The following is a 57457-nucleotide window of genomic DNA, read 5'->3' as shown; positions in this document are numbered from 1 at the left end:
GATCATGGCGCCAACAACGCCAACCAGCCGGTCGCTCCGGTCGACACCAATGCCACCGGCTCGATCGCCTACACCGCACGCCCCAATGGCGCCGACACCAAGATAAAGACGGGGCCGAGCCAGGGGTCGGTGCAGGACATCATCACCAGACACAACAACGACAGCCTCTGGGGTCGCTGAATTCATGGGGCCGGGCCGGCTCCCGACGGGTACCGGCCTCTCCTCGTCGTTCCTTCCAGGACTTTGGCCATTCGCGACTTTAGCCACCACCTCGAACAGGAGATCACCATGTTCACCATGACACGCCGCACAGTGCTTGGCACCGCCGCCGCTGCTGCTGCCTTCGGCCTTGCCGGCAAGCTTGAATTCATCCGTCCGGCCTTCGCGCAAGCTCCGGTGGAGCCCACCGTCGGCTTCTACGGATACAAAGTCGGCGATATCGAGATCACCGCCATCTATGACGGCATCTGGCGCAAGCCGCACGACCCGGCCTTCATCAAGGATGTCTCGGTCGAGGACACCAAGGCAGCACTCGCCAAAGCGGGGCTGACCACCGACTTCATGCCCATCCCGCTCACTGTCGTCGTGCTCAAGATGGGCGGCAAGCTGATCATGATGGATGCCGGCTCGGGCGTCGGCCAGTGGCAGGCCAATGCCACGCATCTGCCGGCCAACATGGCCGCGGCCGGCATCGACTACAACGCGATCGACACCGTCATGATCTCGCATTTCCACCCCGATCATGTCTGGGGCCTGATGGAAAAGGGCACCAACGCGCCGGTGTTCCCCAATGCCGAGCTCATCGTCAACGCCACCGAATACAAGTGGTGGACCGACCCAAGCCGGCTGGCCAAGCTGCCCGAGGGCCGCAAGCCGGCGGGCAAGCGCATCGCCGAGAACTTTCCGAAATGGAAGAACTGGAAGCTGGTCGAGGACGGCGCCGAGGTCACGCCCGGCATCCAGATCATCGCCGCGCCCGGCCACACACCAGGCCATTCTGTCTACCTGGCCAACTCCGGCAAGGAGCAGATCATGATCTCGGCCGACACTATGTATGTGCCGGCGCTGCTGGCGCCGCATCCGGAGTGGCAGGGCGCTTACGACCAGGACGGACCGACGGCAATCGCCACGCGCCACAAGATCATCGACCGGGTGATATCGGACAATATCCGCATTTCCGGGTCGCACTTCCCGTTCCCGGGCACCGGCACCTTCGTCAAGGACGGCAAGGCATACGGATTTACCCCGGTCCAGATCTGAGCACGAGCTTCCAACGCAAGCGAGAAAGACAATGAAACGATCCCTTTTGAGCAGAAATGCCCTGTCGGGCAGACATGCCCTGTTCGGCCTGCTCGGCGCCATTGCCGTGCTGACCGTGCTTCCCGTTGCGACAATCATGCCGGCCCATGCGGTCGACGACATCGAAGGCGCCGACGCGCCGGATCTCACCGCCATCAAGGCCAAGATCGATGCCAAGGACTATTCCGGCGCATTGGCCGAGCTGCGCGATCTGGCGCAGGACACGCAGCAGGCGGACGTCTACAACCTGCTCGGCTTCACCCTGCGCAAGACCGGCGACTACAAGACCGCGCTCACCTACTACACCAAGGCGCTGGAGCTGAAGCCCGACCACAGAGCCGCCCGCGAATATCTGGGCGAGCTCTATGTCGAGACCGGCGACATGGACAAGGCCAAGGAGCAGCTGGCCTCCCTGCAGCAGCTGTGCCCGGCCGGGTGCGACGAGCTTTCCGACCTGCGGCAGGCCATCGACACCAAGGTGACGAAGTAGGACCTTTTCTCTTCCCCACAAATGGGGAGAGCTGGCTCGGCGTAGCCGAGACGGAGCAGGGGCGTTGGCACCGAACTCGCCCCTTCGTCCACCACGGTTGGGCGCTCGTGGCTGGCGCGCTTTGCCGGAGCCGGCATCCTCTCCCTCGCGCCGGCTCCGGCCTTTTCAACATCAGGCGCTTGGCGCCTGCCCGTGCCAAAAAGATCGGAGGCTGACCATGACATTGACCGAACGCTCCGCGAAGCTGCAGGGTCTTGCCGCTAAATACCACCTCGGGGACGTGGGCCTGCTTGCCGGCCGCCTGCTTCTGTCTCTCATCTTTTTGCATGAGGGCGCCACGCTGGCCGCCCATTTCAATGCCGCCGCCAGGGCCATGGCAGCGCTTGGTGTCAACCTGCCGCTGTTTGTCGCCACCGTCGCGTTGCAACTGGGGGCAGGGCTCTCCCTCGCGTCAGGCCTGCTGACGCGGCTTGGCGCCATCGCGCTCGGCCTGTTCTGTTTGGCAACGGCCATGCTGTTCCACACCAATTTCGGCAGCCAGAACGAACTGCTGCATTTCGAAAAGGACCTGGCGATATCGGGCGGCATGTTCGTGCTGGCCGTTGCGGGCGCCGGCAGGGTCTCGCTGGACCGGCTGTTGGCGCTCCATCTGCGACAGCGCCAGCGCGGCGAGGACATGCCGGCCGCGTTGCCCACAGCGGAGACCCAATTGCCAGTGGACGTGAAGCAGCTGGTTTGAACGGCGCCGCCTTCGCATTCGCCCAGCGGAGCGCCGCGCCTATTTCCCGCGCTTTGCTGGAACCAGCCTTGACCCCCCGCATTGCTTTAGCAGGGGCTCAAGGAGCGCGGCGTGAAAGCATTGTTGGGACTGGTCTGCGGTTTCGTTATGACCCTTGCGGTGTTCGGTAGCGGTCTGGCCTTCGCCGTCTGGCTAATCACCGCGAACCCACCGCGCCAGGCACCGGCCACCGTCAGTATGGCGGAGCTTTGGACCAAAACGGCGCGGCCGGTGGACAGAAAGGCGCAGAATCTCGAGCGCCTGCCGGCCGAGCAGCCCGCGCCCGCCAATATCGAGCCCAAGCGCCAGGCCGGGGAGACCGACCCCACCGGCACCGGCGCCATCGCGCCCGCCACGGCCGAATTGCCGCAGCCGCATGTCGCCTGGTGCGCGAGCCGCTACCGCTCCTACCGGCCGCAGGACAACAGCTACATGTCCTATAGCGGGCAGCAGCGCCCCTGCATCTCGCCCTATCTCGACGCCGACCGTGCCGCGCCGCCCGCCGCCGAGGCCAGCTACGTCGAGGACAACGGCACTGGGCCGGGCGCCTATGCGGCCGCTGGCGATGATAACCATGTCGCCTCCTGCTTCAGCCGCTACCGCTCCTACCGCCCGGAAGACAACAGCTACCAGCCCTATTCCGGCGGGCCGAGGCGGCAATGCCAATAGCGGGCGCTGCGCTTTCCGGCTGCATTCCACGCAAAATTCCACTCCGGCAAGGGTTTCTACCACGCTGCCTACCACGCCCACACAAACACCACGCCCTTATCAAGCCGCCAACAGCGCAACAACGGACCGAGACGGTCGTGCGCTGAACGACCTGTCACTGCAAGATCCAGTGGGATCGCGGTTGGCCGGTTTCGCCTGAAACAACAAACACGGTCCCATGAGCGCGGGCGGGCGGCGCGTTGGGGCCAAATGTCAACTTCAAAAGATGGAAACCGAAATGAAGAAGATCGTATTGACCGTTGCCTCGTTGTTGTTCGCCTCCGGCATGGCTTTTGCCGGCAGCGACCACTTTGGCTCCGACTTCATCCCTGCCGCAAGCAGCTATCCAACCACACATGCGATGATGTCGGGCGGTGCCAAGACGGCTGTCCCGAGCGTCACAAACAGCATCGCTGACAGCGCAATGGGGGCAAACTCGAACTCCGACATGCCTGCACAGGGCTATGGTCAGGGCATCTGGGGACGCTGACAACAAAGCCGGCCGCCATGGCCGGCATCCAGGCGGCGGGCGGACCCGCCGCCTGGATCATTTCGCGCCATGACCGGCTCTGCCCGGCGCGCCTCGTACCATCCCAATCTCCAACGACCCAGCCCGGCGATCACGCAAATTCTTTGGATCGTTCGGAGGCGGGCGGCGTTCAGATGCTACCCAATGGAGGATTTGAGAAATGGGCGACGACCAACGGCATGGGAAAATCCAGGAGCGCGCCTATCGGATCTGGGAGCGCGAAGGCGGCGGCGACCCCGAGCAGCACTGGCACCGGGCCGAGGCAGAGATCGACAGGGAGCTGTCGATGGCGGCAGGCAACGCGCCGCCGCGCGAGATCGCCAGCACCGACGTGCTTACGGTCGAGGAATTGGCCATGCGCACCGGCATATCAGGCAAGCAGGCACAGGACCTGATCGACAGGCTGGGCAACGACCGCGCCGCGATCGAACAGGCAGCACTCGGGCTGAAGGGCAAGCGGCGGCGAAATCCCGGTCAGGAAGAGGCCAAATGATCTGCAAACTCAAGGACGGAAAATACCGGCTCTATTCGCGCAAGAAGGATGAGAAGACGGGCAAGCGACGGAACCTGGGGCTTTCGATAGCCGCGAGGCGGCGGAGAAGCATGAGCGCGAGGTGCAGTATTTCAAGCGCCATTGAGGAAATCGACTCGTTGGTCCTTTATTCTCGGCGTTGTCCCTGCCGTTCACAAAATCCGACCCACCAATTGTAGGCTGCATTGGATTTTGGAACACGAGGCAGATGCCAATCGTGATGCGAAGATGCGGCCCTTGCCCTCGCCACGAGGACAGATAGGGCATATAGTTGAAGATCGCCGGCTCGGACCTGACAAGCTGGCGATTGAGAGCGGAGACGTCGCTTTAACTACGGCGCGCTTCTAACTCGGGTTGTTTCACACGCTCTCATAATTGCCCGCCGCGGCCGGCCTCTGCTTTGCGCGATCCCGGTCGCTATTGCATCTATCACTGAAGGAGAACTGAGCTTTTCACTGGAGGAGAAGTCGTCATGCATTACCTTCCCAGACGTGAATTCATCGTTCAAGGCGGGGCAGCCCTCGCAGCGTTGGCGTCCTTTCAATCGCGGATTGCCTCTGCCTTTCCAAGCCGGGCCGGCGAGGAAGTCATCAAATGGTTGGATCAGCTGCCGCCGAACCCGGTTCCGGAAGTCATCAAAAATCAGCTGGTGTGGGAGGATCTCGATTCCTGGGTGACGCCCAACGACAAGTTCTTTTCAATCGCGCATTTCGACCGGCCGGTGATCGACGAAAGCACTTGGAAACTCGAAATCGGCGGCTCCGTTAAAAAGCCGACAACCCTGACGCTCGCCGACATCAAGGCTCGACCGCGCCAGGAAGTCACCTTCACGGTCGAATGTTCGGGCAATACCGGTCTGCCGTTTTTCAATGGCGGCATTGGCAATGCGCGCTGGGCGGGCACGCCGCTCGCGCCGATCCTCAAGGAGGCCGGAGTCCTCGACACTGGTATCGAGGTCGTCTTCTGGGGCACCGATAAAGGGGAAATCAAGCGGGCCGACGACGTCAAGTTCACGCAGAATTTTGCGCGCAGCATGTCACTTGCCGACGCCATGGATACCAAAAACATCCTTTGCTACGAGATGAATGGGTCCCCCTTGCCTTCTGACAACGGCTTCCCGCTGCGGCTGATTGCGCCGGGATGGTACGGGATCGCGAACGTCAAATGGATCAAGCGCATAGACGTGAACGATCAGCGCTTCGAGAACCGGTTCATGGGACGCGATTATGTCACGCTGCGCGAGGAAAACCACAACGGCGAGACAGTATGGGTGGAAACTTCGGTCGGGCGGGCGAGGCTGAAATCGGCACCGGCCCGGGTCACTCATATCGGCGATGACTACCGGATCGTCGGGGCCGCCTGGGGCGCACCGGTCGACCGGGTCGAGGTGAAGATCGATGACGGGCCATGGATGCCGGCGGCCATCGACGAAACCGACAAGGCGGACTTTGCCTGGAAACTATGGTCCGTCGACTGGCCCAAGCCTTCCGCCGGAGAGCACGCCGTCACCTCGCGCGCGGTTGATACGGGAGGGCAGGTCCAACCCGCAATGGACGATCCCATCATTGCCAAGAAGCATACCTATTGGGAAAGCAACGGTCAGGTGACGCGACGTATCAACATTCACTGACTGGCGGGCAGTCGTATCAAAGTGTCTGAGAGCGATGTGCCCCCATGTCTTTGGCATGGGGTCACCCACATCCGACCAGGCGCCGGCCTGAAGCTGGCCAGAGACGATGCGATGACGACTCCATCGCAGCGCCAAGAGCGGTGTTTAGTGACCTGCGCGGACGCGGAGAAAACTTGAACGGCTGGCGTTCCTCGCCCTTCGCCGAGCCCGGTGGCCGTCACCGAGCTCGACTCATGCGCGACGAGGACGGCGCCACGCCGTGACCCAATGGACCAAGGACCAGCTGAAAGGAGTGCCGGAGCACCGCGACTGAAGGGCCCGACCGTGGCCCTTTTCGAAAGGAGAGTGAGATGATCCGAAAGTGCCCGGACAAGGGCAATTCGCCGTGCCTGAGGGTGGTAGTGCTTAGTGACTTCGGCCAACCGAGAGTCTAGGCTGGCATCGGTTCTGTCAGCGCGAAGACCGTCACATGCCCCGCTTTCTTGCCGTCTACACCATGAAGCCTGAAGACCTTGCCCGCTTTCGCAGCCTGCCCAAGCCCGAGCAAGATGCGATTGATAGCGTCGGCCTACAGCAGTGGACGGACTGGGAGGAGAGAAATGCGGCATCTTTCCCCGATCGCGGCGGCATGGTCGGGAGGACGACGCGCGTTACCAAGGATGGGGTCGCAGACGCCGTGAACCCTTTCTGCGGCTACATTGTCGTCGAGGCCGATACAATCGATGCCGCCGCCCGCCTGTTCGAAAGCCATCCGCATTTCACCGTCTTCCCGGGAGACGGCGTGGACATCATGCCTTTCGTCACTGACCCTCAATGACTTGAAACTCCGGCTGTCGCTTTCTGATGTCAAAGGCTGTCTGTCAGCTCTCGGGGAACTTTTCCCCCGCGGAACCGATCCTGGCGGTTCGCGTCAGATTCAGGTTGAGAGCACGCTGACTTCCTGAAGTCTCCAAAACGTTTCCGGCCCCTTTGAGTTCTCGGGGAGGGATCGTTGGGGCGGCGCTGATCAAGCCGGTCGCGCCTCTTCGACGTTGCGCGCGCTCCAATGGCGCCAGATGACGGGAATGGTCAGAACCAGGCCGAGTAGGGACGAATAGAGTTCGGGCGCCACCAGAAGCAGGGCGGCCAAGACCAGCAACACGTTTTCCCATGGCCGGGTGCGCACGAGCAGGTAGCGCGAGAGGGCGGCCCCCAGGCAGGTGATGCCGAGCACGCAGCCAAAGAAAGCCAGGAAGAAGTTCGGCCAGGTGAAATCTTTCGTCACCAGCAGAAGCGACGGCGAGAAGACAAAGACAAAGGGCACCAGCGCCTTGCCGAGCCCGAGCCGAAAGGCAGTGTTGCCGGTCTTGAATGGATCAGCTCCCGCCATGCCGGCGGCAGCGTAGGCAGCCAGCGCAACCGGCGGCGTGATGTCAGCCAGCAGGCCATAATAGAAGACGAAGAAGTGGGCGACGATCGGCTCGGTGCCGAGCATCACCAGTGCCGGCGCGGCAATCGTCACCATGATGATGTAGTTCGCTGTCGTCGGGATGCCGCAACCCATCAGGATGCAGACCACGCCGGTCATGATCAGCGTGAACAAAAGGGTCAGCCCGTGCGTCGAGAAGATCGCTTCGGGGATAAAGGTGCCGAACAGCAGCGACAGATGGCCTGCCGTCGAAGTGACGATGTAGGACAGCTTGAAGCCGACGCCGGTCAGGGTGACAACGCCGACGACGATGCCGACCGTGGCGGCGGCAGCGCCGACGGCGAGCGCATACTTGGCGCCGTCGCGCAGGCACACCACGATGTCGGCGACAGACATGCGCCGGCGCGGGTTAAACAGGCCGACCAGGATGCACAGGGTAATGCCCCAGAAGGCAGCCATGTAGGGCGTATAACCCGCAAGAAGCACGCCGATCAGGACGACGAGAGGGATGATGGTCGGCCAGTCCCGTTTCAATGCCTCGACCACGTCGGGCATCTCGTCCGGCCGCAGGCCGCGCAAGCCGGTGCGCTTGGCCTCGAAATGCACCTGCATGAACACGCCGAAGAAGTGCATGAAGGCCGGCACTATCGCTGCCAGGATGATGGTCGTGTAGGGCAGTTCGAGGAACTCGATCATCAGGAAGGCGGCGGCTCCCATGATCGGCGGCGTCACCTGCCCGCCGGTGGAGGAAGCCGCCTCCACCGCGGCGGCGAAATGCTTCTTGTAGCCGAGCCGGATCATCGCCGGGATGGTCAGCGAGCCGACGGTGACGGTGTTGGCGACCGACGAGCCAGAGATCATGCCGAACAGGGCCGAGCCGAAGATCGATACCTTGGCCGGACCGCCGGCGTAGCGGCCGGCGACCCATGCCGCGCAGTCGAGAAAGAGCTGGCCGAGACCGATGCGGGTGGCGAAGACGCCAAACAGGACGAAGTGGAAAACGTAGGTGGCGACAACGCCGAGCGCGATGCCGTAGATGCCTTGCGTCGTCAGGTAGAGGTGGTCGACGAGCTGGGAGACGGACGCGCCGGGATGCACCAGGATGCTCGGCATATAGGGGCCGAACAGCGCATAAGCCATGAAGAGGATGGCGATGATGGGCAGCGGGATGCCGACGGACCGGCGCGTCGCTTCCAGCAGGAGCAAAATGAGGGTCAGCCCGAGCACCACGTCCGTCGTCGTGGGGTTGCCGACGCGGAAGGCAAGATCGTCGAGCGGGATCATCGGCACGTGCAGGACCGCTACCACCGCGGCAAGCGCCAGCAGCCAGTCGAAAACCGGTATGCCGAGGGGCCGCAGAAAGCTGGATTGGGCGGGCTGGTCGTAGCCCTTCTTCACCAGAGGGAAGACGAGGAAGATCAGCGACAGCACCATCGACAGGTGGATGCCCCGGTGCAGCATCTCCTGCAGCAAGCCGAATCCAGCCGTGTAATAGTGAAACAGCGACAAGGCCACCAGGAGGAAGCCGACCAGCCAGCCGGCGGCCCGGGTCAGCGGCCGGAACCGGATCTCGGAGTCGAATTTCTCCTCCAGTTCGCGAGCCTTTTCCTCGTCGAACTCCATGCCGGAAAGCCTGATTTTGTCGTCGTCGCTCATAGTCGGTTCCGTATCCTGAATCCCCAGACAAACGAGGCGGAAAGCACGCCTTCCGCCTCGTTGTCGCCAGTCTGTTGATGGCCTCTTATTTCAGGGCGCCGACTTCCTTGTAGAATTTCTCCGCGCCCGGATGGAACGGAATGCCGGCGCTGGTGACCGCGTTCTGGAGCGTGATCAGCTTGCCCTTGGCATGACCAGCCTGCAGCGCCTTCTGGGTCTCGTCGCTGTAGAGCGACTTGACGATCTTGTAGATGAGGTCATCGGTCTGCTTGGCGTTGGTCACCCATTGCGCGGCGACCGAAATGGTCTTGGTCTCGCCGACATTCTTGTAGGTGCCCGCGGGCACGATGTCGGTCGAGAAGAACTTCTGTTCGGACAGGAGCTTGTCGGCCTCGGGGCCGGTGATCGGCACCAGCGTGATGTTGTTGGTGCTGGCAAGCTCGACGATGGCACCGGTCGGATAGCCGCCAACGAAGAAATAGGCGTCCATGGCGCCGTCTTGCAGGCGCTCGCCGGCCGGGCCGGGCTTGAGATATTCGGGCTTTACGTCCTTCTCCGTTAGACCGTAGGCGCCGAGCACCAGGCGCGCATCAACGATGGTGCCGGAACCCGGCTCGTCGAGGGAGACGCGCTTGCCCTTCAGATCCGCCACCGTCTTGATGCCGGCGTCGGCGCGCGCGACCAGATGGATGGTTTCAGGATAGAGCGTCGCAATGAGGCGCAGATCCTCTACCTTGGGCTTGCCCTCGTAGAGGCCGGTGCCCGAATGCGCCCAGTAGGCGACATCGGATTGCGTGAAGCCCGATTCGGAAGCGCCCGACTGGATGGCGCTGATGTTGGCCACCGAACCGTTGGAGGACGTGGCGCTGGCAACCAGGCCCTCGACGCCGGCCGGCCCCGTCGCCGAGATCGCGTTGGCGATCAGCCCGCCCACCGGATAGTAGGTGCCGGACGTGCCGCCGGTGCCGATACGGAAAAAAGCCTGCTGCGCGCGCGCCGGCGAAAACCCTGCCGCGGCCAGCGCCAAAGTGCCCGCGCCGACGGAAAAGACGCGACGGTTGATCGAAACAGTCATACTACCTCCCGGTCAAAGATCGGCAGGATGTTGCATCAACCCAAGGATTGTCAACCTGCGCGCGCCTTTCGGAGGGGATCGGTCGTCGCTGGCGGTGGCTCCCCCGCTGTTGCCGTCATGGCGCATTTTGAGATCTAGCTTGTCGATTGAACGGCGGTAATCCGCTTGCTGACGCGGCGCTATCAACACATTCCGCGTGTTGTCAGCCGGCATCCGCAACTGGCGGTTAGCCGACCCTCCAATTTCTGGCGGCTTCCAAGGTGCCAGCCGTCTTTATTAACCATTTGTTAACCATTCGGCCGGCACCCTTTAACCATTGAGTAAGGATTCGCCAGCCGTGACCTTTGCCGCTCCCCTGGAGACCAAATCCATTCGCTTTCGCGCCCGTTCGTTCGTCGCTTTCACGCTGACGCCGGAGGCGCCGATCGGTGCTTGGTTGGAGGGGCTGGATCATTGGATCGGCAATTCGCCGGGCTATTTCTCAGGGCGGCCGGTGGTGCTCGATCTCAATGCGCTGAAGCCTGCGGCCGACGAGATCGCGGCGCTGGTCGCTTCGCTCGGCACGCGTGGCATCCGGGTCTATGCCATCGAGCTCGAAGGGGCCTCGCTCGGGCCCGAACTGCCGCCGCTGCTGGCCGGCGCCAAGGAGGCCACTTCAGATGGCCTGCTGGCGCAGCCCGGCCGCAACGGCAAGGCAGGCCTGGCGGAAGAGGCCGGCAAGACGGAAGCGGTGTCTTCGGAACGCGGCAAGGAAACGGGCAAGCCCGACGAGGGCAGGGCCGAGGCTGGAAGGGTCAAGGCGGCCAAGGCGGCCAAGACAGAACAGCAAGCCGGCGCGGCGGAGCCGGCCCTGGCCGGAACGCTGATGGTCAAGTCGCCCCTTCGCTCGGGCCAGTCGATCTTTCATCCGCATGGCGATGTCATCGTGCTTGGATCGGTCGCTTCCGGTTCCGAGATCATTGCGGCGGGCTCGATCCATGTCTACGGCACGCTGCGCGGCCGCGCCATTGCGGGCTCGGAAGGCAATATTTCGGCGCGCATCTTCTGCCGCAGGAACGAGGCCGAACTGCTCGCCATCGACGGCTGGTACACCACGGCGGAGGACATGGAAGGCGCCTCGCGCGGCAAGCCGGTGCAGGCCTTCCTCGAAGACGGCGTGCTGCGCGTCGTGCCACTGAACTAGGGCGCCGGGATGAAAACGCCGGACCAGTTCTTGTTTTGCGCGACCGCGAACAGGACGTTCAGGTCCGCAAGGTTGGGACCGGTTTCGCGTGGGATGATGGCAGGTTCCAACAATAGCCGTGCGATGCACGGAGCAATAACAAACGACAACATCAGGCGACGGAGGCTTTTTTCATGGGCAAGGTAGTGGTGGTCACCTCAGGCAAGGGAGGTGTCGGCAAGACGACCTCGACGGCCGCATTGGGGGCCGCGGTCGCCAGGACCGGCAAGAAAGTGGCGCTGGTCGATTTCGACGTCGGCCTGCGCAATCTCGACCTGATCATGGGCGCCGAACGGCGCGTGGTGTTCGACCTCGTCAATGTCATCCAGGGCACGGCCAAGCTGTCGCAGGCGCTGATCCGCGACAAGCGCGTCGATACGCTGTTCCTGCTGCCGGCCTCGCAGACGCGCGACAAGGACGCGCTGACCGAAGAAGGCGTCGGCGAGGTGATCGAGAAGCTGCGCTCGGTGTTCGACTATGTGTTCTGCGATAGCCCGGCCGGCATCGAACGCGGCGCGCAGCTCGCCATGCGCTTCGCCGACGAGGCGGTCATCGTCACCAATCCGGAAGTGTCGTCGGTGCGCGATTCCGACCGTATCATCGGCCTGCTCGACGCCCGCACCATGCGCGCCGAACAGGGCGAGCAAATCGCCAAGCACGTGCTGGTGACGCGTTACGATGCCGGCCGCGCGGCTCGCGGCGAGATGCTGTCCATCGACGACGTGCTGGAAATTCTGTCGGTGCCGCTCCTTGGCATCATCCCGGAGAGCCAGGATGTGCTCAGGGCCTCCAATCTCGGTTCGCCGGTGACGCTGAGCGATCCGCTGAACGCCGCCGCCAAAGCCTATATCGAAGCGGCGCGGCGGCTGGAAGGCGAAGACCTGCCGGTCGTGGTTCCCTTCGAGCGCAAGGGCTTCCTCGACAGGCTGCTCGGAAGGAGGGCGGCATGAACATTCTCGACCTCTTCAAGCGGCGCTCCAGCGCGCCCGTGGCGCGTGAGCGGCTGCAGGTGCTGCTCGCCTACGAACGGCGCAGCCGTGGCCAGCCCGATCTCGTCTCCGTGCTGCGCGAGGAGATCATGGCCGTCATCGCCAAGCACGTGCAGATCGACCAGGACTATCTGCAAATCTCAATGGACCGCGGCGAGACCATGTCGACGCTGGAAATCGACATCCAGATCCCCAACAAAAGCGCCGTGCCGCTGGCCATGGCGGGCTGACTTTTACCCTCCCCTTGTGGGGAGGGTCGCTGCAAGCAGCGAGCGGAGTTGGCGCGGCGCTACAGGACGAGCATCCTCCAGCGCCAGCGCCCTCAGTCCTACCTTCCACGAGGGAAGGAGGAGCCAGGATTTCCCGCATTCAGATTCCACCAGAAATCGGGTGCGTCAATTCTGCAAAAAGACGGCCGTGGCATTGGTTGCCCGCCGCATTGCAACCCCAAATGTCCAACTTTACGCTCCCCCTAATGGGGGGCTTCCCCTGCGCAATCAGTGGATGTAAGCATACATATTAGCCAATTATTGAATACTGAATTGGGTATGCGTAAAGGGCATTCGTTATGAATTTCAAGGGTCTGATCAAGCGTGCCGAAGACGTAGATGATGCACTCCAGGAGCTGCAGGCCGATCTGGCGGACGCTCTGGATGCCAGCCTCGATACCGAATACGACGCGCCGCCGGACAGCGGCTTTATCCCAGATTCCGCGCCAGGAGCCGAGGCCTCGGCACCCGAGGCCAATGCGGATGGTGCGGATAATCCGGACGGCGCGGGCAACGCCGACGCCACTGAAACCGCGCCACGACTGACGCCCCATACCCAGACCCGGATGGCGGCATTGAGTGCCTTCGAAGGGATGTTCCACGACGCCAGGAACTATATGGACGAGATCAACGGCAAATTGTCGGAGATCGCGACCTCACACCATTTGACGCGCGAATTCCTCAACATCCTCCACACCGATATTATTCGCGCCAACGAGCTGGAGCTCGCAAATGGCGACCTGATCGCGGAACAAAGAACGCTGTCGGAAAAGCTGCACGACACGGCAAGAAAGCTGCGCGAGCGTGAAAGCGCCTGCGAATTGCTGCAACAGCGCGAGACAAGCCTGGTCCAGGACAGGGAGGCGCTTCGCGCAGCGCTCGCAGCGGCCAGGCTGGAACTTGCCGAGACGGCCAATGCGAGCGCAAAACGCGACGCGGAGTTCGGCGACATCGCCAAGCGGCTGACGGCCAGGGCGGTCGAGGCCAACAGGCGCCTGCGCGAGAGCAAGATGCTGCGGGAAAAACATGTCAGCCTGTCGATCGAGCTCGACAAGGCGCTGAAGCGGGAAACCCAGACGCGGCACAGGCTCGACGAGCTCTCGACGATCCATGCCAGCGAAGCAGCGCGGCTTGCCGAACTGCTGACCGCGCTCGGCAAGAGCGAGAAGGAGGAGATGCGGCTCCAGAAGTCACTCGAGACCGCGCAGGCGAAGCTGTCGGAAATGACCGAAGCGGCCAGCATGATGGAAGGCGACAGGCAAGCTGAACTGGCCCGCAGCCAGACGGAAATGCGCGGATTGCGTTCCGAGATCCAGGACCTGCAATCACGGCTGGAGCGGGCCTCGCACGAGAACAGCGAGGCCACAGCCGAGATCGCCAGGCTCAAGACCGACTTGAACGACACGCTGGCCGAAAAGAAAATCGCCGATCAAAGGTTGTCCTCGCTCACCGACGAGAACGAAAACGACAAGACGAGCCTTTCGAAAGCGAACGCCAATCTTTCGCAGCTTGCGCTGCAACAAGCATCGGAACAGATACAGCTGGATGTCCAGAGGCAGGAATGCGAGGACCTCAAAGCTGAAATCGCGTCGCTCAATGCGCGGATCAAGGAATTGCTGCCTTACGAGCGGCTTCACAAGGCCACCAACGGCAGATCGCGCGAGGCCGACGTGGTCGACATCGCCGCCGTTGTGGCGGAGAAAGCCCGTGGAACGGGCAGGCGGCGCATCCGCAGGAACCTCCGCGCCACGCCGTAGCTCATTTCGCCGGCATGGCCGCAGGTCCCGCTGCGGGGCAGCGTTCCGCGCCCGCTGCCTCAACGCGATCGCACGCCGCCGCCGCGGCGCAAATCGCTGAACTGAGCGAGCGGAAGGCTGTCTTGGCCGTCAAGACGGCGCCAAGCCATCTGCTCGGCTGCGAAGCGTTAGCCGCAGCAAGGTTGGGGTCCGGCCGAAGGTCCGCAGCAGGCCTTGGCTTTCCTCTCCTCCTCCAGCCAGCGGTCGCGCGGCTTGCAGCTTGCCGGCCGCGGCGAAAGCTCGACATGCACCGCATCACCCGCGAGCCGGGGGAGCGCGGCGCGGTAGAGCTGCATCGGGCGCACGCCGTCGCTGACTTCGAAAGTGAGCTTGGCGGAATGGTCGAGCCCGACATGCTCTGTCACCTTGCGGATGATCGCCGAGAATTTCCCGGCCGGCATATGCGTGCGGTCCTCCTCGACGTCCCAGAGCTGCACGAAGATCTCGGCCCAGGATTCCGGGTTTGCACCGCAGTCCAGCGCAGCGAACTGGCCGGCTTTCACTTCGGTGACGTGGTAGCCAGGCCGCACCGGCCGGCCGTCGTACAAGAACACCAGCGGCCGGTCCTTGTAGCCCGCCAGAAACTCCAGCAGGCCAGCGATGGTGATGTCGTCGGGATCAACGACGTCAGCGGGTTCAAATTCCCGATTGTCAGAAACGAGCATGTGCGGTAATCCTTGTTTCAACGTTTTTAGGATTGTTGAAATATGGATGAACGTCAAGCCCTTTCCGCCTTTGCGGCTCTTTCGCAAGAAACGCGCCTGCGCATCCTGCGGCATCTGGTGATTGCCGGTCCCGACGGGATTGCCGCCGGCGCCATCGCCGAAAAAGTCGAGGTCTCGGCCTCGAATGTGAGCTTCCACCTGAAGGAGCTCGAGCGGGCAGGGCTGGTCAGCGTGCGGCGCGATTCGCGCTCCATGGTCTATAGCGCCGAATATGACGCGTTGAGCGGCCTCATCCGTTTCCTGATGGAGGATTGCTGCTCCGGCCGGCTGGAGATCCGCGCTTCGGCGTTGGCTCCAGACTGCTGCGCCGCCGATGTGAAGGGACCGGTTCAGTGATCGTCGCGCCGACAGCCCGGGCGATCGTCCCGACCGCGCCGCGTCAGCAATCCGAAATCCAACCTCTTGCCGTCGAGGCCAAGCCATGACCGCTACGATCTACCACAATCCCGACTGCGGCACCTCGCGCAACACGCTTGCCATGATCCAGGCGAGCGGCGAGAAGCCTGACATCATCGAGTATCTGAAACATCCGCCCAGCCGGGACCGCTTGCGCCAGCTGGTCGCCGCCATGGGAATTCCGGCGCGCGCCCTGCTGCGCGAAAAGGGTACGCCCTATGCCGAACTCGGCCTGGGTGACGCCAAATGGACCGATGAACAGCTGATCGATGCCATGCTAAGGCATCCGATCCTGATCAACCGGCCGATCGTCGAGACGCCCAAGGGGACGCGGTTGTGCCGTCCGTCCGAGCTCGTGCTCGATCTGCTCGATCATCCGGTGGCCCGCTTCACCAAGGAAGATGGCGAGGTAGTGATCCATGACCGTGGCATCAAGTGATCGAAGCCTTTCCGATCTCGAATTCCCGGAGCGCTCGCCGCTGACCGCCATTGCCGCCCTCGGCGTCACCCAGATCATCGGCTACGGCACGCTGTACTACAGTTTCAGCATTCTCGCCGCCGATATGGCCAGGGATCTGGACTGGCCGACCGAATGGATTTTCGGCGCGCTCTCGGCGGCTCTGCTGGTTGGCGGCCTGACGGCGCCCTGGCTCGGAAACTGGATCGACCGCTTCGGCGCCGGCAAGATCATGACCGTCGGCTCGATCCTTGCCGCGGCTGCGCTCGCCGCCTGTGCCTACGCGCCGGCGGCCGGGGCCTTCGTGGCGGCGCTGATCGTGCTGGAAGTGGCATCGAACCTGGTCCAGTACGGCGCCGCTTTCGCGCTGCTTGTGCAGATAAGGCCGCGTGCAGCGCAACGCAGCATCACCTATCTCACCCTCATCGCCGGCTTCGCATCGACCGTGTTCTGGCCGATCACCTCGGCCCTGCACGCGCAGATGTCATGGCGAACGTCTATCTCGTCTTCGCGGGGCTGAACCTGCTCGTCTGCCTGCCGCTGCACGCCTGGCTCTCGCACGGGCTGGCCAAGAGCAGGCGCTCGGCGACCGAGCCGCCACGGCATGTCCAGGGATCGCTTCCGGCCTCGGCGCGGCCGCTCGGCTTCGCGTTGATGGTCATCGCCTTCTCGCTGCAGAACCTGCTTGGCGCCGCTGTCCTGGTGCATATGGTGCCGCTGCTTTCCGGACTTGGCCTCGGGGCGACCGCTGCCGTCGTCGGAACGCTGTTCGGGCCGTCACAAGTGTTGAGCCGCTTCATCAACATGATCTTCGGCATCAACCTGCCGCCATTGACGCTGGCCATCATCTCGGCCGGCCTGATGACGAGCGGGGTCGTCGTGCTGAACTGCACGGCGCCTTCCGTTGCAGGCGCGATGGTTTTCGCCGTCGTCTTCGGCATGGGCAACGGGCTTTTCAGCATCGTCATCGGCGCCCTGCCGCTGACATTGTTCGGCAGTGCGGACTATGGCCGTCTGCAGGGGCGCGTCACATCGGCCCGGCTGCTCGTTTCGGCCGTCGCGCCCTTTGCGCTGGCCTTTGCCATCGTCAATGTCGGCATTGCCTGGTCGCTGGGGGCCATGGCGTTTCTGGGCGGCACCGCGCTGCTGGTCCTGACAGCGATCACGAGACTGCCGAACGTGCGCAACGGCCGCGTCTGAGGGCGGCCGGCTCGTCCGGCCCTTTCTTGCCCCATCGAGATGCCGGCCCTGCCTCACGACGAGCGGGCCGGTTCGCCCTATCTCCCATGACGCAGCGTTTGCCTGATGGCGTACGGAGGACGGGATCAAGTGACATCGACGCCGGTTGTCGGTCGCGAAGCGGCGCCTTTGCCTGTGATGGCGCTGTTGGGGGCCATGGTGTCGATCCAGATCGGCGCCACTTTCGCCAAGAGCCTGTTTCCGGTGATCGGCGCGCAGGGCACGACGACGCTGAGGCTGGTCGTCGGCGCGCTGATGCTGATCGCCGTGCTACGGCCCTGGCAGATGCGGCCTTCGCGCGCCACCGTGCCGTGGCTGGTCGCTTATGGGGTAACGCTGTGCGCGCTCAACCTCCTGTTCTACGCCGCGCTCGCCACGATTCCGCTCGGCGTTGCGGTGGCGCTGGAGTTTTCGGGACCGCTGCTGGTGGCGACGCTGACCTCGCGGCGGGCGGGCGACTTTGCCTGGATCGCGTTGGCGGTCGCCGGCATCGTGCTGTTGTCGCCCTTCATCCGTTCGTTCCAGCCGCTCGATCCGACTGGGGTGATGCTGGCGCTGGCGGCTGGCGGTTTCTGGGCGCTCTACATCGTGCTGGCGCAGAAGGCGGGCGCCGAGCTCGGCACCCGCACCACCGCCTACGGCATGGCGATCGCCGCCGTGCTGGTGCTTCCTTTCGGCGTGGCGCAGGCGGGAGCTGGCCTGCTCGCGCCGTCGATCCTGGTCAGTGCCTTGCTCGTCGGCCTGTTCTCGAGCGCGCTGCCGTTCTTTCTGGAGATGGTGGCGCTGACCCGGATGCCGGCCCGCATCTACGGCACGCTGACCTGCCTGGAGCCAGGATTGGGCGCGCTGGCCGGCTTCCTGTTCCTGCATGAGAGCCTGACCGCGCCGCAACTGGCTGGCATCGCCGCCGTCATCGTCGCGGCCGCCGGCACCGCGCTGACGTCGAAGCCGCCGGTGCCGTCGCCGGAGTAGGGGCGGGTCAACGTGCAGGTTCGTGCTGCAAAGCCGGTTTCGTCACCGTCGTTCAGAACTTCACGCTCAGATCCACCTTGGCGCCCTGGTCGACCGTGCCACTGCCGAACTGGCCGGTATAGGACAGGCCGAGCGTCGCATTGGCCGACATGTTGAGATCGAGGCCGGCCTCGATCACCGCGGCATCCCTGGCGATCGGCACGCCGGCGATGGTGAATTGATCGCCGCCGGCGAAGGCGAAGACCGAGGTCGGCGTGACATCGCCGAAGGCGTGACGCCAGCCGAGCATGCCGCGAGCGGTGGCATCGATGCCGCCAAGCGCGAAGTCGGTCGCGCCGCGAAGGCCGAGCGTGGTGAAGGTGGCGTCGTTGTTTGTGCTGGCGCTGGTCAGCGCCGCGGCACCACCGGTTTCGGTGAAGCCGTCGGTGTGCACGCTGACGTAGGCGAGGTTGGCGAAGGGTTCGAACTTGAAGCCACCGGCATCAGCCTTGTAAGCGAATTCGCCGAACGCTTGCGCGGTGCCGGCATCGTAGTCGGCTGATAGTTGATCGGCAAAGCCGTTGAAAGCAACCGAGCGTCTGGTCGAGATGCTGCTCCAGCTATAAGCCGCTCCGCTGCGGAAGGCGATGGCGCCCCAGTTGGTGCCGCCATAGAGACCGAGATGATAGCTGTCGCTCTTGCCCGATGAATCGCGGTCGTCGGCATCGAAGGAGGAATGGCCGTAGCCGCCGATGAGGCCGACACGCCAGCCGCCGACCAAAGTGTCGGCGCCGGCCAACAGGCCGCCGGTCGAGCGGTCGAAGGCGGCGGCATTGCCGTCGCTGTCGGTGTTGCTCCACGAACCGAACACCTGGCCCCAGACAGCGAAGCGGTCGGTATCGGCCGCCACCATTTCCGGCCCACCCTCGCCATAGGCCATGACCGGCAGCGCCGCCGCGCCGCCATCGCCAAAGGCAGCAGCAATGCGATTGCTGGCGGCGTCGCGGACGAAGCGGCTGTCTTCAAGCAGCATGCCCTTGGCCGAGGCATGGATTTCCCCGGAAAGCTGGTCGAAGGCGTCCTGGGCGGCTGCTTCGCTCGGCAAAGCAAATATCGCATCGAACAGCGGATTGCCGCTGCCAAGACTTTCGGCACCACCGCCGGTGGCGATCTGGTTTGGCGTCAGGCCGACCTCGGCGAAGGATTTTGCCTGCGTCGCGTCGAGATAGACATGCGTCGGGTCGTAACTCGCGAAAAGGCCGGTGAACGGGCCTAGGCCGCTGAGCGTGTAGGTGCCGGTGACGCCCATGTCTGCCTGCAGCACGGTGTAATGCGTGCCCGCCACGTAAGGTGCTGCGTCGGTCTTGATCACGTCGAGGACCGCACCGGCGGCGATCGTCGCCGTGCCCGTCGCGTGGATGAGATCGGACTGGCCGGTCGAGGTCAGCTCGACCTGATAGATCGAGCCCGCCGCCTGGTCGAGATTGCCCGCGACGTTGAGCGTGCCGATCGAATTGCCGGGTGCGATGATGCCGCCCGACCGCGCCATGACACCGCCCACCGTGCCGTTGCCGCCCAGCGTGCCACCGAAGATCGTCACCAGCGAATTGGCCAGCGAACCATTTACGGCCAGCCGCCCGCCATCCACATTGGTGGCACCGGTGAAGCCGCTCGAATCGGCGGTAAGGTTCGTCGCGCCGGCGATCTGGTTGATCGTGCCTGCGCCACCGATCGCCGACGCGAAGGCGTAGTTCGTATCGGTGTGGTTGAAGTTGATCGCACCCGCGCCCGGCCCGAACTGGACGCTCGCCGCATTGAGCGTGCCCGCGGCCGCCGCTGGCGATCCGCTCGCCGCACCGATGTTGAGCGTGCCGACGGAGCCCGCCATGGCGGCGATGTTGACCACGCCGCCGCTCGACACCGCGCCGCCATTGGCAATCGTCAGCGTGCCTGTTCCACTAACGCCGACATCGAGATCTCCGCTGCTGGCCCATGTCGAGCCGGCGCCGTCGACCGCTACCGTGCCGACCGAACCTGCGGCGTAGCCAACCAAGCCCAAGCCATTGCTGACCACGCCGCCTTTCGAAACCGTCACCGTGCCCGTGCCAAAGCCTCCGACATAGAGGTCCCCGCTGTTCGTCCACTTCGATCCCGCGCCGTCAACCGCCGCCATGCCGGTCGAACCGGCAACGTAGCCGATATAGCCCCAGCCATTGCTGACCGTGCCGCTGTTCGAGATCGTCAGAGTACCCGTGCCGAAACCGCCTACGAACAGGTCCGAGCTGTTGTTCCAGGCCGACCCCCCACCGTCGACCGTCACCGTGCCGGTCGAGCCAGAGAATGCGCCCACATAGCCTGTGGTATCGCTAACCTTGCCGCCGTTCGAGATATTCAGCGTGCCGGTACCCTGATCGCCGACGAACAGGTTGGAACTGTTTGTCCAGGTCGATCCCCCGCCGTCGACGGTCACTGTGCCGGCGGAACCCGAACCGAAACCAACGAAGCCCAGGCCACTGTTGACCGCGCCGCCGTTGAGGATGTTCAGTTCGCCCGTGCCGGCGAAACCGACGAAAAGGGCTACGCTGGCCCAGGTCGAGCCTGCACCCTCGACCGTCGCCGTGCCGGTGGAGCCCGCAACATTTGCCAAAATGCCGTTCTGATTGCTGACCGTGCCCTTGTTCGAAACCGTCAGCGTACCTGTGCCCTGATCGCCAACGATCAGGTCCGAACTGTTTGTCCAGGTCGAGCCGGCACCGTCGACGAATACGATGCCGGTCGAGCCCGCCTTCGCGCCAACAGTTGCCCAACTGTTGCTGACCGCGCCGCCTTGCGTGATCTGCAGAGCGCCCTTGCCGAAATCGCCGACGATCAGCGACCCGCTGTTTGTCCAGGTTGAGTCGACGACTATCACGATGCCGGTCGAGCCCGCCGACTTGCCAACATAGGCCTTGTCATTGCTGACAGCGCCGCCGTTGCTGATCGCTAGCGTGCCGGTGCCGGTGCCGAAATCGCCGACAGCCAGGTCGGAACTGTTGGTCCAGGTCGAGCCGGCATTTTCGATGAACACGCTGCCGGTCGAGCCGGCATTCGCGCCAATAGTCCCCCCATTGGAGCTGACGTCGCCGCCATGGCTGATCGCCAGAATGCCGGTGCCGAAATCGCCGACACTCAGCGATCCGCTGTTTGTCCAGGTCGAGTTGTCGACGAACACCTTGCCGGTCGAACCCGCGGAGGCGCCAATATAACCTGAAGTATTGCTGACCTTTCCGCTGTTCGAGACCATCAACGTACCTGTCCCGTCGACGCCGACGGACAAGTTCCCGCTGTTGAGCCAGGTTGAGCCGATGCCATCGACCATCACCTTACCGGCTGAATCGGTGCTGTAGCCCACCATGGCATCAGCATTGCTAACCACACCGCCGTTGGTGATTATCAACGCGCCGTCGCCATCATGGCCGACATAGAGCGTTCCATTGTTTGTCCAGGTGGCATCATCGATCGTCGCCGAGCCGATCGAATCTGAATATTGGCCAATATAGGCGCTGTCGCTGATGACGTTGCCGCCGTTGGAAACCGTTACCGCACCAACGCCGGAACTGCCGACCGTGAGGCTATCAGTGTTAAGCCACGTTGAGCCGGCGCCATCGATCTTTACGACGCCTTGAACGTTGCTGCCGCCCGCAACAATACCCACAGCATCCGTCACGACACCGCCATTGAGGATATCGAGCGTAGCCAGCCCGAAACTACCAACCACCAAACTGCTGCTGGTCCACGAGGAACCCGCACCTGTTACGGTGACATCAGAAGTGGAGTTATCCCCCCAGGATAAGAATGCTCGGTCGGTCGTCAACGTGCCGTTCGAAATGACAAGGCTGCCGTCCGAAGAAGCTACAAAGCCAAGGTAAATATCGTCGGCAAAAGCGTTGCCAGCGTTGATAACAGTCGGATTCGGTGTCGAATTGCTGATATATACAATATCGGCCGCCGTCGGCACTGACCCAGCGTTCCAGTTTCCGGTGGTAAACCAATCCGTGGAGGTGGTGCCGGTCCAGGCATCGGCCGCCGTCGCGGCGATCGGCTGGCCGAGTCCGACCAGCGCGGTCGACGTCAGCGCCAGATATTTCCATGCGTTAGCCCTGCGGCCACCAAAACCATTCTGCGGCATCCAAACCCCTGACATGTTAGTCATTTCACCCTGAGGCTGACATGTCATTGGAGCTCGGGCTTGTCTTGGGCAGGGCCGCACTGGAATTGGACTGGAGCGAAAAGCCGAGCCTTTTGCGCGCACTGTGGCAGTTCTGCGCCACGATCGCGCAGGTGCCGCTCCACCGGCCTCTCAAAGAGAGAATCGGACGCCGCGCCAGGGCCGGCCACAGAAAATGCCGCAACCTATCTGGCGCTGGTCGGCGTATAGCCGAAACGGCGACGAAAGCAGCGATTGAAATACGATACATCGCTGAACCCGCTCGTCATCGCGATATCGCTGATCCGCATGTCGCTGTGTCTCTGAGAGAGCATCCTATGGGCGCTCTGCAACCGCAGTTCGAGAACGCGCTCGGAGAAGCTCACTCCCGTTTCCTGAAGGAGATCATGGACGTAGCGCGCCGACAGGGCGAGCTGTTGCGCGACACCTTGGGCGGAGATGCCAGGATCGGCGAAATCCTCGGCAATCGTTGCCAGGATCGCCTCCAGCCTGGCGGCGCGCAGGCCGCGAAGGCCGACCAATTCGGCAGCCCGGCCTTTCGCCCCGGTCACCAGGCCGATCAGGTCCACGATCGTGTCCGTCGCATGGGTGATGAGATCGGCCGAGGCGAGCGGGCTGCCGCTTTCAAGAAGCTCGCAATAGCGCTTGAGAAGATCGAGGGCTTCGTTGTCGGCGCCGATCTTCAACCCCAGCCGGTCGTCGATCTGCGGGAAGGCGCGCATGAGGACCGCGCGGGGGACGACCACATTGGTCCAGATATTGCTGTCGGCACCGGTCATTTTCAGCGCCTCCGAGGCCGTGACGAGGACCGCTTCTCCCCGACCGACGGCATATTCGCGGCCGACCTGCACGCCCGACAAGAGGGTGTCGGCCTTGTTGATCAACAGCAAATAGCCGTCATTGTCGTCCTCGGCGATGTTGCTCGCCTTCCTTGTCGCCTGCTTGATCGTTCCGGACATCTGACCGAGAACCAGTGAACCGACAGCCGTGGCTTCGATCGAGGCCTCGAAGGGCAGGTTTTCCGATATGCCGTATTCCACCGACCAGATTTCCGCGACGTGGATGTCCTGCCACAGGGAAAATCGCTCGCGCTCGCCAAGATGCGGCGGCAACTGAGCCGATGAAAACACCGTCTTTCGCGACAATGGAAAACCTCGATAAAGTATCCGCGCTTAAAAAATACCGATCGCCATACTTTCAATCGGCAGAATAACCGGCAACAGTGGCGGCTGGCGTCAAGCAATCGAGTTGAATCCTAATCGAGATCGGCCAGGAGTGGCGTCATCCAAAAGTATGACGCCACAAAATTCTCCGAGGCGAGATCGCAATGTGTCTGGAGGCGTGGTGGAGAGGCTGAGCAGCGAAGTCCTTGGTTCCATTATCGGCGATATTTACGATTGCGTTTTGAACCCGGAAGGCTGGGCCGGCGTCATGACCCGGATCGCGACCGCCATGGACGCGGCCTATACAACCATCGCGCTCGCCAGCACCGCCGACAATCATGGCCGCTTCGCCGCTCAATCGCCTTGGGATCCCGTGCAAATGCGCGTGCTCCAGGATTATGACTTTGACGCAATTCCCGGTCTGAAGATGGCGGTCGTCGGCGATGTCGACACGCCTGTCGCGACGCTGTCGCTGATGAGCGAAGCCGAACTCGGGCAGACGGCATTTTTTCAGAACTGGGCCAAACCTCAGGGACTGCGCGAAGCCTGCATCACCAAGTTCGTCCACACATCGGACCGGATCGGGCTCATGGGTTGCACCACATGGGCCGACAGGGGGATCATATCAGCCGAAGACCAACATTTCCTGGCGTTGCTCTCGCCGCATCTGCGCCGTGCTTCCCTGATCGGAGACCTGCTCGACCAGGCTCGCATTACCGCCAGCCTTTACCGCCAGGCGCTCGACAATCTCGCAGTGCCTGTCGTGCTTGCCGGCGCCAACGGGGCCATCCTCCATGCCAATGGCGCTGCCGAACGGATGTTGTCGGCGCAAGGTCCGATTCTTTCCAGGAACGGCCTGCTCCAGGCGCAGAATCCGGCGGTCGCCCGCGCCCTGCTGGAAGCGATCGCCGGCGCCGCGAACGCGGATGCTTCGCTTGGCGCCCGGGGCATAGGACTGCCGGTCTCGGCCCCAGGCCGGCCGCCCGCTGTCGCCTATGTGCTGCCGCTGACCGAAGGAACCGCGCGCGCGGCTTTCCGGCCGGCATGCGCGGCTGTCTTCATATCGACCACAACGTCGGCTTCTCCTCTCCCGGAGGCCGTCCTGACCACGCTGTTCGACCTTACGCCCGCGGAGGCGCGGGTCCTGCTGCGGATCGGCAGCGGATTGTCGGCGTCGAAGAGCGCTTTGTCGCTCGGCATCGGCGAAAACACCTTGAAGACACACCTCAATCGTATCTTCGCCAAAACCGGGACGAGACGCCAAGCCGACCTCGTCAAGCTCGTCTCGGACATAGGCACGCCCCTGGCAGCGCATTGAGGCTGAAGGCGTAGTCCGCAGCGCGAGATCGGCTCACCGCCTCCAGAGCGGCTCCGGCGCGAAGCGCTCGCTCGCCGGGATCGCGCCTGGCCGCCCCCCTCTGGCCTGCCGGCCATCTCCCCCTCAAGGGGGGAGATTACTCGCTTCCACCGCTCAGATCAGCTTCTCCAGCGTGATCGGCAAGTCGCGCACCCTTTTCCCCGTCGCGTGGAACACCGCGTTGGCGATCGCCGGCGCCACGCCGACGATGGGCAGTTCGCCGACGCCCTTGCCGCCGAGCACAGAGGAGTGCGGGTCGGGGATGCCGACCGAAATCACCTCGATGTCGGGAATGTCGGCATTGGTCGGCACCAGATAGTCGGCGAGGTTGTTGTTGACGATGCGGCCGTGGCGGCGGTCGATGATGCCTTCTTCCAGCAACGCCTGGCCGATGCCCATGATGATGCCGCCCTTCCACTGGCTTTCCGCCAGCTTCGGATTGTAGAGCCGTCCCGAATCCAGCGCCGACACGACGCGCGAGACCCGCACGGTGCCGAAATCCTCGTCGACCCGGACCTCGATGAAATGCGCGCACCAGGAGTGGCGGGAATAGTCGCCTTCGGTGTGCGGCAGCGCCATGGCGATGGTGGTGTAGTTCCTGTAGCGGTCCTCGGCACTCGAATTGGCCGGCATGGTATCGCCTGTCGCCTCGATGCGATCGCGGCCGACGCTTTTGAGGAGCTCGGCGATCGACACATCGGGGCCGTCGCCACGCGGTGCGGTGATGCGGCCATTGGCGACGACCAGCGTGTTGGCCTGCAGCGCATGGAAGGGCGAGCGCGGGTCGCTGATCGCCAACCCGACCAACTGGTCGAGCGCCGAGGTCGCGGCCTTGTAGACGGCGCCCGTCATGACGCCGGCCAGGCGCGAGCCGCCGGCGACGCCGGCGCGGGGGAAGCGAGAATCGCCCAGCTTCACCACGACGTCGTCGGCCGGCACGCCCACCGTCTCGGCCGCCGTCTGCGCCAGGATGGTGTAGGTGCCCTGGCCCATGTCGATCGAAGAGCTTTCGACCTCCACCGAGCCGTCGGCCAGGATGCGCACGATCGCCTCGCCATAGGCGCGCCGCACCGGATAGGTACCGGCGGCTACGCCCCAGCCGATCAGCTGGTTGCCGTCGCGCATCGAACGCGGCTCCGGTGAGCGCCTGGCCCAGCCGAAGCGCTCGGCGCCCGTGGCAAAAGCCTCGCGCAACTGCCTGGTGGACCAGGCTTTTTTCACTTCCGGGTCCTGCTCGGCATAGTTCCGCAGCCGGATCTCCAGCGGGTCGATGCCAACCTCATAGGCGAGCTCGTCGATGGCGCTTTCGATGCCGAAGGCCGAGGGGTTCTCGCCCGGCGCGCGCATGGCGCCCGGCACCACGGAATTCACCCGCACGACGTTCTGCCGGGACGAAAAGTTCGGCGTCGCGTACATGATCGAGGTAACCGAGGCCAACGGCTCCACCCACATGCCATCGATCGACGTTTCATTGACGCCGCGATGCACGATCGACTGGATTTTTCCTTTCGCATCCGCGCCGAGCGCCACCGTCTGGCGCGTCGCGGCGCGGCCGCCATAGCCGGTGAAGGTCTGCGGGCGCGTCATCACCAGGCGCACCGGCCGGCCGAGCATTTTGGCTGCACTCGCGGCAACCGCGCCGTGGCCGAGCGCCAGCGCCTTGGAGCCGAAGCCGCCGCCAATATAGGGCGAGACCAGCCGCACATTCTCGAACGGCACATCGAACCACTCGGCATAGGTGCGCGCCATGCCGTCGAGCCATTGGCTCGGCTCCCACACGGTGAGCCGGTCGCCCTCCCAGCGGGCGATCAGGCCGTGCGGCTCCATCGGCGCCTGGTATTCGCGCGGCGTGTTGTAGGCGGCGCAGATCCGGACCGGGGCGGACGCAAAGGCAGCCTGCGCGTCGCCCCATTCCTTGGTCATGGCCTCGATCGGAATGCCGTCGCCGGCTTTGGCATCGTTGAGGTCGACGATGGCCGGCGTCTCGTCATAGTCGACCTTGACCAGGGCCGCTGCCGCAACCGCCTGCTCGAAGGTTTCCGCGACCACGGCGGCGATATGCTGGCCCGAAAAGCTGATGTCGCGCGCCAGCGGGCAATAAGGCTTGTCGGGCGGGGGCGTGCCGAACCAGTCCGACGCGGTTTTCAGGGCCATGATGGTGTCCGGCGTCAGCACTTGCAGCACGCCGGGCGCCGCCTCAGCCTGCGCCGTATCGATGGCGCGCACCTTGCCGGAAGCGATCGTGCTGTCGACCAGCACGCCATAGGCCAGGTCTTCGAGCTGCTGTTCGACGGCGTATTTGGCTGCGCCGGTGATCTTGGCCGGGCCGTCGACGCGCGACAGCCGGCCTCCGACGGCTTGTGCCAGCACGCCGTCGGAGGCGTCGCCATGTCTTGCGATGTGAACGGTCATGCCGCTTCTCCCAGTTTGAGGATCGCTCTGGCCACCACGCGCGGCGCGAGCTCGATCTTGTAGTGGTTGGCGCCATGGTCGACGGCGCCCTCGACGGCGAGCAGGCTGGCCGCGCGGACAACCTCAGGCTCCAGCACCTTGCCTTTAAGCGCCTCTTCCACGGTGCGCGCCCGCCAGGGCTTGGTGGCAACGCCGCCGAGCGCGACGCGCAGGTCGCGGACGGTGCGCCCGTCGGCCTCGAGTTCGAGGCCGACGGCGGCACTGGCGGCGGCGAACTCGTAAGACTGCCGGTCGCGGACCTTCACGTAGCTCGAGCGGCGGGCGGCGGCGGATCCCGGGATTTCGATGGCGGTGATCATCTCGCCCGGTTCGATCGCGTGTTCCTTCTGAGGCGTGGTGCCGGGCAGCAGGAAAAAGTCGTCGACCAAGACGCGGCGTTCTCCGAGATGGACCACCGCATCGAAGGCGACCAGCGCGGTGGCGAGGTCGCCGGGATAGGTGGCGATGCAGGCCTCGCTGGTGCCGAGCACCGCATGGCCCCTGGTGACGCCGCCGATCGCCGAACAGCCGCTGCCGGGCTCGCGCTTGTTGCAGGCGGCAAAATTCGAGGGATCGCGGAAATAGGGGCAGCGTGTGCGCTGCATCAGATTGCCGCCGACGGTCGCCATGTTGCGGAGCTGCGCCGAAGCCGCCTGCCACAGCGCCTCCGAGACGGCGGGAAAGCCGCCCTTGATGCCGGCGTGGTCGGCGACATGGCTCATCCTGGCGAGCGCGCCGATGACGGCGCCGCGCTCGTCGATCTCGATGGTATCGAGCCCCTTGAGATGGCTGATGTCGACCAGGCTATCGGGCTCGGCGACGCCGCATTTGGCGAGGTCGATCAGCGTCGTGCCGCCGGCCAGCAGCATGGCGCCGGGCAGGGCGGCCGCTTGGCGTGCGGCGTCGACCGAGGCGGCGCGAAGATAGGAAAAATCCCTCATGACGCGGCCTCCAGCGCTGCCTGGCGCACGGCGGCGATGATGTGCGGATAGGCGCCGCAGCGGCAGAGATTGCCGGCCATGTATTCGCGGATCTCGTCATCGGAGCCGGCATGGCCTTCGCGGATGCAGGCGACCGCCGACATGATCTGGCCAGATGTGCAATAGCCGCACTGGAAGGCGTCCTGATCGAGGAAGGCAGCCTGCACGGGATGCAGTTCGCCCTCCCGTGCAAGCCCCTCTATGGTGGTGACGGTGCGGCCTTCGGCCTGTGCCGCCAGCGTCAGGCAAGCCAGCACGCGCTCGCCGTCGACATGCACCGTGCAGGCGCCGCACTGACCGTGGTCGCAGCCCTTCTTGGTGCCTGTCAGGCCGAGGCGGTCGCGCAAGGCGTCGAGCAGCGTGACGCGCGGTTCGAGGTCCAGCGTATGCGGCTGGCCGTTGATATCGAGATGGACGGGGATTGTGGTGTTCGTCATGGGCGTCTGGCTCCAGTTGCTTGACGCTGAGGGAAATGAAGTGGTGTCGGGGCGGGGAAGGGCAAGGCGCAATGTGGTCAGCTTGGCCGATCTCCCCCCGCGGGGGGAGATTACGCTCTTCGGCGCCTTCACCAATCCCTGACGAATATCGGCCTTGGCTTGCAAGCTTTCAGCACGTGACATACCGGTTCCCCTGATTATATGATAAAGGTGCTCCACTAAAGCGGAGGCGCCTCCGTTTATTACGTGGGGGCTGACCCGATGGGGTTCAAGCCCCATATTTCGACAGTGGAGAAAAAATTGGCCGCAGAGCCGTCCGCCATCCCCGACCAGAAGACCGCAGAGGCCAAGCCGTTGCGCGCCGACGCGCAGCGCAACCGCGACCGGCTGGTCGAGGTGGCGGCCTCGGTCTTCGCCGAGCGCGGAATCGACGCCTCGCTGGAGGAGATCGCGCGCCGCGCGGGCGTCGGCATCGGCACGCTCTACCGGCATTTCCCGACACGCGAGCACCTGGTCGAGGTGGTCTACCGCCGCGAGGTGGAGGGGCTGTGCGCGGCCGCCGGCGAACTGGCGGCAAAGCATCCGTCCGACGTGGCGCTGGAAGAATGGATGCGGCGCTTCGTCGACTATATCGCCACCAAGCGAGGGCTTGCGACCAGCCTGCGCATCCTGTTGACGGCGAATGCCAATCTCTATTCCGACACGTCGGGTCGGGTCTCGGCGGCGTTGCGGCAATTGGTCGAGGCGGCGGTGGCCGAGGGCACCATCCGTGGCGATGTCGACGCGTCCGACGTGCTGCACGCGCTGGGCGGCATCTATTCGGCGCCCGACACCCCGGATTGGCGCGATCGCTCGCGCCGGCTGGTCCGCCTGCTGATGGACGGATTGCGGTTCGGCGCCGCCAAGGCTAGGTGAGGGCGACTGGAGACTGGCCTGCGGCTAGCGGGCACGTCCGCGATTTGGGGGCATCTTATGTATGTGGGCCGTTCCTACAAGGTGATGGATTTCGCGCTCTGGTCGCGGCGCAGCGTCATCTACATGGTGGTGGTGAGCGGACTGGCGGTGGCCGCCTACCGTTTTCCCGGACTTGCCGGGTTCTCGGTGCCGTGGTCTGTCGTGCTGGTGCTCGGCACGACGGTGTCACTGGTGGCCGGCTTCAAGAATTCGCAGGTGTTTACCCGCAGCGGTGAAGCGCTGCAGGCGTTTGCGCAAATCACGGCCAGCAGCCGGTTGTGGTCCAATTTCTGCAGGGACTTCACCGACGCCCCGACAGCGAAGCAACTCATCTATCGCCACATCGCCTGGATGACGGCGCTGCGTTTCGCGCTGCGGCGGCCGATGCCATGGGAATCCATGGCGCGGGCCGCCAATATCGAATACCGGCGGCGTTACCATGTCCAGGAGGATACGGGCTCGATTGCCGACGAATTGCGGCCGTTGCTGGCCGAGCAGACCGAGGGCGTCCTGAAATCGCCCCGCCCGGCGATCGCCTTGCTCGAAATGCAATCGGTGCAGGTCAACGGCTTGTTCAAGGATGCCAAGATTCCTCCGCAGATCTATGGCGAACTGACAAAACTCATCCGCGACTTCCACGACCAGCAGGCGCGCTGCGACCGCATCAAGAACAATCCCTATCCCCGCCAATACGCCATCGTCAGTTCCATGTTCGTCATGATCTTCTGCACGCTGTTGCCGTTCGGCGTCGTTCCGGTCTTCGCTGAGATGGGCAAATTCGGCGGGGCGCTGGGCTCGATCGCGATCTGGCTGACGATCCCGTTCAGCACGCTGCTGGGCTGGGCATACATGTCGCTCGACCAGGTCGGCGAGAGCAGCGCCAACCCTTTCGAGGGCAACGCCAACGATGTGCCGATTTCGCAGATCTGCCGCGACATCGAGATCGAGATGCGGACCGGGCTCGGCGAGGTCGACCTTCCCGCGCCATTGCTGCCTGTCAACGACATCGCGACGTAAAAGCCAGCGCGCTTGGCGGCGATGAGCAGGGCGAACGGCCGGCTTCATTGCGCCTGGGCGGCGCGCCGCTCCGCCGTCGAAGCGTCAGGTCTTTTCGGGCGTGCACCAGGGGCAGCCCTTGGCGGGTTGCGACGGCTCGTCGCCGCGCCGTGTCGGCTCCGCCTCGATCGGCTCCCGTGTGTCGGGACCGTGCGTATCACTCGTCCGTGTCATGGTTCTTCTCCTCGACGGGTTGCATCGGCGATTCAAACTGCTTGCGCAATGCTCTGTTTTTGCAGAGTTTTCTCCAAGCGCTTTGCTTTCTCCCGGCCCGCCTGCCTGTTGGAAATCACGCGCAGCCAAGGCGCCAGATGGAAGGCGCTCATCAGCAGGTACATGGCCGGCATGCCGGTGAGCGGCGAAGAGGTGCCCATGCACAGCATCGCCGCATCGCCGCCGAAGATGCCGGCCAGCAGCGCCATCAGGGCGAAGATCGGCGCTGCGGCGAGGCCCAGCCAGTCGGCGATGCCGAGGCGGGCCGCGTCCTGATCGGGACAGCGGCGGGCGTCTGTATGGATGTCGCTCATGTCTTTCTCCTCGGTTGCGCATTGGCGCAAGCCCGGAAAGCAGCAGCAGTCCTGGGAAAGCTGCCGCCTTGCGAAGAGCGTCCGGCCGCGCTTGCGTCGAGCCGGCGCTCTAGCCAGGCTCTACTGGGCGTCCTTGTTGCGGAACGCCGCCTCGCCGGCAGCAGACACTTCGTCCCATTTCCTGTCCGGCGCGGTGTCGGCGTCGTAGTTGTCGCTCCAGTTCCACCATTTGTAGGTCGGGGTCTGCGGATAGCCTTCGGGCGAGTCCTCCCAGACCTCCTGGCGGCCGAGCGGCGTGGCGTCGAGGTAGCTCCAGACGGTGCCCATCGCCTCGTCGCCGCGGTTGTTGATCAGATAGGTGCGGAAGATGCGGTCCCCGTCGCGGATGAAGACGTTGTGGCCGTGCCATTCGTCGACGCCGAAGTCTTTGTCGAAGCTGTCGGTGATGGTGTACCAGGGCATTGCCCAGCCCATCCGCTTCTTCAGCCGCGCAATGTCGGCCTGCGGCGCGCGCGAGGCGTAGGCCAGCGTGGTGTCGCGGGCGTTGAGATGGGCGAGGTTGGAGACCTGGTCGGCGCCCAGCGAGCAGCCGCGGCAGGCGTGATCGGGCCAGCCATACACACCCGGCTCGAAGAAGGCGCGGTAGACGATCAGCTGGCGGCGGCCCTCGAACAGGTCGAGCAGGCTCGCCTTTCCGTTGGGTCCTTCGAACGTGTAATCCCTCTCGACGGCCATCCACGGCATGCGCCGGCGCTCGGCGGCCAGCGCATCCTTGGCGCGGAGCGTCGCCTTCTCCTTTACGAGCAACTGCTGGCGCGCCGCCTCCCATGCTTGCTGGGAAACGATCGGCGGTGTGTGCATTTGCTTGGTCATGGCTTTTGCCTCGCTGTTCCGGTTTGATGTGACGCGACTGACATAGCGCCGGACAGCGGGATGGTGAGAGTTACAAGTGTGGCGGGATTCGCCGTGGCGGGATTTTTTTGATGGATTCGCTGATCACGGCCGCGGGGCTGTTGCTGGCGGCGGGTGACCCGCTCGGCGCGCTCGACCGCGTGGCGTTGCGCGAGGACGCGCCGGCGCTGGCGCTGCGCGGCATCGCCATGGCGCAGCTCGGCGATCTCGACCGGGCCAGGGCTCTGCTGCGGCGGGCGGGGCGCACCTTCGGGCCGAGGGAAGCGGTGGCGCGCGCCAGATGCGTCATCGCCGAAGCCGAGATCGCGCTGGTTTCGCGCGACCTCGGCTGGCCGGCCAAGGCGCTCGACGCGGCGCGGGCGACGCTGGAAAAGCAAGGCGACCGGCTGAACGCCGCGCATGCGCGGCACCTGGAAGTGCGATTCCTGTTGCTGATCGGCCGTCTCGACGAGGCCGAGCAGGTGCTGGCCGGGCTCGATGCGACGCCGTTTCCGCCGGCTTCGCGGGCCGCGCACGAGCTGGTCGTCGCCGGCATCGCCATGCGGCGCCTCAGGACGAAGACCGCGCGCGCGGCACTCGAGCGGGCCCGCCACGCCGCATGGCGGGCCGGCATTCCCGGACTGATGGCCGAGGTCGACAGCGCGTTCCGGGTGCTGGCAACGCCGGCGGCGCGGCTGATCGCGAACGGCCAGGAGCATCCGCTGCTGCTCGAGGAAGTCGAGACCTTGCAGGCATCGGAAGCGCTGGTGGTCGACGGTCTTCGTTATGCCGTGCGCAGACAGGAGGCGCGGGCCTCGCTGGCGACGCGCCCGGTGCTGTTTGCGCTGGCGCGCGCGTTGGCCGAGGCCTGGCCCGGCGACATGCCGCGTGCGGCGCTCATCGCCAGGGCCTTCGGCGGCAGGCACGCCGATGAATCGCATCGCGCCCGGCTGCGGGTCGAGATCGGCCGGCTGCGCGCCGAGCTGCGCGGGCTGGCCGACATCCAGGCGACGAAGCGCGGTTTTTCGCTGGCGCCGAAACGGGGCGGCGAAGTGGTGGTGCTGGCGCGGCCTCTCGAGGAGCGGCATGCGGCAGTGCTCGCCTTCCTCGCCGACGGCGAAGCCTGGTCGAGCTCGGCACTGGCGCTGGCGCTCGCATCCAGCCAGCGCAGCGTGCAGCGCGCGCTGGAGCAGCTTGCCGAGGCCGGCAAGGTGCAATGGTTCGGCCACGGCCGGGCGCGCCGCTGGATGACGCCGCCGGTGGCGGGTTTCACGACCACCTTGTTACTCCCGGCGCCGTTGCCGAGCGGCTAGGAATGGATCACACGATCAAAGGTGAGGATGAAGACATGAAACATGCGGCGGCCGAAATCCTGCGCGAATACGGCCCCTTTGCGGGCGTGGACAGCGTGCATGGGGTGAGCTTCGACGGGCGGAACGTCTGGTTTGCTTCGGGCAAGGGGCTCACCGCCTTCGACCCGGAGAGCGGGCAGGCGGTGCGCTCGATCGATGTCGCCGCGCATGCCGGGACGGCCTATGACGGCCAGTACCTCTACCAGCTCGCCAAGGACCGGATCATGAAGATCGATCCCGACACCGGCGCGGTGCTGTCCACCATTCCGGCGCCCGGCGGCGGCGGCGATTCCGGCCTCACCTGGGCCGAGGGCACGTTGTGGGTGGGGCAGAACCGCCAGCGCAAGATCCACCAGATCGATCCCGAGACCGGGGCGGTCCTGCGCGTCATCGAATCCAACCGCTTCGTCACCGGCGTGACCTGGGTCGATGGCGAGCTATGGCACGGCACCTGGGAAGGCGACCAGAGCGATGTGCGGCGCGTCGACCCGGTGACCGGAGACGTGCTGGAACGGCTCGACATGCCGCCCGGCAAGGGCATATCGGGGCTCGAATCCGACGGCGGCGACCGCTTCTTCTGCGGCGGCGGCCCGGGCGGCGTGGTGAGAACCGTGCGCCGGCCGAAATGAGGGCTGATCTTTGCGGTGAGCTCAAATGCCGACGCCTGCGGACAAGCGACAGGAACATAACCTGTATCGATCACACATCCGGCAATTTGTTCGCCGCCGGCTGGCCGTTGCCCGATGCCGGGCCTAGATAGGCTGGACCATCTTAGCAGAGGACCAGACCATGCCTGAACAGATTTCGTTGAACGACGGCTCGACCATTCCCCGGCTCGGCCTTGGCGTGTGGCAAGTCGATCCCGCTATCACCGCCAAGGTGGTGGGCTGGGGGATCAAGGCCGGCTACAGGCTGATCGACACCGCCGAAGGCTACCAGAACGAGAAGGGTGTCGGGGAGGCGATCCGGGGCGCGGGCGTGCCGAGAGGCGAGCTGTTCATCACCTCGAAGCTGCGCAACGGCGCGCACCAGCGCGATGCCGCATTGCGCGCCTTCGACGATACGATGGACAAGCTCGGTATCGAACAGATCGACCTGTTCCTCATCCACTGGCCGGTGCCCAGCCAGGACAAATATGTCGAGGCCTGGCAGACATTGGTCGAGCTGCAGAAAGCCGGCCGGATCAAATCGGTCGGCGTGTCGAATTTCAACCGGGATCACCTGGAGCGCATCATCGGCGAAACCGGCGTCACGCCAGCCGTCAACCAGATCGAGCTGCATCCGCGTTTCCAGCAGCGCGAGATCAGGGAGTTCCATGCCCGGCACAACATCCACACCGAAAGCTGGAGCCCCCTCGGTAGCGGCAGGCTGCTCGGCGACCCGACCATAGCAGGCATCGCCGCAAAGCACGGCAAGTCCGCGGCGCAGACGATGATCCGCTGGCATCTCCAGGAAGGGCTGATCGTCATCCCGAAATCGGTCCACCAGGACCGCATATCGGCCAATTTCGACGTCTTCGATTTCGAACTGGACGCGCAGGACCTGAAAGCCATCCGCGGCATGGATTCAGCCGACGGCCGCGTCGGGCCGAACCCTGCCACGGCGGCGTTCTTGTTTTGAGGTGGTCGAACTGCCAATCTCCCCCTCGTGGCGCGCGCAGAGCGCCAATGTCCATCACCAGCGGCCAAACAGGTCGAACCCGGTCGGACTGACCCCCTCTGTCCTGCCGGACATCTCCCCCTCGAGGGGGGAGATCGGTTGGTTTCGCCTTCAGTCCTCAAATCCCCGAGCCGTCCAGCTGCTGGGCGTCGTCGCCTTCCCAGGGCGAGGGCATGGAGGCGCGGGCGAGGTTGGCCGAGGGCATCGGCATCCAGCATTTCAGCTCCGGCTCGGCATATTCGACGATGCGGCCGGGCGAGGAGTCCGACGCGCGCCAGCCTTCTTCGCCGAACTGGTCGCCATCCGACCAATAGGCGAGGTCGACTTCCGCCGGCCCCTGCTCGGACGGCCGGACCGTGACGAGGATCCGGCTGCCGTCCTTGGGCGCGCTTGACATGTGGCGCCAGCGGTCGGGCTCATCCATCGCTCATCCTCCTCGAGATCCATTGCCATGCTTCGAGAGGGATAGTCGCCTCGCGTCCGGAAGCGGTCAACCCGGACTTTTCGCAAAACCCGTCGTTGCGGTCGCGACCGCATTGTCGGATTCGATCGGCGCTATCCGTCCTTGGCGTGCATGCCGCAACAAGGAGCGAGGCGATGGCGAGTGACAAGGTCGGGCCGAAACCGCACGGGGTGGACGTGGGGATGAAACTGTTCTTCAGCCGCAACCCCAATCCGCGCCTGGGAGTCGCGGTGGCCCGTCACCTCGGGGCGAAGGTCGCGTTCGAATTCGCTTCGCCCATGGCGCCGGGGCAGGCGGCGCGGTTCCGTCCGCTCAATCCCAATCTTTCCCTGCCCTTGCTGGCCTGGCCTGGAGGGAGCCTCTGGGAAGCGGACGCCATAGCCTGCCGGCTTTCGCACGACATGGGTTCGGATTTCTGGCGCGCGGGCGACGACGAACCCGAGATGATCCGTTGGCTGAGCTGGGGCAAGGAAGAGTTCGTCAGGGCCTGCGACATCGTGCATTTCGAGCGCGGCACCAAGCAGCGCTATGGCATCGGTCCGATCGACGCGGAAAAGCTCGCGGAGGGACTGGAACAGTTCCACAGGACGGCGCCGATCCTCGAGGCGGCACTTGGCCGGCGGCCATGGCTGGCGGGGACTTCGGTTTCCTATGCCGATTTCCGCATGGCGACGTTCCTGCCCTTCAACGACGCCGCCCGCTTGCCGCTCGGCGATTATCCCGAGATCGAGCGCTGGTACCGCCGGCTCGAAGAGATCGAGGCCTGGCGCGATCCGTTCCAGGGGCTGGACGCGCCCGCATTGGCGCCGGTCCCCGGACGGTGATGCCCGCGTGAGACGACGCGGGAGCGGCCGACCAGGCTTCAGGATTTGATTCGCGATTCCGCTTCAACTGCTTGTTTTCACGTCCATCCGAAACGATTGCGCGCTTGTCATGCGATCGTTCAGCCGGTCCGAGGTTCGCATCAGGCAGGCAGCATTCGCACAACTGTGCGCAACGCCCAACCGGCGGCCATCAGCGCTCGACGCTTTGCAATCGGATTGATAAGTCCCTCTGCGAAGGAGCGGCTGAGTCTGACATGACCGTTGCGATCGAGATGGGACAGACGACCGCCGGCGCGCCGGCGGCGCTGGACCTTGAGGAACTGCTGGCGACGCGGCTTTTGGTGCAGGGCAATTCGGGCTCCGGCAAATCTCATTTGTTGCGCCGGCTGCTGGAGCAGAGCGCGCCCTGGGTGCAGCAGACCATCATCGACCCCGAAGGCGACTTCGTGTCGCTGGGCGAACGCTTCGGCCATCTGGTGATCGATGCCGAGGAACATACCGAGCGCGGGTTGCAGAGCGCCGGCGAGCGGGCGCGCATCCACCGCGTCTCCACGGTGCTCAATCTCGAAGGGCTCGACGCCGAGAACCAGATGCGGCGCGCCGCCGCCTTCCTCGGCGGGCTGTTCGAGGTGGCGCGCGACCATTGGTATCCCATGCTGGTGGTGGTGGACGAGGCGCAGCTTTTCGCGCCGGCGGTGGCCGGCGAGGTTTCCGACGAAGCGAGAAAGCTTTCGCTCGGCGCCATGACCAATCTGATGTGCCGCGGCCGCAAGCGCGGGCTTGCCGGCATCATCGCCACGCAGCGCCTTGCCAAGCTTGCCAAGAACGTCGCGGCCGAGGCTTCCAATTTCCTCATGGGCCGCACCTTCCTCGACATCGACATGGCACGTGCCGCCGATCTGCTTGGCATGGAGCGGCGGCAGGCGGAGGCTTTTCGCGACCTGGAGCGCGGGCATTTCATGGCGCTGGGCCCGGCGCTGTCGCGCCGCCCGCTCGGCCTGCGCATCGGGCCGACGGATACGAGCCCGCGCAACGGCACGCCGCGGCTGATGCCGTTGCCGGAAGCGGCGTTGGAGGATGCCCGCGCGATCATCCTGGCGGCACCGCCGCCGGAGGCCGTGCGGCCGCAGCGGCGGGTGACATCGCCGGACCTGCTCGACCAGCTGATGGCGGCGAAGTCCGCGGCGCTGGAGATCCGCCCCGAACCGGCCGAGCCGGCGCCCAGCGCCGAGGACCTGGCGGAGCGGCGCGAGCGGATGGACCGCATCCTGCGCGCCATATTGGCGGAGCCCGACGCGGGCTTCCGCGTCATCGGCGTGCTCTACCAGGAGTTCGTGGTGCGCTGCCGCATCGAGGGGCTGGCGTCGGTCGTGCCCGATCTGCAGGAGTTCCGCCGCATGCTGACGCGCGCCCGCGCCGGCGTGGGTTCCGATATGGCCGAGGACGATGCGTGGCGCGACGTCTCCGTGCGCGCCTCGCTGCTGCCCGAGGACATGCAGGGCGTGTTCATGATGATCGCCCGCGCGGCAAAGGAAGGCTGGCCCTGCCCGAGCGACGCCGCGATCGCCCGCGCCTATGGTTCGCACTCCATGCGCCGCGCCCGGCGCCTGCTCACCTACATCGAGGAGCAGGGCCTGATCGTGTGCCAGCTCGACGGTACCGGCCGGCGCACCGTGACGCTGGTGGAACTCGCCTGGGCGACGGCGCCGGGCGACCCAAATGCGGCGCCGGGCGACCGCAACGCGGCGCCGGGCGATCCCAATACCGAGGAGACGGAGCAGGGTAGCCTGGCGCTGTGATCAATGCATGCGCGCGGCACGGTTGCGGTTTTCCACTGGAACATAACGAGAACATGTGATACTCTATCGCATCGGTGAGTCTTGCGCGGTACGGTCGAGGGCGATGGGAAAAGTTTCACAGATTCGCAGGTCGAAATTGCCTGCCGTCTTGCGCTCGGTGGCTGATGCATTGCGAGTGGCGCGCGCGGAGCTGTCGAAGGCTCGCCTGCTGGCGCGCGCATGGTGCGAGACGATCGATGAATGCGACCGCGAAACCTATGCGGTTTCGCTGACTCGGCGCGCGCTGGAGGCCTTGTCGGCGGCCCTCGGCATTTCCCCGGCGATCTGCCCCTCGCTCGCCTTCGATACGGAGGCGCTGGACGAGCCGGCTTCCGCGCTTGCGCACAGCATCGGAGAGACCGCCGCGCGGCTGCCGATCCTCGAAGCGCTGCATCTCGTCACCAGCCTCTATCCGCTCCTGCTGCCGACCAGGGAGCGCGGTGAGCGCGGTGCCTTCTACACGCCGCCGGCGCTGGTCAACCGCCTGCTCGACCAGGCCGAGGAAGAGGGCCTGGACTGGCGCAGCGCGCGGGTTCTCGATCCCGCCGCCGGCGGTGGGACGTTTCTGTTTCATGCCGCGCACCGCATGATCGCCGCGCTCGGCGATTGCGAGCCCGCCTTCGCGCTCAGCCATGTCGGCACCAGGCTTGCCGGTTTCGAGCTCGATCCTCTCGCGGCGCGGCTGGCGCAAGGCGCCCTGGAGATCGCGCTCGCCGATATCGCGACCAGGACCGGGCGCGCCGCCCCGGCCATGGTGACGGCCTGCGACACGCTTGAAGCCGATCCGGAACCCGTCTTCGATCTCGTCGTCGGCAATCCGCCCTATGGGCGGGTCTCGCTGCCGTCGCAATTGCGCGAGCGCTATGCGCGCGGCCTCTACGGGCACGCCAATCTCTACGGCGTTTTCACCGATGCCGCGTTGCGCTGGACCAAGCCTGGCGGCCTCATCGCCTTCCTGACGCCGACAAGCTTTCTCGGCGGCCAATACTACTCGGCGCTGCGCAGCCTTCTGGCCAAGGAGGCGCCGCCCGTCGCGATCGACTTCGTGCATGCGCGGCGCGGCGTTTTCGAGGATGTGTTGCAAGAGACGCTGCTTGCCGTCTACGTCAACGGCGCCGAGCCGCGGCGCGCGCAGATCCACTACCTGACCGTCGCCTCCGAGACCGAGGCCGGGATTGCCCGCAACGGCACGATTGGCTTGCCATCCGACCGCGCCATGCCCTGGCTTGCGCCGCGCACGCCGGAGCACAGCCGGCTCATCGCCCGGGCCGAGACGATGACGCATCGCCTTGCCGACTGGGGCTATGGGGTCTCGACCGGCCCGCTGGTCTGGAACCGCTTCAAGGGTCAATTGCGCGATCGCGCCGGCGGCAAGGGGGTGCATCCGTTGATCTGGGCCGAAGCCGTGACCGCCGACGGCCAGTTCGCCTATCGCGCGCGCAAGAAGAACCACGCTCCCTACTTCAAGCTGGAGGCCGGCGACGGCTGGCTGCTTGTCGAGGCGCCCTGCATCCTCGTCCAGCGCACCACCGCCAAGGAACAGGCCCGGCGCCTGATTGCCGCCGAACTTCGCCAGGAATTCATCGATGCGCATGGCGGCGTCGTCGTCGAAAACCATCTCAACATGGTCCGCGCGACCGGCAGCACGAAGGTGCCGGCGGCGGTCGTGGCGGCGCTTTTGAACAGCCGTGTCGTCGACGATCTTTTCCGCTGCATCAGCGGCAGCGTCGCCGTTTCCGCCTTCGAGCTCGAAGCGCTGCCACTGCCGTCGCCCAGGAGCATCCAGGCATTGGAAAGGCTGGTCATGGCCGGTGCACCGCGCGACAGGATCGAGGCGGAATGCAGCCGCCTCTACGGTGAGCCTGCATGACGGCACGGCCGCCCTATGCGACGCGCGATCTTGTCGCCGGGCGCCTGCCGCTGATCTTTCCGGAGGGCACGCCGAACCGCATCTATTGCATCCGCGAACTTGCCGCCAGCACCGTGTTCGCCGCTCTCTACATCGGCGCCGTCGAGGGTTCGGGGCGATTCCTGGGCCCTGTCCATGTTTATCGCATGACCCGCGAGCAGGCGGCGCTGGCGGACGATGCAGATCGGGATGCCTACGCCGCAACTGTCCTGCGCAAGAACGGCGCCGTCGCGGGATCACGCTGGTACGCGGACAATACGCGCGAGCCCATCCGCGACGAGACGCTGCGGGACGGGCTGGTGGCGATCGGCGCGGTGCTGCGTCGCGAGGATCTGCCGACGACTTCAGGCCAGCCCCGCTATGCGCTGAGGGCGGCATTTGCAGCCCTGTTCGACCCGGCGCTGGAAGGCGAGGCGCTGGAAACCGCCATCGCGGACTTCCAGGAAACGCATCTCAGCAAGGGCGCGCTGGCCCGCGTGACCATCATGCGCGCCGGCGCTGTCGCCAACACCGCCGGCATCCGCGTCACGTTTCCGAACGGCGACACCAGGCTTTTGGCGCCGGGACCGAGTTCGGTCATCGCGCAAGCCGTCATCGAGGTGTTCGCCAAACGGTTTCTCGCCGCCCCTGCCATGTTGTGGCTGAGCGAGAGCGGCAACAAGGTGGTCCTGCGCGACGACGCCATCGCCAGTGCGATCGGCCTCAAGATCGAGGCCGACAGGAACTTGCCCGACATCATCCTCGCCGATCTCGGCCGCAAGGAGCCGTTGATCCTGTTCGTGGAAGTGGTGGCGACCGATGGCGCGATCACGGATCGCCGGCGCGATGCCCTCCATGCTGTCACGGACGCGGCCGGTTTCGACCGAAAACAGATCGCGTTCCTGACCGCCTATCAGGATCGCCAGTCCGCCGGCTTCAAGAAGACCGTCGCGCAGCTTGCCTGGGGCTCGTTCGCCTGGTTCGTCTCCGAACCCGGCCAACTCCTCGTGCTTCATGACGGCGCGGCCGACGGGCGTCCATTCGGCAGCTTGCCTTGGACAGTGATGTAATAACGCTTCCCCAGCGTCACTAGGACAGCCGGTCGATACACGGATTATCCGGTGTTGCGCTCCGTTGGCGGCCTAGCCTGCTATGTTTAATGTTGGAGTTATTGTATAGGAATAAGGTCTGGCGAATAGCACTTCGTTTGTTGGGAACGAGTAGCATTTCGTTTGATGGCGAGGGGAGCGCCAAACGATGAAGTTCAACTTCGATGGACCTCCAGTGGATGAATCCGAGGCTGACATCCCGCTCGCCTGCCAGCGCCAATTGTTGCCTCTCGTGGGCGAAATCGTCGAGGCGGCTGTCGCGGCCGGCTGGGACAAGGATGATGTGCTTCTGGCTTTTGTGGAACTCGCGTGGGATCTTTACGAAAAAGGTCGCGGGGACCCGCAATAGACGGCCGTGAACGACTGGCTCCGCGCCGCGCCGTTGCGTGCCACTGATGCCGAACAACGCTGTCGAACCACAGGGCCGACACAGCCTCGCATGTGAACTCCTCCTTCGTGACCGATGCGTTGCCGGCTTACGCCCGGGCCGACGAATCCGGAAGCGAAGATCCGTCAAGGCTCTTCGCTATTGACAGAAATGCTGCTGAACTTCCTTCGACGGTCAGTTCTTCTTTCTTATCTCGAATAAAGAATTTTCTTTGCGCGTGGAAGTTCTTTTCAATTCGAGGCGTGTGCGTTACGTTGATTCCGGGTCAGGGGAAGGGGATACCAAGCGGCGGTAAGCCGGCTGAGGCAACACGTATGAAACATGCGGGCGGGGCTCGGGAAAGCGGCGATTCCCAGGGCGTCGATCAAGAGCGGACAGCTCGATACGTCCTGGATATCATTCCGGAAAGTGCTGGTCCCAGAAGAGCCACCGCCCGCGGAAGCGTCATCTATTCCGTCCGCAGTCCGGGATCGCAGAAATTCCTGGCCAGGGAGCATTCCACGGGGATTGTGCTGAGGCCGGCACGCAAGCTGAGAGCCTCGCTCGGCAGTGACAGGATCACGCAGTACGATGCGCCGGTCGGCTGTCTCGTCGTCAATCCGGCGGGCGTCGACAGCACGCTGGCCTGGTCGCAGACCAGGGAGAACGCCGTCGTTTCGATCTCTCCCGAAGCGCTGTCCGAGCTGGCGGCCCATGAGTTCGACCTCCCGGACGTCAAGCTCGAGCCGCCCGCGTTCGGCACGGTTGACCTGAGGGCGCTCAACATAGCCCAGATGATCACTGCCGAACTGACCGACAGGCTGCCGCCGAACGAGCTCTATCTGGACTCGCTGCTGACGGTGTTCGGAGTGCATCTGCTGCGCGGTTATACGGGTCGCAAGAGGCAGGCCGCGTCGCCCAAAGGCGGGCTCTCCGCCGTTGGCGCCCGACGCGTGCGAGAGTATCTCGACCAGAACTTCGTGCGGAAAGTCATGGTCGCCGAGCTCGCGTCGGGCGCGGGGGTGTCACCAAATCATTTCATAGCAAGGTTCGCCGGGACATTCGGCATGCCGCCGCATCGGTATCTGATCAACCTGCGCCTCGATCTCGCGGAAAAGCTGCTGGCCGGCGGAGAGTTGCCGATTGCCGAAGTCGCCTACCTTGCCGGATTTTCGGATCAGAGCCACCTGGCCGCGACCATGAAGAGATACAGGGGAAGGACGCCAGGCGGGCTGGTGACGCTTTCCGCAGGAATTGAAAGCCCGACCATGGCAAAGTAGCAACAGCTGCTGGCCAGCGATCCAAGACCGGAATTTCCTACAAGGCTTCCGGAGTTTTTCAAAATACGTCCGTCACCACCTGTGCCCCAAGCTTTGCTGGAGTCATTTGGAATGCCATTCAGTTCGCGCATTGCTTGCCATCCGGCCGGATCGATCACATGAGCGGGGTTGGCGATGCGGGCCCGCTTCGATCAATCACGAATTGTTTTTCAGGGGAACGGGGAGGGAGGCCTCGGGTTGAAGTTCATCTGGGAAATATCGGGAGGCCGAAAAATGCCGGGCGATGATGGTCCCCCCGGATCGGTTTCCGGAGCCAATTCGGCCCGGCAGCCGCTGCTCAACGTGAAGGGCGGGCTTTCCGCCCGCAGTGCGCGCAAGGTGCAGGAGTTCCTGAACGAGAACTTCTCGCGCAAGCTGGCGCTTGCCGAAATGGCCGCCGTCTGCGGATTTTCATCGTACCACTTCGTGCGCGCCTTCTCCAGGACGTTCGGCATGCCGCCGCATCAATATGTTCTCGATCTCAGGCTGGACTTCGCGGAAAGACTTCTTGCCGACAGCCGCATGACCATCGCCGACATCGCCCATCTGAGCGGGTTTTCGAGCCAGAGCCACTTCACCACCATGATGAAGAAATACCGGCAGATGACGCCGATGCAGGCACGGGCGGCCAAGTTTAACGCAAAGATTAGATGAAGCCGCGCTCTCGTCATTATTTGATTACTTGATTTTAAAGCAGTTGCTAAGGTAACGAGCCGTTAACCTCCGCGTATATGCTCGTATCTTTTCTCACGAGACAGCAATTTCGTGAAATACCGCGAAGGGGAATCATGTCTTCCTGCTATGGAGTGGAAGTGTCAGACATTTCGTGCCGGCCAGCGGAGAGGGAACCATGACCGACAATCATATTTCGGGCGGCCATATTTCGGGCGGCTCGCTCCTTGTTCAGCGCCGTGCGGCGCATTTCGCCAGTCACTGGATCGCGAATGGCGATCCTCGGTCCCGCTCGGCCCGGCGGCGCTTGATGGCGGTCCTGCGCATGGCGCATCGTGCGCTGGGCATGGGGCGCAAGCGCTTGGGGCTGGGAACGCTGGGCGTCGGCGGGGCGCTCGGGACAGCCGTGACGCTGGGCGCCTTCGCGATCGGCATGGCCGCGACGCCGGCTCAGGCGCAATATCAGGCCGGCGGCGGTTCGGCGACCGCTCCCGAGGCCATCGCGGTCGGAAACGGCTCAAACGCCAGCCTTAACTGGGCCATAGCGCTCGGCTTCCAGGCCCAATCGACGGCGCAATACGGCGTCGCCATTGGTCGCACCGCGTCGGCCACGGGCACCGGCGGCGCAGTGGCGATCGGCTCCGGTACGATTTCAAACAATATCAACACGGTAGCGATCGGCGTCGCCGCGGGTGCCACTGGGGCCGGGGCCAGCGCGCTGGGCACCAACGCCCAAGCTTCGGGAGGGAACTCCACCGCAGTCGGTGTCAGCGCCACGGCCAGCAACAACTATGCGTTCGCCGCTGGCTACGGATCCGTAGCCAGCGGGCTGCGCAGCACTGCGATTGGGCAGTTCGCAGGGGCGTCCGGGCTGGATGCTGTTGCACAAGGCACCAGCACCGTTGCGAACAGCCAAAATGCCGTCGCCGTCGGCTTCCAGTCGACCGCAACCGCGATAAACGCCGTCTATCTCGGCTCGCGCACCGCTGCCGGGACGGGAGCCTTGGCCCAGAGCGCCGTTGCTATCGGTACGGACGTGACGGCGTCTCAGGTCGACACCACCGCAATCGGACGCCAAAGCAAGGCAACGGGAACGGGCGCCACGGCGATGGGTAAGAACGCCAGCGCCTGGGGCAACCAGTCCATTGCATTCGGTGTGGGCGCGCAGGCAGGCGTGCAGGCCGACACGGCCGTGCCCAACAGCATCGCCATCGGCACCAGCGCGCTTGCGAATAAGAACAACGCGATGGCGCTCGGCACGCTGGCCAATGCCACGGAGGACGGTGCCATCGCCATGGGCTCCTCTACCAACGCGACAGCCACGCAGGCCGTGGCGCTTGGCGTTTCCGTCAACGCCACTGGCGCCGGCGCCACCGTGGTGGGCAGCGCAGGCTCCACTGCGTCCGGCGCCTACTCCATTGTGGTAGGCGCCACCAGTACCGCGAGCGGAGCCAATTCCATCGCCATCGGCCCCTCGACCAACGCGACGGCGGCTAACACCATCGCCTTGGGCGCCAGCGCCAAGGCGGATTCCGCCGAAGCGGTCGCCATGGGCACCAATGCGGTAGCGACCGGCGGCAAGGCCGTCTCCATCGGCTCCGGCAACACCGCCTTTGGCGACGGCGCGGTCTCGATCGGCGACCCGAGCTATGCCAGCGGCACCGGCGCCTTCACCGGCGGCGCCAACAACATCGCCAACAGCGACGGCACGGCGACCGCCACCGCGGCCAACATGGCCAACGGCGCCGTCGCGATCGGCAACAGCAACAAGGCGATCGGGCAAGGTTCCGTGGCGCTGGGCAACGGCTCGACGGCGGGCGCCGCCGGTCTTGCGGGCAATGTCGCGATTGGCGATGGCGCGACGGCGGCGGCAAGCTCCGGCGACGTGGCGCTCGGTTCGGGCTCGGTGACCACCACGGCGGTCGGCACGGCCAGCGGGGTGGTCAACGGCACCACCTACGCCTTCCAGGGCACCAACCCGACCTCGACGGTCAGCATCGGCGCGGCCGGCGCGGAACGCACCATCACCAACCTGGCGGCTGGGCGGATCAGCGCGCTCTCGACCGACGCCATCAACGGCTCGCAGCTCTTCGCCACCAACCAGGCGGTCGATGCCATCGGCGCCGTCGTCAACAACATCAATGTCGGCGGCGGCATCAAGTATTTCCATGCCAACTCGACGCTGGCGGATTCGCAGGCGCTGGGAGCCGATTCCGTCGCTGTCGGCCCGAATGCGGTCGCCAACAATGCCGGCGATGTCGCGATCGGCCTGAATTCGACGTCGGGCGCCACGACCAATGTCGGCGGCACGACGATCGGCGGCGTCAACTATACCTTCGCCGGCGGCACGCCGGCGGGCGCCTTCTCGGTCGGCTCGGCCGGCGCCGAGCGCCAGATCCAGAACGTCGCGGCCGGACAGTTGAACGGCGGTTCGACCGATGCCGTCAACGGCTCGCAGCTCTTCGCCACCAACCAGCAGGTGACCCAGAACACGACCGACATTGCCAATATCGGCGCTGGCGTGACCAATCTCGGCAACACGATCAACAACATCACCGGCGACACCTCGACCGTCTTCACCGACGCCAATGGCGAAGGCATCCGCTATGCCCGCACCAACGAGTTCGGGCTGGCGCAGACCGATTCCTTCGCCCAAGGCGTCGGTTCCACGGCGGTCGGCTACAATGCGACCGCGACCGGCGTCAGCGCGCTGGCGCTCGGCCGCGACAGCAATGCCAGCATCGACGGCGGCGTGGCCCTCGGCTCGGGTTCGCTCTCCGATCGCCCGATCGCTCCGGCTACCGGGCAACTGCCCGCCGGCCCGTCCAACTTCATCGAGTACAACACAACCGACAAGGCGCTGCTCGGCGCCGTTTCGGTCGGCAACGCCACCTCCTACCGGCAGATCACCAATGTCGCCGACGGCACGCAGGACCAGGACGCGGTGACGGTGCGCCAGCTCGCGGGCGCCATCGGCGCCGTGTCGGCCACCTCGACCAAGTATTTCCATGCCAATTCGGTGGCGGGCGACTCGCTGGCGGTCGGCGCGGAATCGGTCGCGGTCGGCCCGACCACGGTCGTCAACGGCGATAACGGCATCGGCATCGGCAACGGCGCCATCGTCGACCAGACGGCGCCCGGCGGAACCGCCATCGGCCAGAACGCCCATGTGATGCTGGCCGACGGCCTGGCCTTCGGCACCAATTCGCTCGCCTCTGGCATCCAGTCGGTGGCGCTCGGCGCCGGCGCGCAAAGCACCTTCATCAACAGCGTGGCGCTGGGCGCGCAGTCCATCACCTCGGTCGGCGCGCAGGCCGGCTACGCGGCCTTTGCCCTGACCGCTCCGCAGACCTCGGTGGGCGAGGTGTCGATCGGCGACGCCGGAGCTGAACGCAAGCTCACCAATGTCGCGGCGGGCTCGGCCGACACCGACGGCGTCAACGTCTCGCAGCTGCGCGGCGTGTCGCAAAACGTAACCAACCTGTTCGGCGGCAACACCACGCTCAACCCCGACGGTTCGATCACCGGGCCGACCTACACCGTCCAGGGCAACACCTACACGACCGTCTATGACGGGCTCACGGCGGTCGACAATGCCTTGACCACCATCAGCAATGGCGGCGGCATCAAGTACTTCCACGCCAATTCGTCGCTGGCCGACAGTATCGCCGGCGGCACCGACGCCGTGGCGATCGGACCCGAAAGCGTGGCGAGCGGCAACGACAGCCTGGCCGCCGGCCATGGCTCTACCGCTACCGGGACGGGCGCGGTCGCGCTCGGCCAGGGCGCGCAGGCCAACAACGCCAACGATGTGGCGCTCGGCTCCGGCTCGGTGACGCAGAGCGCCGTCGGCACCTCCAGCACCGTCATCAACGGCAAGACCTATGCCTTTGCCGGCACGACGCCGACCGGAACAGTCAGCGTCGGCGATGCCGGCGCGGAGAGGACGATCACCAATGTCGCTGCCGGACGGATCGCCGCCGACAGCACCGACGCGATCAACGGTTCGCAGCTCTTCGCCTCCAACCAGGCGATCGAGGCCCTGCAAACGGGCGTCGGAAATCTCAACCAGAATGCGGTGACCTATGACACGCAGGGCGGCGCCAAGACGAACACCATCACGCTGCAAGGCGGCGACGTCAACGCGCCGGTCGTCATCTCCAATGTCGGACCCGGCGTCGCCGGCACCGACGCGGTCAATGTCAACCAGCTGACCAAGGGCCTGGACACCGCCATCAGCACATCCAACAGCTATACCGACAAGGTGGCGGCCACGACCCTGCAACAGGCCAACGACTATACCGACCAGAAACTCGGCCAGCTGAATTCGGACATCAGCGGCATCCGCGACGAAGCCCGGCAAGCGGCGGCAATCGGCCTCGCCGCCGCCTCGCTGCGCTACGACGACCGTCCCGGAAAGCTGAGCGTCGCGGCGGGCGGCGGCTTCTGGCGGGATGCCAGCGCCTTTGCCTTCGGCGCGGGCTACACCAGCGAGGACGGCCGCATCCGCGGCAACGTCTCGGGCACGGCGGCGGGCGGAAATGTCGGTGTCGGCGCCGGCCTGAGCTTCACGTTGAACTGAGGCGGGAATGAACGGGGCAACCAGCCGTCATGCCCGGCTTTTCCTCCTGACCTGCCTGGCGCTTGCCGGCGGCCTGTCCTTGGCCGCCGGGCCAGCCGCCGCGCAAGCGACCGCGCCCTACAGGATCAAGCCGTCCGACGTGGCGGTGCCGCCGGATGTGAAGCTGGGCCAATACCAGCGCACCATCCGGCCCTTCGAGAACTGGACGCTGATCTGCGACGAGAACCTCAAGGCGCGCAAGAAGGTCTGCAATGTCTCGCAGGTGATCGAGGACGGGGCCGGCAAGATGGCCTTCAGCTGGTCGCTCGCGGCCACGCAGGACGGCAAGCCCTACATGATCCTGCGCACCGCGCCGAACGCGAAAAGCGACGGCCTGGTGTCGCTGAAGTTCGACGGGCGCGACCCGATCGACGTCCACTTGAACGGCTGCAACGAAGTGGTCTGCGTCGGCATGCTGCCGGTGGGGCCCGTCATGCGCCAGCAGATAGTGCAGAAAGCGACGCCGGCCATCTCCTACCCGACCGTCGATGGCCAGACGATTACCGTGACCGCAACGCTCAAGGGGCTGTCCGAGGCCCTTGCGCCAATCAAATAACCGAGGCAGCACCGTGAACCAGCAAGACCCGTTCATCTCCCCAGCGCGCGGCCCGAGCGTGGAGCCGGACCGCAAGAGGATCGTCGAGCCCGATCGCAAGAGGGGCGCCGAGCCGCAGCGGCGGTGGCCGCGCGTCCTGGGCTTCTCGCTGCTGGGGCTGGCCATGATCGGCATCGGCTTCGCTGCCGCCAACTATGCCGCGATCGCCGGTCTCGTCGGCACCCCGACGGCCGCACAGGCCGGGACGGCGCCGCCCGCATTGCCGGACTCGCCCTTCCTCGAACATGTCAAACAGGCCGGCGTGCAGGCCTGCTCGACAATCTTTCCCGTGCTCGGACAGGTGCTGACGACGGGCTCGAAATACAGCGTCAAATCCTTGTGGAACGACCAGGCCGCCGACAAGCACGCCGTGCAGGCCCTCGTCGGCATGGAGTATGCGACGGAAAAATACAGCGGACCGGCCGCCGGCGTGGTTTTCGCATCGCCCACCGCTTCCGGCTGCGAAGGCGCGATGGTGCGGGTGGCGCCGTTCGCCAGCCCGTGTTCGGAGATCCCGTCCGTTCTTCCGCAAGGCAGCAAGATCACCGACCATCTCGGCCAGGTCGAAGTGTACGAGCTGGGCGGCAATTCGGGCGAAGCGCTTCTGCTGCCGACCGGCAATAGCTGCGTGGTGATTTCCATAGCGTCGGCGTCGAAGTGAGACAACGTGATAGGCGAATGGGCGAGGGCTCCTGGAAAGGATTGCAGACCATGAAATCGCGACGTCTGGCAGTTTTGTGCATGGCCCTGCTGTGGAGCGGGCAGGTTGTCTCGGCCGACCTTGTGGCGCCGCCGGAGCCGGAGCCGAAGGAGGAAAAAGGCATCTGGGGGGCGATCGCCTATTCCAGCATCGATACCAAGCACGGCTTCTTCTGGGGCGCCGACAAGCGCCAGGAGGCGAAGGACGCCGCGATGAAATACTGCGAGAACGCCGGCGGCAAGGGCTGCACTGTTGTCACGGTGTTCCGCAATCATCGCCATTGGACAGACGACGACGAGACGGGCTTTCCCTACAAGCACTGCGGCGCCCTGGCCGTGGCTAAGGAGAAGCAGAGCGACCGGCTGACGCCTTGGGGCGCGAACTCCGCTGAGACCCGCAAGGACGCGGAAGATCTCGCTCTGCATGCCTGCGAGGCGGCGGGAACCGAATGCAAGATCCGCGAGTGGGTCTGTACCTGAAGCGCGTCGCGCTCACGCGACGCGCTTTGGAATTGCTTTTACACACCCTGCGTGAGGCAGATGACCATGCCCGCGGCCCCGGAATCCCATCCGGTTCTCGGGGCCATGCGCGTGAACCCCGAAAGAGAAAGCCGCAATCGTTGTTAGACAGATTTGTTCTTCTGAAGGCGGCCGCAATCTGCGCGGTGGCCCTGGCTGCATCGAGTACCTGTGCGCAACAACAGCAGGCGGCCACGCTTCCAAACGGCGCGTCGTCGCTCCAGGAGACCTATCAGGACTGGAGCCTGGCCTGCACCATCCAGGACAATGCACGCGCCTGCTCGGTTTCGCAGGACCAGACGCAGAAGAACGGCCAGAGGCTGCTGGCGGTGGAGTTGCGGGCGGGGCCGAAGGGTGGATTGACCGGAACCCTGCTTCTGCCGTTCGGCATCCTGTTCGACCCAGGCGTGACGATCCAGATCGACGACCAGCCGCCGCTGGGCCAGTTGCGGTTCCGCACCTGCCTGCCGAACGGATGCGTGGCGCAGTTTCCGATCGACCGGGCGCTGGCGCAGAAGCTGAAGGCGGGCGGCGTACTGACGCTCAACGTCGTCACCGACGCCGAGACCAAGCTCAACTTCCCTGTTTCCCTGAAAGGCCTCGGCGCCGCCCTCGACCGCGTCGCGGCGCTGAGCGGGCGATGAGGAGGGGCGAAGTCGGCTTTAGTCCAGCTCGCGTGGCCTTTGGGCCGCAGCGCCGGAGCCCCACAAGGCGCGCCTGAGCAGGTTCCGTCCGCCCTTGCGCGGGACAAGATTAATATCGCTGACAAGCTTTGCGCCGCCCTCGCGCCGCTCCAATGTGATCTTACGGCTGTGGAAGGCTTCCAGCTCGGCGCGATGCGCCACACTTATGATGGTCACCTTCGGCAATTCGTGGATGACCGTCTCCATCATCTTGTCCTGGCTCTTCTCATCGAGCGCCGACGTCGCTTCGTCCAGAACGACGATATCGGGATGATGCAGCAGGAGGCGCGCGAAGGCGAGCCGCTGCTTTTCGCCACCCGACAAGGTCTGGTCCCAGGGCGCGTCTTCCTCGATCCGGTCCTTGAGATAATCGAGCCCCACCTTGTCGAGGGCGGCGTTGATCTTCTCCAGCGTCCAGTTGTCGGCGGCGGCCGGATAGGCGACCGCGCGGCGCAGCGTTCCGGAGGGGATGTAGGGACGTTGCGGCAACATGAACAGCCGCCTGCCGGGGTGGAAGTCGACGCTGCCGCCACCCCACGGCCAAAGGCCTGCGACGGCGCGCACCAGCGTGCTCTTGCCCGAACCGGATTCGCCGGCCACCAGCACCCGCTCGCCAGGCTCGATCTCGACCTCGGTTTCCTTGACCACGCCGGTGCCGTCGTCGAGCGACACCGAGAGATTGTCCAGGCTGAGCATCGCACCGTCTTCGGTTTCGCCGTGCCTGATGCGGCCCAGCGCGTCGCTGCGTTCGGCGCGCTCCAGCCCGTCAAGCGACATCATCAGCGAGGCAATACGCCGTGCCGAGGCGTTCCAGTCGGCGAGGCGGGGATAGTTGTCGACCAGCCATCCGAACGCGGCCTGCACGATGGCGAAGGCTGAGGCAGCCTGCATGATCTGTCCAAGGGTCATGCTGCCTTCGAGAAATTTTGGCGCGCAAAGCAAGATCGGCACGACCGGCGCAAACAGGCTCGACCCCTGCGACACCAGCGCTGTGCGCATGTGCTGGCCTGTCAGCAGCGCCCATTGCCGGAGCACCGTGCCGAACGTCTTGTCGATGCCGCTGCGCTCCTCCTCCTCGCCGCCGAGCAAGGCGATGCTCTCGCCGTTTTCGCGCACGCGCGTCAGCGTGTAGCGGAAATCGGCTTCCGCTTGGTTCTTCTGCTCGGAGAGCCGCACGAAATGGCGGCCGATGACCACCATCGAAGTGGAGGTGATGGCGGCGTAGATCACCGCGGTCACGACCAGGAAGCCGGGAATGGTGACGCTCCAGCTTCCGATCGGCAAAGTCAGCGCCCCGCCGATCGTCCACAGCACCACGATGAAAGTGGAGGCCGACAGAAACGCGTTGATCACGCCGGAGATGAAATCGACGGGCGATTCCGTGGCGATCCGCAAATCCTCCGCGATGCGTGCCTCGGGGTTCGTGTGGTCGCCGCCCACGAGGTTCAGCTGATAGTAGCGGCCGCTTGCGAGCCAGCGCGCGATGATGGCGGTGGTCGACCAGGAACGCCAGCGGCGCTGGATCGTCATGCGAAGGTAGACTTGCGCGACGACAAGGCTTGCGCTTCCCACCACGAGTGGCGGGAACACGGCGCTGAGCACATAGACGGTGTGGGCGTCGCGCTGCTCGATGGCATCGAAGATCGAGCGGTTCCAGATGTTGATCCCATACTGGAAGCCGACATTGATGCATATCAGCATCAACAGCCCGATTGTGAACGGCCAGGCCAGCTTGTCGCCGCGCGTGCTCCAGTAGCCGCGAGCGCTGATCCAGAAGCGCCTCAGCAGGTATCGCTTGCGCGCCTGCTCGGCCTCCTGCGGCGTCAGCTCCGGACCGGGTTCGATGGCCCCGGGCGGTGGCGCAGCCTCGCCCACGACCTCGGACGCAACTTCGACTGTCGAGGCCTTCTCCTGGTGCGACTTCTCTGCCTTGCGCCGCCTGGCGCCGTCGACCGTTTTCGGCATGAGTTCAGCCTCGGATGTAACGGCGACAACGGCCTAAAAATCAAAAAGTTTCACCAGGCCCGCTCCAGACGGCGCCATGGGTCTCCCCGTGCTCCCCTGCTCGACCCGCGATGCCGCCAGCCGCCGCTGGACAATTCGCCAGCCGGCGGGCCCGTTTAGCGACGGTCTCCTCGCAGCCGGAACGAGACCGTGTGCTTGGAACCAATGATGGGTGAGACTGTTTAGCCATGAACTTCGATGCGACGCCGACGTCCCGGCCCGGTCGGGTGAGCAGCGACCTTGAGGAGCCCCTTGTCATGAAGATTTCGTCCAGATTTCGTTCAGTCGCCATCGCCGTGATCACTGCCGCGGGCGTTGGCTTTGCCAGTGTCGCGCACGCCGACACCGGAACGATCCGCTTCTCCATCTACAAGGCGGCCTTCTTCATCGGCGGCGCCGGAGGCGAGGGCACGCTGACCTTCCATGGCCGCCGGTATCCGATCTCGGTCGGCGGCATTTCGGGCGGCCTCGCCTTCGGTGCCTCCAAGACCTATTTCCGGGGCACCGTGCGCCATATCAAGCGCGCCCGGGACGTGACGGGTGTGTACGGCGCGGCGGGCGGCGGCGGCGCGCTCGGCAAGGGCGCCCAGGTGATCGTCATGACCAACGACAAGGGCGCCCAGCTCGAGCTCACGGGCAGGCAGGTAGGGCTGCAAGTCAACGCCGATCTCAGCGGCATGAGCATCACGGTGAAGTGAGGGCGGTCACTGCGTCGGTGTTTCGAGGGATGAGCCGGCGGCCCCTCCCTACCGCTCCTCCACGATCCGCAGATAGGCCGCCGTCACGAACAGCACGATCAGGCCGAACAGGATCCTTCTTGCCCCCTCCGGCATCTGCAAAATCGTCAGCAGCGTCGTCAGCACGGTCAGGATCAAGGCACCGATGATGGTGCCGGTATAGCCGCCGCGGCCGCCGAAGATGGAGGTGCCGCCGATGACGGCGGCGGCCACGGAGGGCAGCACCAGCGGTTCGGCGAGGGACAGGGAAGGGGCCTTGATCAAGCCGATATAGAGCAAGCCGGTGATGCCGGCGAGCAGGCTGGATAGGACGTAGAGCGCGGTGATGACCTGCCAGTAGCGCACGCCGGAAAGGCGGGTCGCGCGCTCATTGTCGCCGACGGCGTAGAGCAGGCGGCCGAAACCGGTGCGGTTGAGGCCGAAGACGATCAGCACCGCGACGGGGACGAACAGAAGCAGCGCGTTGGGAAACCCTGCGGTCACGCCGGTGCCGAGCCAGGCGAGGAAATCGGGGATCTTGGCGCCCGAGGCGATCACCGTGCGTTGATAGACCTGCAGGAAGCCGGTGCCGATCAGGCTGGTGCCCAGCGTCATGATCAGCGGATGGACGCGGAAGACGCCGACGCCGATGCCGTTGACGAGGCCGATCAGCACCGCCGGCATCATCGCCAGGAGGAAGGCCACGGCTGGGTCCTGGTTGACGGCTTGCGTAGCCATGATGAAGGCGCTCATCGTCGCCACCGTGCCGACAGAGAGATCGATGCCGCCGGTCAGCATGGTCATGGTCTGGCAGCCGGCAAGGATCGCCAAGGGAATGGCGAATTTGATGGTGTTGGCGATCCAGCGCTCGTTGACGATGCCGGGGCGCAGGATCTGCAAAATCACAACCAGGATGACCAGCAGGATGACCAGCGGAATCAGCGGCCGGTCGGCCATGAAGCGTTTGACACGGCGGCCGAAGGGGACGGGTTGGGGCGTGATTGCTGACGTGCTCATGGGGTGGCTCTTGTCTGCAAATGTAGCGCCCTACGGCGGCCCCCTCTGTCCTGCCGGACATCTCCCCCTCTAGGGGGGAGATCGGATGGGGTGACGGCTTTCGCAAATTGTCGGCGTTGCAAGAATGAGCGAGACGCCGAAGCTGCCAATCTCCCCCTTTGAGGGGGAGATGTCCGGCAGGACAGAGGGGGGCGCCGTAGAGCGCTATGCGCCAATTCATTCTCCCTCATCATTGCCGACCCCGCATCGTAATGAAAGCCCCGAACATCACCACGGCGACCATGATCAGGCCCTCGATGATGGCGGTGACGTTGGGGTCGATGGCAAGCAGGGTGAGGTCGGTGCGCACCAGGCGCAGCACGAAGACGGCGACGATGGGGCCGAGCAGGCCGCCCTTGCCGCCGCCCAGCGCCACGCCGCCCAGCACCACGGCCGCGACGCTGGCGAGCAGATAGGGGCCGGGAATAGGAGCGCCGATGCCGGTGCTCATGGTCAGCGCCAGGCCGCCCATGGCCGCGAACAGGCCCGACAACGCATAGGCGATGATGCGGGTGCGCTTGACCGGCACGCCGCTGCGGAACGCCGCCAGCTCGCTCGAGCCGATGGCGTAGATGGACAGGCCGAGGCGCGAGCGCCTCAGCGGTATCCAGACGATGCAGAGGCAGATGATCAGCACCAGCAGAGCCTTCGGCAGCCAGGCGTCGATGTTCTGCGGCAGGCCGGGTATCGGGACCGTGCCTGAAATCATCGCCTTCAGCCATTCGGCGGCGGCGCCGCCCGGCGCGCCGAGCACCAGAAGAGCCGCCCCTTGCAACACGAACAGCATGGCGAGCGTCACCACGATGTCGGGGACACGGGTGGCGACAATGAGCAGGCCGTTGAGCGCGCCGAGCACAAAACCCATGGCCAGTACGAAAGGCACCACGAACAGCGCGTATTCTTCCGAGGCGCCGGCCATCATCGAGGCGGCGGTGACGCTGGTCAGCGCCATCATGGCGGCGACCGACAGGTCGATGCCGCCGGCGATGACGACGACGGTCTGCGCGGCCACGGCAAAGGCGTAGGGCAAGACGGCCCGCGCGAGCGAGCCGAAATCGCCGCTGCCATAGCCGGGCTGGATCAGCTTGGTGACGACGAACAGCACGACGAGGAGGGCGAACAGGCCGGCGACCCAGCCCTGGCGGCGCAGGAGATGGCTCATGGCGTCACCTCCGGTGCATCCGGCGTATTTGCTGTGGGGTCCGCCAAAATGCCGACATCGGCCTTGGCGTCGCGCGGCAGGCCGTAGGCGGCGCGCATCAGTGCCGGCTCGTCCGCCTCCTCGACCGGGAAGATATCGACGACGCGGCCGCCGAAGATGACGATGACGCGATCGCAGACGCGCTGCACCTCTTCGAGTTCCGAGGTGTAGAACAGCACCGACTTGCCGTGGCCGGCGAGCTCGCGCAGCAATTTGTAGATCTCCTGTTTGGTGCCGACATCGATGCCGCGCGTCGGGTCGAAGCACAGGATGGTGCGGGCGTCCGCCGCGATCCAGCGTGCGATGGTCACCTTCTGCTGGTTGCCGCCGGACAGGCGCTGCACCTCGCCTTGCGCGCGGGTGTCGATCTGGAGGCGCGCGATGGCGCTCGCCACCGTGGCGCGCTCCTTGCGCATGGCGATCGGCCCCCAGTTGCGCAAGGCGGCGCTGAAGGGCAGCGCGATGTTCTCGCGCACCGAGCGCTGCATGGCGAGGGCCTCGGAGCGGTCGCCCGGCACATAGGCGATGCCGGCGCGGATGGCGTCGATCGGATGGGTGAATTTCGCCGGATGGGCGTCGACCTCGATCGTGCCGCCGGACGGTTTGATCGAGCCGGCAAGGGCGGCGAACAATTCATCCTGGCCCTGGCCTTCGAGCGCGACGACGCCGGCGACCTCGCCGTCGGCGAGCTCGAAGGAGACGTCGTTGAGCTTGGTGCCGACGCGCAGATTGCGCACGGCGAGACGCGGGCGGGCAGGGACCGATGTGGCGGCCTGGCCGGCGGCGCGGGCGGCCACCTTGGTCTTCTCGATGCGGGCGCCGAGCATCAGCTCGACGATCTTTTCCTCCACGCCGGGCTCGATGTCGAGAACGCCGACGGTCGCACCGTCGCGCAGCACGGTGGCGCGGTCGCAGAGCGCCGAGATCTCGACGAAGCGGTGCGAGATGAAGATCACGGCGCGGCCGCTGTCGCCCTGGCGACGCACGACTTCCAGCACTTTTTCAGCGAGGTTGGCGGGGAGCGCCGCGGTCATCTCGTCGAGCAGCAGCACGTCGGGCTCGACGGCGAGCGCCCGCGCCAGGTCGAGCACGCGCAGCACCGCCAGTGGAATGTCGCGCGCGGTGTCGCGCAGGTCGAGGTCGGGAATGCCAAGTTCGCGCACCCAGGCACGGAACGGCTCGACGGGCGTGCCGGTGAGCCGCAGATTGGACAGTATGTCGAGATCGGGGATCAGCGACGGTTCCTGGTAGACCGGCAAAAGGCCAGCGCGGCGCGCGGCGGCGGGCGAGCGTATGTCGCGCGCCTCGCCACGGATCAGGACGCGCCCGGCCGAGGCAGGGACCGCGCCGGTCAGGATCTTCACCAGCGTCGACTTGCCGGCGCCATTGGCGCCCATCAGGGCATGCACTTCGCCCGGCAGGACGGACAGCGACGCGTCGCGCAGCGCGGCAACCGCACCGTAATTCTTGGCGACGCCGGAGGCGTCGAGGAGGGGTTTGGTGGTCAAATTGCTGTCCGTACCAGAAACTCAATTGCTGGCGCTCTACGGCGCCCCCCTCTGTCCTGCCGGACATCTCCCCCACAAGGGGGGAGATTGGCCGCAACTTCGGCTTTCGCCAATTTTCAACGTGGCAAGACGAGAGCCGGCGCCGAAACTGCCAATCTCCCCCCAAGTGGGGGAGATGTCCGGCAGGACAGA

The 57457-nt window shown here is 65.1% G+C and carries 51 protein-coding genes and 2 pseudogenes (1 of these 53 cut by a window edge); 37 read left to right on the top strand and 16 right to left on the bottom strand.

Translation table 11 applies throughout. The annotated features are described in order from the left end of the window. From FJ426_RS08500 to FJ426_RS08450, 10 genes and pseudogenes are all read left to right on the top strand, one after another. A protein-coding gene (locus FJ426_RS08500; protein ID WP_140499012.1) for a DUF680 domain-containing protein crosses the window boundary here: on the top strand, positions 1-180 show its 3' portion. It extends 66 nt beyond the left edge of the window; the window shows 180 of its 246 coding nt (coding positions 67-246); its start codon lies beyond the left edge, outside the window; it ends in the stop codon at positions 178-180. A gap of 108 nt (positions 181-288) precedes the next feature. Next, positions 289-1260: an MBL fold metallo-hydrolase gene (locus FJ426_RS08495; protein ID WP_140499010.1), complete on the top strand. Its 972-nt coding sequence runs from the start codon at positions 289-291 to the stop codon at positions 1258-1260. A 31-nt stretch (positions 1261-1291) separates the two neighbouring features. Then, complete coding sequence (locus tag FJ426_RS08490; protein WP_140521451.1) at positions 1292-1789, top strand: tetratricopeptide repeat protein; 498 nt, start codon at positions 1292-1294, stop codon at positions 1787-1789. Between the two features lie 217 nt (positions 1790-2006). Beyond that, positions 2007-2528: a DoxX family protein gene (locus FJ426_RS08485; RefSeq protein ID WP_140499005.1), complete on the top strand. Its 522-nt coding sequence runs from the start codon at positions 2007-2009 to the stop codon at positions 2526-2528. 111 nt (positions 2529-2639) lie between these two features. Next, the gene (locus FJ426_RS08480) at positions 2640-3236 is read left to right on the top strand and encodes a BA14K family protein (RefSeq protein ID WP_140559817.1); all 597 of its coding nucleotides are present in this window, start codon (positions 2640-2642) and stop codon (positions 3234-3236) included. 277 nt (positions 3237-3513) lie between these two features. Next, positions 3514-3765: a hypothetical protein gene (locus FJ426_RS08475; RefSeq protein ID WP_140499001.1), complete on the top strand. Its 252-nt coding sequence runs from the start codon at positions 3514-3516 to the stop codon at positions 3763-3765. Positions 3766-3964: 199 nt separating this feature from the next. Next, positions 3965-4297, top strand: coding sequence for a DUF2934 domain-containing protein (locus FJ426_RS08470; protein WP_140498999.1), 333 nt, complete (start codon positions 3965-3967; stop codon positions 4295-4297). Positions 4298-4808: 511 nt separating this feature from the next. Next, the gene (locus FJ426_RS08460; protein ID WP_140825158.1) at positions 4809-5966 is read left to right on the top strand and encodes a sulfite oxidase; all 1158 of its coding nucleotides are present in this window, start codon (positions 4809-4811) and stop codon (positions 5964-5966) included. A 233-nt stretch (positions 5967-6199) separates the two neighbouring features. Continuing rightward, positions 6200-6279, top strand: a pseudogene (locus tag FJ426_RS31740) (PRC-barrel domain containing protein); the annotation flags it as partial. 156 nt (positions 6280-6435) lie between these two features. Next, entirely contained in the window at positions 6436-6783 is a 348-nt protein-coding gene (locus FJ426_RS08450) for a hypothetical protein (RefSeq protein WP_140500147.1), read from the top strand. A 189-nt stretch (positions 6784-6972) separates the two neighbouring features. Here the strand turns inward: FJ426_RS08450 and FJ426_RS08445 are convergent, their stop codons facing one another. Both FJ426_RS08445 and FJ426_RS08440 read right to left on the bottom strand, forming a co-directional pair. Then, entirely contained in the window at positions 6973-9030 is a 2058-nt protein-coding gene (locus FJ426_RS08445) for a TRAP transporter permease (protein ID WP_140516105.1), read from the bottom strand. Positions 9031-9115: 85 nt separating this feature from the next. Then, entirely contained in the window at positions 9116-10105 is a 990-nt protein-coding gene (locus FJ426_RS08440; RefSeq protein ID WP_140561125.1) for a TAXI family TRAP transporter solute-binding subunit, read from the bottom strand. 337 nt (positions 10106-10442) lie between these two features. Here FJ426_RS08440 and minC point away from each other — a divergent pair, with 337 nt between their 5' ends. The 4 genes from minC (at position 10443) to FJ426_RS08420 (ending at position 14342) form a co-directional block, all read left to right on the top strand. Continuing rightward, the gene (gene minC, locus FJ426_RS08435; RefSeq protein WP_140500141.1) at positions 10443-11288 is read left to right on the top strand and encodes a septum site-determining protein MinC; all 846 of its coding nucleotides are present in this window, start codon (positions 10443-10445) and stop codon (positions 11286-11288) included. Positions 11289-11461: 173 nt separating this feature from the next. Next, a complete protein-coding gene (minD, locus tag FJ426_RS08430; RefSeq protein WP_140500139.1) occupies positions 11462-12277 on the top strand; it encodes a septum site-determining protein MinD in 816 nt (271 codons plus the stop codon). After that, positions 12274-12546: a cell division topological specificity factor MinE gene (gene minE / locus FJ426_RS08425; RefSeq protein WP_140500137.1), complete on the top strand. Its 273-nt coding sequence runs from the start codon at positions 12274-12276 to the stop codon at positions 12544-12546. The genes minD and minE overlap by 4 nt, the downstream gene beginning before the upstream one ends. Positions 12547-12884: 338 nt before the next feature. Further along, positions 12885-14342, top strand: coding sequence for a hypothetical protein (locus FJ426_RS08420; protein WP_140561124.1), 1458 nt, complete (start codon positions 12885-12887; stop codon positions 14340-14342). A 167-nt stretch (positions 14343-14509) separates the two neighbouring features. Here FJ426_RS08420 and FJ426_RS08415 read toward each other — a convergent pair whose 3' ends face one another. After that, positions 14510-15046 carry a DUF6428 family protein gene (locus tag FJ426_RS08415; RefSeq protein ID WP_140561134.1) on the bottom strand — a complete coding sequence of 179 codons (537 nt, stop codon included), beginning with the start codon at positions 15044-15046 and terminating at the stop codon, positions 14510-14512. A gap of 42 nt (positions 15047-15088) precedes the next feature. Here FJ426_RS08415 and FJ426_RS08410 point away from each other — a divergent pair, with 42 nt between their 5' ends. The 4 genes and pseudogenes from FJ426_RS08410 (at position 15089) to FJ426_RS08395 (ending at position 18170) form a co-directional block, all read left to right on the top strand. Then, the gene (locus tag FJ426_RS08410; RefSeq protein ID WP_140516097.1) at positions 15089-15442 is read left to right on the top strand and encodes a metalloregulator ArsR/SmtB family transcription factor; all 354 of its coding nucleotides are present in this window, start codon (positions 15089-15091) and stop codon (positions 15440-15442) included. 85 nt (positions 15443-15527) lie between these two features. After that, positions 15528-15941: an arsenate reductase (glutaredoxin) gene (gene arsC / locus FJ426_RS08405; protein ID WP_140561123.1), complete on the top strand. Its 414-nt coding sequence runs from the start codon at positions 15528-15530 to the stop codon at positions 15939-15941. After that, positions 15922-17159, top strand: a pseudogene (gene arsK, locus FJ426_RS08400) (arsenite efflux MFS transporter ArsK). Before arsC ends, arsK begins: the two are co-directional and overlap by 20 nt. Before the next feature lie 129 nt (positions 17160-17288). Then, complete coding sequence (locus FJ426_RS08395; protein ID WP_140500127.1) at positions 17289-18170, top strand: DMT family transporter; 882 nt, start codon at positions 17289-17291, stop codon at positions 18168-18170. A 52-nt stretch (positions 18171-18222) separates the two neighbouring features. On the opposite strand, the gene FJ426_RS08390 is transcribed toward FJ426_RS08395, so the two are convergent. Then, complete coding sequence (locus FJ426_RS08390; RefSeq protein ID WP_281405484.1) at positions 18223-22317, bottom strand: autotransporter domain-containing protein; 4095 nt, start codon at positions 22315-22317, stop codon at positions 18223-18225. Positions 22318-22541: 224 nt separating this feature from the next. After that, positions 22542-23501 (bottom strand): AraC family transcriptional regulator, encoded by a 960-nt coding sequence (locus FJ426_RS08385; RefSeq protein ID WP_140561121.1) that lies wholly within the window; start codon positions 23499-23501, stop codon positions 22542-22544. A gap of 199 nt (positions 23502-23700) precedes the next feature. Between FJ426_RS08385 and FJ426_RS08380 the strand changes: the two genes are divergently transcribed. Next, the gene (locus FJ426_RS08380; protein ID WP_140825157.1) at positions 23701-24837 is read left to right on the top strand and encodes a helix-turn-helix transcriptional regulator; all 1137 of its coding nucleotides are present in this window, start codon (positions 23701-23703) and stop codon (positions 24835-24837) included. A 153-nt stretch (positions 24838-24990) separates the two neighbouring features. Here the strand turns inward: FJ426_RS08380 and FJ426_RS08375 are convergent, their stop codons facing one another. The 3 genes from FJ426_RS08375 to FJ426_RS08365 are packed head-to-tail and all read right to left on the bottom strand — an operon-like array spanning position 24991 to position 28744. Beyond that, the gene (locus tag FJ426_RS08375; protein ID WP_140561119.1) at positions 24991-27288 is read right to left on the bottom strand and encodes a xanthine dehydrogenase family protein molybdopterin-binding subunit; all 2298 of its coding nucleotides are present in this window, start codon (positions 27286-27288) and stop codon (positions 24991-24993) included. After that, positions 27285-28268, bottom strand: coding sequence for a xanthine dehydrogenase family protein subunit M (locus FJ426_RS08370; RefSeq protein ID WP_140516081.1), 984 nt, complete (start codon positions 28266-28268; stop codon positions 27285-27287). The genes FJ426_RS08375 and FJ426_RS08370 overlap by 4 nt, the downstream gene beginning before the upstream one ends. Then, positions 28265-28744, bottom strand: coding sequence for a (2Fe-2S)-binding protein (locus FJ426_RS08365; RefSeq protein ID WP_140516079.1), 480 nt, complete (start codon positions 28742-28744; stop codon positions 28265-28267). The genes FJ426_RS08370 and FJ426_RS08365 overlap by 4 nt, the downstream gene beginning before the upstream one ends. Positions 28745-29044: 300 nt before the next feature. On the opposite strand from FJ426_RS08365, the gene FJ426_RS08360 reads away from it, so the two are divergent. Together FJ426_RS08360 and FJ426_RS08355 are read left to right on the top strand one after the other, a co-directional pair. Then, a complete protein-coding gene (locus FJ426_RS08360; RefSeq protein ID WP_140500115.1) occupies positions 29045-29659 on the top strand; it encodes a TetR/AcrR family transcriptional regulator in 615 nt (204 codons plus the stop codon). 57 nt (positions 29660-29716) lie between these two features. Further along, positions 29717-30715, top strand: coding sequence for a bestrophin family ion channel (locus FJ426_RS08355; RefSeq protein WP_140556442.1), 999 nt, complete (start codon positions 29717-29719; stop codon positions 30713-30715). Positions 30716-30799: 84 nt separating this feature from the next. Here FJ426_RS08355 and FJ426_RS32005 read toward each other — a convergent pair whose 3' ends face one another. The 3 genes from FJ426_RS32005 to FJ426_RS08345 form a co-directional block, all read right to left on the bottom strand. Next, on the bottom strand, positions 30800-30928 hold the full coding sequence (locus tag FJ426_RS32005) for a hypothetical protein (RefSeq protein ID WP_263486928.1): 129 nt from the start codon (positions 30926-30928) through the stop codon (positions 30800-30802). Positions 30929-30960: 32 nt separating this feature from the next. Then, positions 30961-31281, bottom strand: coding sequence for a hypothetical protein (locus tag FJ426_RS08350; RefSeq protein WP_140561118.1), 321 nt, complete (start codon positions 31279-31281; stop codon positions 30961-30963). Between the two features lie 120 nt (positions 31282-31401). After that, positions 31402-32154 carry a DUF899 domain-containing protein gene (locus tag FJ426_RS08345; protein WP_140561117.1) on the bottom strand — a complete coding sequence of 251 codons (753 nt, stop codon included), beginning with the start codon at positions 32152-32154 and terminating at the stop codon, positions 31402-31404. Positions 32155-32264: 110 nt separating this feature from the next. Between FJ426_RS08345 and FJ426_RS08340 the strand changes: the two genes are divergently transcribed. The 3 genes from FJ426_RS08340 to FJ426_RS08330 all read left to right on the top strand — a co-directional run bounded on the left by FJ426_RS08340 (position 32265) and on the right by FJ426_RS08330 (position 35144). Continuing rightward, positions 32265-33485, top strand: a complete 1221-nt coding sequence (locus tag FJ426_RS08340; RefSeq protein ID WP_140561116.1) for a helix-turn-helix domain-containing protein — start codon at positions 32265-32267, stop codon at positions 33483-33485. 35 nt (positions 33486-33520) lie between these two features. Then, positions 33521-34153, top strand: a complete 633-nt coding sequence (locus FJ426_RS08335; protein WP_140561115.1) for a PQQ-binding-like beta-propeller repeat protein — start codon at positions 33521-33523, stop codon at positions 34151-34153. Positions 34154-34313: 160 nt separating this feature from the next. Beyond that, positions 34314-35144: an aldo/keto reductase gene (locus FJ426_RS08330; protein WP_140561114.1), complete on the top strand. Its 831-nt coding sequence runs from the start codon at positions 34314-34316 to the stop codon at positions 35142-35144. 157 nt (positions 35145-35301) lie between these two features. Here FJ426_RS08330 and FJ426_RS08325 read toward each other — a convergent pair whose 3' ends face one another. Beyond that, positions 35302-35607, bottom strand: coding sequence for a hypothetical protein (locus FJ426_RS08325; protein ID WP_140500102.1), 306 nt, complete (start codon positions 35605-35607; stop codon positions 35302-35304). 221 nt (positions 35608-35828) lie between these two features. On the opposite strand from FJ426_RS08325, the gene FJ426_RS08320 reads away from it, so the two are divergent. The 12 genes from FJ426_RS08320 to FJ426_RS08265 all read left to right on the top strand — a co-directional run bounded on the left by FJ426_RS08320 (position 35829) and on the right by FJ426_RS08265 (position 50741). Next, positions 35829-36470: a glutathione S-transferase family protein gene (locus FJ426_RS08320; RefSeq protein WP_140561133.1), complete on the top strand. Its 642-nt coding sequence runs from the start codon at positions 35829-35831 to the stop codon at positions 36468-36470. Between the two features lie 254 nt (positions 36471-36724). Next, a complete protein-coding gene (locus FJ426_RS08315; RefSeq protein ID WP_224619410.1) occupies positions 36725-38269 on the top strand; it encodes an ATP-binding protein in 1545 nt (514 codons plus the stop codon). Between the two features lie 136 nt (positions 38270-38405). Beyond that, positions 38406-40178: an N-6 DNA methylase gene (locus FJ426_RS08310; RefSeq protein ID WP_246675519.1), complete on the top strand. Its 1773-nt coding sequence runs from the start codon at positions 38406-38408 to the stop codon at positions 40176-40178. Then, positions 40175-41266, top strand: coding sequence for a BsuBI/PstI family type II restriction endonuclease (locus FJ426_RS08305; protein WP_140500097.1), 1092 nt, complete (start codon positions 40175-40177; stop codon positions 41264-41266). The genes FJ426_RS08310 and FJ426_RS08305 overlap by 4 nt, the downstream gene beginning before the upstream one ends. Positions 41267-41453: 187 nt before the next feature. Beyond that, entirely contained in the window at positions 41454-41654 is a 201-nt protein-coding gene (locus tag FJ426_RS08300; RefSeq protein ID WP_140500096.1) for a hypothetical protein, read from the top strand. Positions 41655-41761: 107 nt separating this feature from the next. Continuing rightward, positions 41762-42952 (top strand): AraC family transcriptional regulator, encoded by a 1191-nt coding sequence (locus FJ426_RS08295; protein WP_246675518.1) that lies wholly within the window; start codon positions 41762-41764, stop codon positions 42950-42952. A 273-nt stretch (positions 42953-43225) separates the two neighbouring features. Further along, positions 43226-43645, top strand: coding sequence for an AraC family transcriptional regulator (locus FJ426_RS08290; RefSeq protein ID WP_246675517.1), 420 nt, complete (start codon positions 43226-43228; stop codon positions 43643-43645). Between the two features lie 196 nt (positions 43646-43841). Further along, positions 43842-48245: a YadA-like family protein gene (locus FJ426_RS08285; RefSeq protein ID WP_140561111.1), complete on the top strand. Its 4404-nt coding sequence runs from the start codon at positions 43842-43844 to the stop codon at positions 48243-48245. Between the two features lie 7 nt (positions 48246-48252). Next, positions 48253-48840, top strand: a complete 588-nt coding sequence (locus FJ426_RS08280; RefSeq protein WP_140561110.1) for an invasion associated locus B family protein — start codon at positions 48253-48255, stop codon at positions 48838-48840. Positions 48841-48853: 13 nt separating this feature from the next. Then, positions 48854-49540: a hypothetical protein gene (locus tag FJ426_RS08275; RefSeq protein WP_140561109.1), complete on the top strand. Its 687-nt coding sequence runs from the start codon at positions 48854-48856 to the stop codon at positions 49538-49540. A 50-nt stretch (positions 49541-49590) separates the two neighbouring features. Next, complete coding sequence (locus FJ426_RS08270) at positions 49591-50058, top strand: DUF4189 domain-containing protein (RefSeq protein WP_140561108.1); 468 nt, start codon at positions 49591-49593, stop codon at positions 50056-50058. Between the two features lie 176 nt (positions 50059-50234). Next, positions 50235-50741, top strand: a complete 507-nt coding sequence (locus FJ426_RS08265; RefSeq protein WP_246675527.1) for an invasion associated locus B family protein — start codon at positions 50235-50237, stop codon at positions 50739-50741. A gap of 18 nt (positions 50742-50759) precedes the next feature. Here the strand turns inward: FJ426_RS08265 and FJ426_RS08260 are convergent, their stop codons facing one another. Beyond that, complete coding sequence (locus FJ426_RS08260) at positions 50760-52745, bottom strand: ABC transporter ATP-binding protein/permease (protein WP_140561106.1); 1986 nt, start codon at positions 52743-52745, stop codon at positions 50760-50762. 296 nt (positions 52746-53041) lie between these two features. On the opposite strand from FJ426_RS08260, the gene FJ426_RS08255 reads away from it, so the two are divergent. After that, on the top strand, positions 53042-53482 hold the full coding sequence (locus FJ426_RS08255; protein ID WP_140500175.1) for a hypothetical protein: 441 nt from the start codon (positions 53042-53044) through the stop codon (positions 53480-53482). 48 nt (positions 53483-53530) lie between these two features. On the opposite strand, the gene FJ426_RS08250 is transcribed toward FJ426_RS08255, so the two are convergent. The 3 genes from FJ426_RS08250 to FJ426_RS08240 form a co-directional block, all read right to left on the bottom strand. After that, positions 53531-54517 carry an ABC transporter permease gene (locus tag FJ426_RS08250; RefSeq protein WP_140516049.1) on the bottom strand — a complete coding sequence of 329 codons (987 nt, stop codon included), beginning with the start codon at positions 54515-54517 and terminating at the stop codon, positions 53531-53533. A 229-nt stretch (positions 54518-54746) separates the two neighbouring features. Beyond that, positions 54747-55718 carry an ABC transporter permease gene (locus tag FJ426_RS08245; protein ID WP_140561105.1) on the bottom strand — a complete coding sequence of 324 codons (972 nt, stop codon included), beginning with the start codon at positions 55716-55718 and terminating at the stop codon, positions 54747-54749. Beyond that, positions 55715-57265: a sugar ABC transporter ATP-binding protein gene (locus FJ426_RS08240; protein WP_140561104.1), complete on the bottom strand. Its 1551-nt coding sequence runs from the start codon at positions 57263-57265 to the stop codon at positions 55715-55717. Before FJ426_RS08240 ends, FJ426_RS08245 begins: the two co-directional genes overlap by 4 nt. Positions 57266-57457: the final 192 nt, after the last annotated feature.

The organism is Mesorhizobium sp. B2-6-4 (genome assembly GCF_006441495.1).
Taxonomy (GTDB): domain Bacteria; phylum Pseudomonadota; class Alphaproteobacteria; order Rhizobiales; family Rhizobiaceae; genus Mesorhizobium.
The sequence above is the reverse complement of the archived record's forward strand: the minus strand, read 5'-3'. Positions and strand labels throughout refer to the sequence as shown.

Coding starts and splice junctions, on each gene's coding strand:
- FJ426_RS08390 (WP_281405484.1), bottom strand. CDS start 22,317: ATGCCGCAGAATGGTTTTGGTGGCCGCAGGGCTAACGCATGGAAATAT.
- FJ426_RS08345 (WP_140561117.1), bottom strand. CDS start 32,154: ATGACCAAGCAAATGCACACACCGCCGATCGTTTCCCAGCAAGCATGG.
- FJ426_RS08300 (WP_140500096.1), top strand. CDS start 41,454: ATGAAGTTCAACTTCGATGGACCTCCAGTGGATGAATCCGAGGCTGAC.
- FJ426_RS08335 (WP_140561115.1), top strand. CDS start 33,521: ATGAAACATGCGGCGGCCGAAATCCTGCGCGAATACGGCCCCTTTGCG.
- FJ426_RS08460 (WP_140825158.1), top strand. CDS start 4,809: ATGCATTACCTTCCCAGACGTGAATTCATCGTTCAAGGCGGGGCAGCC.
- FJ426_RS08270 (WP_140561108.1), top strand. CDS start 49,591: ATGAAATCGCGACGTCTGGCAGTTTTGTGCATGGCCCTGCTGTGGAGC.
- FJ426_RS08350 (WP_140561118.1), bottom strand. CDS start 31,281: ATGAGCGACATCCATACAGACGCCCGCCGCTGTCCCGATCAGGACGCG.
- FJ426_RS08450 (WP_140500147.1), top strand. CDS start 6,436: ATGCCCCGCTTTCTTGCCGTCTACACCATGAAGCCTGAAGACCTTGCC.
- FJ426_RS08315 (WP_224619410.1), top strand. CDS start 36,725: ATGACCGTTGCGATCGAGATGGGACAGACGACCGCCGGCGCGCCGGCG.
- FJ426_RS08255 (WP_140500175.1), top strand. CDS start 53,042: ATGAAGATTTCGTCCAGATTTCGTTCAGTCGCCATCGCCGTGATCACT.
- FJ426_RS08415 (WP_140561134.1), bottom strand. CDS start 15,046: ATGCTCGTTTCTGACAATCGGGAATTTGAACCCGCTGACGTCGTTGAT.
- FJ426_RS08280 (WP_140561110.1), top strand. CDS start 48,253: ATGAACGGGGCAACCAGCCGTCATGCCCGGCTTTTCCTCCTGACCTGC.
- arsC (WP_140561123.1), top strand. CDS start 15,528: ATGACCGCTACGATCTACCACAATCCCGACTGCGGCACCTCGCGCAAC.
- FJ426_RS08490 (WP_140521451.1), top strand. CDS start 1,292: ATGAAACGATCCCTTTTGAGCAGAAATGCCCTGTCGGGCAGACATGCC.
- FJ426_RS08260 (WP_140561106.1), bottom strand. CDS start 52,745: ATGCCGAAAACGGTCGACGGCGCCAGGCGGCGCAAGGCAGAGAAGTCG.
- FJ426_RS08485 (WP_140499005.1), top strand. CDS start 2,007: ATGACATTGACCGAACGCTCCGCGAAGCTGCAGGGTCTTGCCGCTAAA.
- FJ426_RS08495 (WP_140499010.1), top strand. CDS start 289: ATGTTCACCATGACACGCCGCACAGTGCTTGGCACCGCCGCCGCTGCT.
- FJ426_RS08285 (WP_140561111.1), top strand. CDS start 43,842: ATGACCGACAATCATATTTCGGGCGGCCATATTTCGGGCGGCTCGCTC.
- FJ426_RS08365 (WP_140516079.1), bottom strand. CDS start 28,744: ATGACGAACACCACAATCCCCGTCCATCTCGATATCAACGGCCAGCCG.
- FJ426_RS08330 (WP_140561114.1), top strand. CDS start 34,314: ATGCCTGAACAGATTTCGTTGAACGACGGCTCGACCATTCCCCGGCTC.
- FJ426_RS08420 (WP_140561124.1), top strand. CDS start 12,885: ATGAATTTCAAGGGTCTGATCAAGCGTGCCGAAGACGTAGATGATGCA.
- FJ426_RS08475 (WP_140499001.1), top strand. CDS start 3,514: ATGAAGAAGATCGTATTGACCGTTGCCTCGTTGTTGTTCGCCTCCGGC.
- FJ426_RS08410 (WP_140516097.1), top strand. CDS start 15,089: ATGGATGAACGTCAAGCCCTTTCCGCCTTTGCGGCTCTTTCGCAAGAA.
- FJ426_RS08355 (WP_140556442.1), top strand. CDS start 29,717: ATGTATGTGGGCCGTTCCTACAAGGTGATGGATTTCGCGCTCTGGTCG.
- FJ426_RS08305 (WP_140500097.1), top strand. CDS start 40,175: ATGACGGCACGGCCGCCCTATGCGACGCGCGATCTTGTCGCCGGGCGC.
- FJ426_RS08375 (WP_140561119.1), bottom strand. CDS start 27,288: ATGACCGTTCACATCGCAAGACATGGCGACGCCTCCGACGGCGTGCTG.
- FJ426_RS08325 (WP_140500102.1), bottom strand. CDS start 35,607: ATGGATGAGCCCGACCGCTGGCGCCACATGTCAAGCGCGCCCAAGGAC.
- FJ426_RS08440 (WP_140561125.1), bottom strand. CDS start 10,105: ATGACTGTTTCGATCAACCGTCGCGTCTTTTCCGTCGGCGCGGGCACT.
- FJ426_RS08245 (WP_140561105.1), bottom strand. CDS start 55,718: ATGAGCCATCTCCTGCGCCGCCAGGGCTGGGTCGCCGGCCTGTTCGCC.
- FJ426_RS08250 (WP_140516049.1), bottom strand. CDS start 54,517: ATGAGCACGTCAGCAATCACGCCCCAACCCGTCCCCTTCGGCCGCCGT.
- FJ426_RS08290 (WP_246675517.1), top strand. CDS start 43,226: ATGCCGGGCGATGATGGTCCCCCCGGATCGGTTTCCGGAGCCAATTCG.
- FJ426_RS08470 (WP_140498999.1), top strand. CDS start 3,965: ATGGGCGACGACCAACGGCATGGGAAAATCCAGGAGCGCGCCTATCGG.
- FJ426_RS32005 (WP_263486928.1), bottom strand. CDS start 30,928: ATGACACGGACGAGTGATACGCACGGTCCCGACACACGGGAGCCGATC.
- FJ426_RS08445 (WP_140516105.1), bottom strand. CDS start 9,030: ATGAGCGACGACGACAAAATCAGGCTTTCCGGCATGGAGTTCGACGAG.
- minE (WP_140500137.1), top strand. CDS start 12,274: ATGAACATTCTCGACCTCTTCAAGCGGCGCTCCAGCGCGCCCGTGGCG.
- FJ426_RS08370 (WP_140516081.1), bottom strand. CDS start 28,268: ATGAGGGATTTTTCCTATCTTCGCGCCGCCTCGGTCGACGCCGCACGC.
- FJ426_RS08320 (WP_140561133.1), top strand. CDS start 35,829: ATGAAACTGTTCTTCAGCCGCAACCCCAATCCGCGCCTGGGAGTCGCG.
- minD (WP_140500139.1), top strand. CDS start 11,462: ATGGGCAAGGTAGTGGTGGTCACCTCAGGCAAGGGAGGTGTCGGCAAG.
- FJ426_RS08340 (WP_140561116.1), top strand. CDS start 32,265: ATGGATTCGCTGATCACGGCCGCGGGGCTGTTGCTGGCGGCGGGTGAC.